Source organism: Acutalibacter intestini, from assembly GCF_034334985.1.
Classification (GTDB): Bacteria; Bacillota; Clostridia; order Oscillospirales; family Acutalibacteraceae; genus Acutalibacter; species Acutalibacter intestini.
The window spans coordinates 115,343-173,013 of sequence record NZ_JAWXXL010000005.1 but is presented as its reverse complement, the minus strand read 5'-3'; the positions used below and the strand labels follow the sequence as shown (position 1 = coordinate 173,013).

At 57.2% G+C, this 57,671-nt stretch carries 49 protein-coding genes and 1 riboswitch (2 of these 50 running past the window's edge); of the genes, 15 read left to right on the top strand and 34 right to left on the bottom strand.

Annotated elements, in window-relative coordinates:
* The 5 genes from rnr to U8U68_RS06350 form a co-directional block, all read right to left on the bottom strand.
* A protein-coding gene (gene rnr, locus U8U68_RS06370; RefSeq protein WP_322199996.1) for a ribonuclease R crosses the window boundary here: on the bottom strand, positions 1 to 71 show its 5' end (the start). Its footprint begins 2,140 nt before the window's first position; only the first 71 of its 2,211 coding nucleotides appear in the window; its start codon is at positions 69 to 71; its stop codon lies off the left edge, out of view.
* Between the two features lie 286 nt (positions 72 to 357).
* Positions 358 to 1,731 carry a UDP-N-acetylmuramoyl-L-alanine--D-glutamate ligase gene (gene murD, locus U8U68_RS06365; protein ID WP_322199995.1) on the bottom strand — a complete coding sequence of 458 codons (1,374 nt, stop codon included), beginning with the start codon at positions 1,729 to 1,731 and terminating at the stop codon, positions 358 to 360.
* A 301-nt stretch (positions 1,732 to 2,032) separates the two neighbouring features.
* Positions 2,033 to 3,793, bottom strand: coding sequence for an ABC transporter ATP-binding protein (locus tag U8U68_RS06360; protein WP_322199994.1), 1,761 nt, complete (start codon positions 3,791 to 3,793; stop codon positions 2,033 to 2,035).
* A 190-nt stretch (positions 3,794 to 3,983) separates the two neighbouring features.
* Entirely contained in the window at positions 3,984 to 4,712 is a 729-nt protein-coding gene (locus U8U68_RS06355; RefSeq protein ID WP_322199993.1) for an NAD-dependent protein deacylase, read from the bottom strand.
* Positions 4,709 to 5,473: an exodeoxyribonuclease III gene (locus U8U68_RS06350; protein ID WP_322199992.1), complete on the bottom strand. Its 765-nt coding sequence runs from the start codon at positions 5,471 to 5,473 to the stop codon at positions 4,709 to 4,711. Before U8U68_RS06350 ends, U8U68_RS06355 begins: the two co-directional genes overlap by 4 nt.
* A gap of 265 nt (positions 5,474 to 5,738) precedes the next feature.
* Between U8U68_RS06350 and U8U68_RS06345 the strand changes: the two genes are divergently transcribed.
* The gene (locus U8U68_RS06345; protein ID WP_322199991.1) at positions 5,739 to 6,263 is read left to right on the top strand and encodes a peptidylprolyl isomerase; all 525 of its coding nucleotides are present in this window, start codon (positions 5,739 to 5,741) and stop codon (positions 6,261 to 6,263) included.
* Positions 6,264 to 6,455: 192 nt separating this feature from the next.
* Here U8U68_RS06345 and U8U68_RS06340 read toward each other — a convergent pair whose 3' ends face one another.
* From U8U68_RS06340 to secA, 8 genes are all read right to left on the bottom strand, one after another.
* Positions 6,456 to 7,763 (bottom strand): pyrimidine-nucleoside phosphorylase, encoded by a 1,308-nt coding sequence (locus tag U8U68_RS06340; protein WP_322199990.1) that lies wholly within the window; start codon positions 7,761 to 7,763, stop codon positions 6,456 to 6,458.
* Between the two features lie 4 nt (positions 7,764 to 7,767).
* Complete coding sequence (locus U8U68_RS06335) at positions 7,768 to 8,181, bottom strand: cytidine deaminase (protein WP_322199989.1); 414 nt, start codon at positions 8,179 to 8,181, stop codon at positions 7,768 to 7,770.
* Positions 8,182 to 8,459: 278 nt separating this feature from the next.
* The gene (locus U8U68_RS06330; RefSeq protein ID WP_322199988.1) at positions 8,460 to 9,419 is read right to left on the bottom strand and encodes a type I phosphomannose isomerase catalytic subunit; all 960 of its coding nucleotides are present in this window, start codon (positions 9,417 to 9,419) and stop codon (positions 8,460 to 8,462) included.
* Positions 9,420 to 9,537: 118 nt separating this feature from the next.
* On the bottom strand, positions 9,538 to 10,899 hold the full coding sequence (locus U8U68_RS06325) for a penicillin-binding transpeptidase domain-containing protein (RefSeq protein WP_322199987.1): 1,362 nt from the start codon (positions 10,897 to 10,899) through the stop codon (positions 9,538 to 9,540).
* Positions 10,896 to 13,031 carry an FtsW/RodA/SpoVE family cell cycle protein gene (locus U8U68_RS06320; RefSeq protein WP_322199986.1) on the bottom strand — a complete coding sequence of 712 codons (2,136 nt, stop codon included), beginning with the start codon at positions 13,029 to 13,031 and terminating at the stop codon, positions 10,896 to 10,898. The genes U8U68_RS06325 and U8U68_RS06320 overlap by 4 nt, the downstream gene beginning before the upstream one ends.
* Before the next feature lie 46 nt (positions 13,032 to 13,077).
* The gene (locus U8U68_RS06315; protein WP_367575796.1) at positions 13,078 to 13,749 is read right to left on the bottom strand and encodes an acyltransferase; all 672 of its coding nucleotides are present in this window, start codon (positions 13,747 to 13,749) and stop codon (positions 13,078 to 13,080) included.
* 692 nt (positions 13,750 to 14,441) lie between these two features.
* Positions 14,442 to 15,230: a hypothetical protein gene (locus tag U8U68_RS06310; protein WP_322199985.1), complete on the bottom strand. Its 789-nt coding sequence runs from the start codon at positions 15,228 to 15,230 to the stop codon at positions 14,442 to 14,444.
* 30 nt (positions 15,231 to 15,260) lie between these two features.
* Complete coding sequence (gene secA / locus U8U68_RS06305) at positions 15,261 to 18,011, bottom strand: preprotein translocase subunit SecA (protein WP_322199984.1); 2,751 nt, start codon at positions 18,009 to 18,011, stop codon at positions 15,261 to 15,263.
* A gap of 737 nt (positions 18,012 to 18,748) precedes the next feature.
* Here secA and U8U68_RS06300 point away from each other — a divergent pair.
* Positions 18,749 to 20,554 carry a cache domain-containing sensor histidine kinase gene (locus U8U68_RS06300; RefSeq protein WP_322199983.1) on the top strand — a complete coding sequence of 602 codons (1,806 nt, stop codon included), beginning with the start codon at positions 18,749 to 18,751 and terminating at the stop codon, positions 20,552 to 20,554.
* Positions 20,555 to 21,211: 657 nt separating this feature from the next.
* Here U8U68_RS06300 and U8U68_RS06295 read toward each other — a convergent pair.
* The 7 genes from U8U68_RS06295 to U8U68_RS06265 form a co-directional block, all read right to left on the bottom strand.
* Entirely contained in the window at positions 21,212 to 22,294 is a 1,083-nt protein-coding gene (locus U8U68_RS06295) for a glycoside hydrolase family 88/105 protein (RefSeq protein WP_322199982.1), read from the bottom strand.
* Between the two features lie 12 nt (positions 22,295 to 22,306).
* Positions 22,307 to 23,296, bottom strand: a complete 990-nt coding sequence (locus U8U68_RS06290; protein WP_322199981.1) for an aldo/keto reductase — start codon at positions 23,294 to 23,296, stop codon at positions 22,307 to 22,309.
* Positions 23,297 to 23,885: 589 nt separating this feature from the next.
* On the bottom strand, positions 23,886 to 24,569 hold the full coding sequence (gene deoC, locus U8U68_RS06285; protein ID WP_322199980.1) for a deoxyribose-phosphate aldolase: 684 nt from the start codon (positions 24,567 to 24,569) through the stop codon (positions 23,886 to 23,888).
* 6 nt (positions 24,570 to 24,575) lie between these two features.
* Positions 24,576 to 25,742: an iron-containing alcohol dehydrogenase gene (locus U8U68_RS06280; protein WP_322199979.1), complete on the bottom strand. Its 1,167-nt coding sequence runs from the start codon at positions 25,740 to 25,742 to the stop codon at positions 24,576 to 24,578.
* On the bottom strand, positions 25,739 to 27,298 hold the full coding sequence (gene xylB / locus U8U68_RS06275; protein ID WP_322199978.1) for a xylulokinase: 1,560 nt from the start codon (positions 27,296 to 27,298) through the stop codon (positions 25,739 to 25,741). Before xylB ends, U8U68_RS06280 begins: the two co-directional genes overlap by 4 nt.
* Before the next feature lie 11 nt (positions 27,299 to 27,309).
* Complete coding sequence (locus tag U8U68_RS06270) at positions 27,310 to 28,302, bottom strand: SMP-30/gluconolactonase/LRE family protein (RefSeq protein ID WP_322199977.1); 993 nt, start codon at positions 28,300 to 28,302, stop codon at positions 27,310 to 27,312.
* A gap of 649 nt (positions 28,303 to 28,951) precedes the next feature.
* Entirely contained in the window at positions 28,952 to 29,992 is a 1,041-nt protein-coding gene (locus U8U68_RS06265) for a zinc-dependent alcohol dehydrogenase (protein WP_322199976.1), read from the bottom strand.
* Positions 29,993 to 30,475: 483 nt separating this feature from the next.
* Between U8U68_RS06265 and U8U68_RS06260 the strand changes: the two genes are divergently transcribed.
* Positions 30,476 to 32,059: a S1C family serine protease gene (locus U8U68_RS06260; protein ID WP_322199975.1), complete on the top strand. Its 1,584-nt coding sequence runs from the start codon at positions 30,476 to 30,478 to the stop codon at positions 32,057 to 32,059.
* A 153-nt stretch (positions 32,060 to 32,212) separates the two neighbouring features.
* On the opposite strand, the gene U8U68_RS06255 is transcribed toward U8U68_RS06260, so the two are convergent.
* From U8U68_RS06255 to U8U68_RS06240, 4 genes are all read right to left on the bottom strand, one after another.
* Entirely contained in the window at positions 32,213 to 32,632 is a 420-nt protein-coding gene (locus U8U68_RS06255; protein WP_322199974.1) for a hypothetical protein, read from the bottom strand.
* A gap of 50 nt (positions 32,633 to 32,682) precedes the next feature.
* Positions 32,683 to 33,117: a cell wall hydrolase gene (locus tag U8U68_RS06250; protein WP_322199973.1), complete on the bottom strand. Its 435-nt coding sequence runs from the start codon at positions 33,115 to 33,117 to the stop codon at positions 32,683 to 32,685.
* A gap of 244 nt (positions 33,118 to 33,361) precedes the next feature.
* Positions 33,362 to 33,493, bottom strand: coding sequence for a hypothetical protein (locus U8U68_RS06245; protein ID WP_322199972.1), 132 nt, complete (start codon positions 33,491 to 33,493; stop codon positions 33,362 to 33,364).
* Entirely contained in the window at positions 33,474 to 33,629 is a 156-nt protein-coding gene (locus U8U68_RS06240) for a hypothetical protein (protein ID WP_322199971.1), read from the bottom strand. Before U8U68_RS06240 ends, U8U68_RS06245 begins: the two co-directional genes overlap by 20 nt.
* A gap of 101 nt (positions 33,630 to 33,730) precedes the next feature.
* Between U8U68_RS06240 and U8U68_RS06235 the strand changes: the two genes are divergently transcribed.
* The 5 genes from U8U68_RS06235 to U8U68_RS06215 all read left to right on the top strand — a co-directional run bounded on the left by U8U68_RS06235 (position 33,731) and on the right by U8U68_RS06215 (position 38,086).
* On the top strand, positions 33,731 to 34,645 hold the full coding sequence (locus U8U68_RS06235; protein ID WP_322199970.1) for a YihY/virulence factor BrkB family protein: 915 nt from the start codon (positions 33,731 to 33,733) through the stop codon (positions 34,643 to 34,645).
* On the top strand, positions 34,645 to 35,688 hold the full coding sequence (locus U8U68_RS06230) for an NUDIX hydrolase (protein WP_322199969.1): 1,044 nt from the start codon (positions 34,645 to 34,647) through the stop codon (positions 35,686 to 35,688). Before U8U68_RS06235 ends, U8U68_RS06230 begins: the two co-directional genes overlap by 1 nt.
* A 14-nt stretch (positions 35,689 to 35,702) precedes the next feature.
* The gene (rimO, locus tag U8U68_RS06225; protein WP_322199968.1) at positions 35,703 to 37,031 is read left to right on the top strand and encodes a 30S ribosomal protein S12 methylthiotransferase RimO; all 1,329 of its coding nucleotides are present in this window, start codon (positions 35,703 to 35,705) and stop codon (positions 37,029 to 37,031) included.
* Between the two features lie 22 nt (positions 37,032 to 37,053).
* Positions 37,054 to 37,635 (top strand): CDP-diacylglycerol--glycerol-3-phosphate 3-phosphatidyltransferase, encoded by a 582-nt coding sequence (gene pgsA / locus U8U68_RS06220; protein ID WP_322200018.1) that lies wholly within the window; start codon positions 37,054 to 37,056, stop codon positions 37,633 to 37,635.
* A 205-nt stretch (positions 37,636 to 37,840) separates the two neighbouring features.
* Positions 37,841 to 38,086 carry a hypothetical protein gene (locus U8U68_RS06215; protein ID WP_322199967.1) on the top strand — a complete coding sequence of 82 codons (246 nt, stop codon included), beginning with the start codon at positions 37,841 to 37,843 and terminating at the stop codon, positions 38,084 to 38,086.
* A gap of 104 nt (positions 38,087 to 38,190) precedes the next feature.
* Here U8U68_RS06215 and U8U68_RS06210 read toward each other — a convergent pair whose 3' ends face one another.
* Positions 38,191 to 38,634 (bottom strand): zinc ribbon domain-containing protein, encoded by a 444-nt coding sequence (locus U8U68_RS06210; protein WP_322199966.1) that lies wholly within the window; start codon positions 38,632 to 38,634, stop codon positions 38,191 to 38,193.
* 753 nt (positions 38,635 to 39,387) lie between these two features.
* Here U8U68_RS06210 and rlmB point away from each other — a divergent pair.
* Complete coding sequence (gene rlmB / locus U8U68_RS06205) at positions 39,388 to 40,149, top strand: 23S rRNA (guanosine(2251)-2'-O)-methyltransferase RlmB (protein ID WP_322199965.1); 762 nt, start codon at positions 39,388 to 39,390, stop codon at positions 40,147 to 40,149.
* A gap of 421 nt (positions 40,150 to 40,570) precedes the next feature.
* The gene (locus U8U68_RS06200; protein WP_322199964.1) at positions 40,571 to 43,957 is read left to right on the top strand and encodes an HAD family hydrolase; all 3,387 of its coding nucleotides are present in this window, start codon (positions 40,571 to 40,573) and stop codon (positions 43,955 to 43,957) included.
* A gap of 153 nt (positions 43,958 to 44,110) precedes the next feature.
* On the opposite strand, the gene U8U68_RS06195 is transcribed toward U8U68_RS06200, so the two are convergent.
* The gene (locus U8U68_RS06195) at positions 44,111 to 44,671 is read right to left on the bottom strand and encodes a DUF4854 domain-containing protein (RefSeq protein ID WP_322199963.1); all 561 of its coding nucleotides are present in this window, start codon (positions 44,669 to 44,671) and stop codon (positions 44,111 to 44,113) included.
* Between the two features lie 345 nt (positions 44,672 to 45,016).
* Positions 45,017 to 45,138, top strand: a riboswitch (TPP riboswitch).
* A 241-nt stretch (positions 45,139 to 45,379) separates the two neighbouring features.
* Here U8U68_RS06195 and U8U68_RS06190 point away from each other — a divergent pair.
* Together U8U68_RS06190 and U8U68_RS06185 are read left to right on the top strand one after the other, a co-directional pair.
* Positions 45,380 to 46,009 carry an energy-coupled thiamine transporter ThiT gene (locus U8U68_RS06190; protein ID WP_322199962.1) on the top strand — a complete coding sequence of 210 codons (630 nt, stop codon included), beginning with the start codon at positions 45,380 to 45,382 and terminating at the stop codon, positions 46,007 to 46,009.
* A 282-nt stretch (positions 46,010 to 46,291) separates the two neighbouring features.
* Complete coding sequence (locus tag U8U68_RS06185) at positions 46,292 to 47,434, top strand: DHHW family protein (RefSeq protein ID WP_322199961.1); 1,143 nt, start codon at positions 46,292 to 46,294, stop codon at positions 47,432 to 47,434.
* Between the two features lie 17 nt (positions 47,435 to 47,451).
* On the opposite strand, the gene U8U68_RS06180 is transcribed toward U8U68_RS06185, so the two are convergent.
* The 4 genes from U8U68_RS06180 to U8U68_RS06165 form a co-directional block, all read right to left on the bottom strand.
* Positions 47,452 to 47,625: a hypothetical protein gene (locus U8U68_RS06180; protein ID WP_322199960.1), complete on the bottom strand. Its 174-nt coding sequence runs from the start codon at positions 47,623 to 47,625 to the stop codon at positions 47,452 to 47,454.
* Between the two features lie 161 nt (positions 47,626 to 47,786).
* A complete protein-coding gene (gene hemW, locus U8U68_RS06175; protein WP_322199959.1) occupies positions 47,787 to 48,908 on the bottom strand; it encodes a radical SAM family heme chaperone HemW in 1,122 nt (373 codons plus the stop codon).
* A gap of 235 nt (positions 48,909 to 49,143) precedes the next feature.
* Positions 49,144 to 50,400 (bottom strand): BaiN/RdsA family NAD(P)/FAD-dependent oxidoreductase, encoded by a 1,257-nt coding sequence (locus U8U68_RS06170; RefSeq protein WP_322199958.1) that lies wholly within the window; start codon positions 50,398 to 50,400, stop codon positions 49,144 to 49,146.
* A 6-nt stretch (positions 50,401 to 50,406) separates the two neighbouring features.
* Positions 50,407 to 51,279, bottom strand: a complete 873-nt coding sequence (locus U8U68_RS06165; protein WP_322199957.1) for a MurR/RpiR family transcriptional regulator — start codon at positions 51,277 to 51,279, stop codon at positions 50,407 to 50,409.
* A 167-nt stretch (positions 51,280 to 51,446) separates the two neighbouring features.
* Between U8U68_RS06165 and U8U68_RS06160 the strand changes: the two genes are divergently transcribed.
* From U8U68_RS06160 to U8U68_RS06150, 3 genes are all read left to right on the top strand, one after another.
* Positions 51,447 to 52,154 (top strand): DUF6062 family protein, encoded by a 708-nt coding sequence (locus tag U8U68_RS06160; RefSeq protein ID WP_322199956.1) that lies wholly within the window; start codon positions 51,447 to 51,449, stop codon positions 52,152 to 52,154.
* Complete coding sequence (locus U8U68_RS06155) at positions 52,151 to 52,963, top strand: DNA-3-methyladenine glycosylase family protein (RefSeq protein WP_322199955.1); 813 nt, start codon at positions 52,151 to 52,153, stop codon at positions 52,961 to 52,963. Before U8U68_RS06160 ends, U8U68_RS06155 begins: the two co-directional genes overlap by 4 nt.
* Positions 52,964 to 53,153: 190 nt before the next feature.
* Positions 53,154 to 54,041, top strand: a complete 888-nt coding sequence (locus U8U68_RS06150; RefSeq protein ID WP_322199954.1) for a helix-turn-helix domain-containing protein — start codon at positions 53,154 to 53,156, stop codon at positions 54,039 to 54,041.
* Between the two features lie 340 nt (positions 54,042 to 54,381).
* On the opposite strand, the gene U8U68_RS06140 is transcribed toward U8U68_RS06150, so the two are convergent.
* The 4 genes from U8U68_RS06140 to U8U68_RS06130 form a co-directional block, all read right to left on the bottom strand.
* A complete protein-coding gene (locus U8U68_RS06140; RefSeq protein ID WP_367575795.1) occupies positions 54,382 to 56,424 on the bottom strand; it encodes a GNAT family N-acetyltransferase in 2,043 nt (680 codons plus the stop codon).
* 118 nt (positions 56,425 to 56,542) lie between these two features.
* Positions 56,543 to 56,689, bottom strand: coding sequence for a GNAT family N-acetyltransferase (locus tag U8U68_RS22325; RefSeq protein WP_367575794.1), 147 nt, complete (start codon positions 56,687 to 56,689; stop codon positions 56,543 to 56,545).
* Positions 56,658 to 56,933 (bottom strand): hypothetical protein, encoded by a 276-nt coding sequence (locus tag U8U68_RS06135; protein ID WP_322199953.1) that lies wholly within the window; start codon positions 56,931 to 56,933, stop codon positions 56,658 to 56,660. The genes U8U68_RS22325 and U8U68_RS06135 overlap by 32 nt, the downstream gene beginning before the upstream one ends.
* Before the next feature lie 226 nt (positions 56,934 to 57,159).
* On the bottom strand, positions 57,160 to 57,671 hold the 3' portion of the coding sequence (locus tag U8U68_RS06130) for an alpha/beta fold hydrolase (protein WP_322199952.1). Its footprint extends 412 nt past the window's final position; only the last 512 of its 924 coding nucleotides appear in the window; the start codon falls outside the window, past its right edge; it ends in the stop codon at positions 57,160 to 57,162.

The window sequence follows — 57,671 nt, the reverse complement described above, 5'->3', positions numbered from 1 at the left end:
GGGCCGCTCACTCTCGAATGGCCCGACGGCCGACCGCTGAACTTACGGCTGGAAGATTGATTTTTTTTCATAATATGATTCTCCTTTTTACTGTAACTAAAGCATTGGCGGTTGGAACCAGGCTGTGTATACAGAGCCCGGCTTTTTGTTGTCACCCGGTTTCCACTGAATCAAAATCCATCCGTCCGGCATTTGCAGCGCACCGGCTTCCAGGACATGCTTGATCTAATCCAAATTGTCCTTTTATCCTGTAATGATGTTTAGGGTCTCCTGGTCCGGCTGCCACAGGTCCGGTGCCATAATAACCTTGCGCCCCGCCCGGTGTCAAACATCAACCCGTCCATATCCAGATAACATTTACAGCCCCCTCACCAGCTCCTTGAAGTGCCTGCCTCTGGCCTCAAAGCCCGGGTACATATCAAAGGATGCGGACGCCGGGGACAGGGACACCACGTCCCCGGGCTTTGCCGCGCCCCGGGCCAGGGCCACCGCCTCTTCCATATTCTTGGCGTGCAGAATCTCCGGTGCGCCCTCCTGGTAATCCTGGGTTTTCCTCACCGCCGCCTCAATCTTCGGCCCCGTGTCCCCCATCAGCACCAGGGTCTTGACCTTCTGGCAGACGGCGGGCCCCATGGGCTCGTAGGGAATGTGCTTATCGTAGCCCCCGCAGATCAGCACAATTTTATTCTGATAAAAGCTCAGGGTGCCCGAAAGGGTCCGGCTGGGCGAGCTGGCGATGGAATCATTATAATACTTTACTCCGTCCAGCTCCCGTACAAACTCCATGCGGTGCTCCACCCCGGCGAATTCCCCGGCTACCCGGCGCATGTTTTCCGGGTCCACATCTCCCCAGGCGGCGGCAATGGCGGCCATGTAGTTTTCCACGTTGTGCCAGCCTGGCAGCCGGATCTCACTTACGCCCATCAGCTTTTCGCCATTGACATAGATGGCCTCCCCGTCGCACCAAACGCCCCGGTCCGGGCGCTGCTTACGGCTAAAAAACCAGCGGTCGCCCCGCGCCTCTGGGGCAAAACCAGCGGTAATCTCATTGTCTAGGTTCAGCACTGTCCGGCTGAAAGCCCCCTGGTGCAGGAAGATATTCTTTTTCGCGTCAATATATTCTTCCATATCCTTGTGCACATCCAGGTGGTTGGGGGCCAGGTTGGTAACCACCGCCACCTGGGGGCCGTAGCGCATAGAGATCAGCTGAAAGCTGGAGAGCTCTGCCACCACACAGTCTCCAGGGGCTATGCAGCCGATCTCGGGCAGCAGGGGGTTCCCGATGTTCCCCCCAAGGTGCACGGTTTTGCCCTGGGCCTTTAAAAACTCGGCTAAAATGGTGGTGGTAGTAGTTTTTCCGTCACTTCCGGTAACCGTATAGGTCTTGCAGGGGCATAGGTCAAAGAACACCTCCAGCTCGCTGGTAACCACCCGGCCCTTTTGGCGGGCAGCATCCAGCTCTGGCAAATGGAAGAGCATTCCTGGTGTGCGGAAGATCACATCCTCTTCCTCCACGCCCTGTAGGTAACTAGGCCCCAGCCGCAGGGCCACCCCCAGGTCCCGAAGCCTCTGCCCATTTTCTCCCAGCTCCTCCAGGGAGCGGCGGTCCCGAGCCGAGACTGCCGCTCCGCAGCTGATAAACATACTAATTAGCGGCATGTGGCTGCGGCCAACGCCGCAAAAGGTGACCTTTTTGCCTCTCATTTCATGAAAAAATCGCTCTTTGTCCATATCCTGCCTCCTGAGTAGACCAAATCAGTCCTATGAAATATACGTCGCGGAGCGTGGTGGGGATTGGGGCGAGAAAGCCTTCGCGGCGGGCTGGTGGGGCCTCTGGCCGTTAGCGGCATCTGGCGGGCCGCTGTTCCGACTTTGCCGGAAAACGCCGCTTTAGGCAGCGCTCACCTGGTGCTTCCGCTTTTTCTGGTGGGACGGGGGCGCTTTGGGGGACCCACCTTTTCTTGGGTTCGCGCCCTCTTTAAAGGGCAGGGCTTCTCGCCCTAGAGGTCCCCTTGACCCTTACTCCCTTTGCTTACTTTTCTCCGTAGGCGCTGTACAGGTGGTAGTACACCCCGCCTTTTTCCATCAGCTCCTGATGGGTGCCCTTTTCCTCGATCCCCTTCTCTGTCAGCACCAAAATCACCGTGGCGTTCTGAATGGTGGAAAGCCGGTGGGCAATGGTAAAGGTCGTGCGCCCCTTAGAGAGCTTTTCCAAGGACTCTTGCACGATCTTCTCGCTCTCGTTATCCAGGGCGCTGGTGGCCTCGTCCAAAATCATAATAGGCGGGTTCTTCAAAAAGGCCCGGGCTATGCTGATGCGCTGCTTCTGCCCGCCAGAAAGCTTTACGCCCCGCTCACCTACGTAAGTATCATATCCATTTGACAGCCCTGTTATAAATTCATGGGCCCCGGCCTGGCGGGCGGCGGCCTCTACCTCTTCCCGGCTGGCTCCGGGCTTGCCGTACTCGATATTCTCAAACACCGTGCCGGAGAACAGGTACACATCCTGCTGCACAAAGCCGATCTGTTCCCGCAGGGATTGCAGCGTCACGTTTTTAATATCCTGGCCATCAATAAGAACCCGCCCTTCGGTTACGTCGTAGAACCGTGGAATCAGGTTGCACAGGGTGGTCTTTCCGCTGCCGGAAGGGCCCACCAGAGCCACGTTCTGGCCGGGCTTCACATCCAGGTTCACCTCAGAAAGCACCTGCTTGCCGTCGTCCGCATAGCTAAACCCTACGTGCTCAAAATGCACGCCGCCCTCTTTTATTTGCAGGGGCTTGGCGCCAGGCTCGTCGAAGATGTCCACGTCCGCGTCCATAATCTGGAAAAACCGCTCGATACCGGTCATGCCCTGCTGAAACTGCTCGGCAAACTGCACCAGCTGCCGCACAGAGGTAATCAGCGTACCTACATACAGCATATAGGCTACCAGGTCCGCTGGGCGTATGCCGCCCTTCATCATGAAAATAGCCCCGGCCAGCAGCACCAAAAAGTGCATGAGCCCGTCAAACATACGGTTGGTGGCCTCAAAGCCGCCCATCAGGAAATAGCGCCCCCGCTTGATGTGGAAAAACTTTTTGTTGCCAGACTCGAACTTCTCGGTCTCCACCGCCTCGTTGGCAAAGGATTTTACCACCCGCACACCCAGCAGGCTGTCTTCCACCTGGGCGTTGATCTCGCCGATTTGGGCCCGCTGCTGGCGGAACTGGCTGCGCATTTTCGAGTTGAACCAGGCGGCGGCCAGCACCATAAAGGGCACCACGGAAAAGACGATCAGGGTAAGGGGCACGTTTACCCCACAGAGGATGGCGAACGCGCCGATGATCTTAATGCCCGCCATAAAGAATTCCTCCGGGCAGTGGTGGGCGAACTCGGTGACGTCGAACAAATCGGAGGTGATGCGGGACATAATCTGCCCCACCTTCATGTTGTCGAAGTAATGGAAGCTTAGCTTTTGCAGATGGGCAAACAGGTCTGTGCGCATGTCGGTCTCCATCTTCGCGCCCATAATATGGCCGATGGAGGCCCGAAAAAAGGTGGCGCCCGCGTCCACCAGGCAGAGGAACAGGTACAGCACACCGATTTTCAACACCAGCTCCAGGGTCAGGGCAGCCAGGTCGTTAATGCCCGTATCGGTGACAAAGCGCACCAGCAGGGGCAGTACCAGCTCGCAAAGGGTGGTCAGGGCGGCGCAGAACAGGTCGAAAACCAGCACGCCCTTGTACTTACCAAAGTACGGCAAAAACCGCCGTACCAACCCCTTAGGGCGTTTGTTGTGACTTGTCTCCATAGGGCACCTCTCAAGTTCATAGTTTTTCCATATTATACCACGGATGCGGCGGCGTTGCAAATTTTCTTCCCCAGCGCAGGGGCGTACAAAGCCCCACGCTTCCACTGGGTAACCTGTCCGTCTGGTCGCAGGGGCTGGCGGGTCCACCGGCGGGGGCAATGTAGTACCGCTTTAATCTCTCGCGGGCTTTTTACAGCTCCGCCGCCTGGGCCAGCACCCGGGCCAGGTCCTCCCGGATCAACAGGTCCGCCCTATTGTCATAGGGCGTGGGGTCCCGGTTCACAATCACCAGCTTGGCCCCTGGGGAAAGATACGTCACCAGCCCCGCCACCGGATACACCACCAGGGAGGTGCCTCCCACCACCATCAGCTCCGTGTTTTCGGCGTAGGCAATGGCACGGGCCAGGTCCCCCTGGTTCAGCTGTTCGCCATACAGCACCACGTCCGGCTTCAGCGGTCCCCCACAGGCGCATTTTGGCACGCCTTCACAGTCCATCACGTAGCGCATGTCATACTGCCGGCCGCAGCTTTGGCAAAGGTACCGGTCCTCATTGCCGTGAAGCTCGATGACGTTTTTGCTGCCCGCCATCTGGTGCAGGCCGTCGATGTTTTGGGTGACCACCGCCTCCAGCAGGCCCTCCCTCTCCAGCTTGGCCAGGGCCAGGTGGGCGGGGTTGGGCTTGGCGTCCGGATACAACATTACGTGGCGGAGAAAGTCGTAAAATTCCTGGGTGTGCCGTACATAGTAGTCGTGCGAGAGCATCTCCTCGTAAGAAACGCCCTGCTTCTTCTGCATATAGAGCCCGTGGGCGCTGCGGAAGTCTGGGATACCGCTGGCTGTGGAAACCCCCGCTCCTCCTAGGAACACGGTGTGCCGGCTGCTGCGCAGCCAATCCTTAAGCTGTTGGGTTTTTGTCATAAAGAGCCGCCTTCTTTCAGCGTCAGGCAGACCGGACAGTGGTCGCTGCCGGTGTACTGGTCCAGAATGGCCGCGTCCGTCAGGGCGTCCTTCAGCCGCTCATCCGCCAAAAAATAGTCGATGCGCCACCCCACGTTATTGGCCCGGGCGTTGGCCCGGTAGCTCCACCAGGAGTAGGCCTCTTTTTCCGGGTAAAAATACCGGAAGGTATCCACAAACCCGCTGCCCAGCAGCTGGCAAAACTTGCCCCGCTCCTCATAGGTATAGCCTGCGTTGCCAATATTGCTTTTGTCGTTTTTTAGGTCAATGGGCCTGTGGGCCACGTTCAGGTCTCCGCACACTACCACAGGCTTTTTCTCCCGCAGCTTTGCAAGATACCCTCGCAGAACGTCCTCAAATTCCATGCGAAAGCCCAGGCGCTCCAACTCTCGCTGAGCGTTGGGGGTGTAGATTGTCACTAAGATAAAGTCCTGGTATTCCGCCGCAATAAGCCGCCCCTCCTGGTCAAAAGCCTCGACGCCAATCCCATAGCTTACTGAAAGAGGCTCTATCTTTGTAAACACCGCCGTGCCCGAGTATCCCTTGCGCTGGGCGGAGTTCCAGTACTCACGATAGCCCGGAAACTGAAAATTCCCCTGTTCCCGCTGCATTTTTGTCTCTTGCAGGCAAACCGCGTCTGGGTTTTCCTGGCCCAACATTTCCATAAAATCTTTGCCCATACAAGCCCGCAGGCCGTTCACATTCCAGGAAACCAGCTTCATTTCCCATCTTCCTTTACTGATTGTTTTAATCTATTATCACTGCAAATTGTTAACAAACTATAAATTTGTCCTTTTATTCCTATAGAGGCTATGCGGCGTAGGGGATTTGTGCTATAATGTCCAAAGGGCATTTTAGTAAAGCTAAATCTGCGCCGCGGATTTTCAATACAACTTGCGGTTATTGCTATACATCCTCAAAATTTCTTATCCGCACGGGCGGGCGAGAAGTATCCCCGCCTCAATACTATGATTCGGAGGTAGAACCATGCAGAATCCCATCGTTACCATAGAAACCAACCAGGGCGTTATCAAGGTGGAGCTTTTCCCCGACGTAGCCCCCAACACAGTACATAACTTCATCTCTTTGGTGAAAAAGGGCTTTTACGACGGCACCATTTTCCACCGGGTGATTCCCGGCTTCATGATTCAGGGCGGAGACCCCGAGGGCACCGGCATGGGCGGTCCCGGCTACGGCATCAAGGGAGAGTTTTCCGCCAATGGCTTTGAGAACAGCCTAAAGCATACCACTGGGGTCATCTCCATGGCCCGGTCTCAGCGGCCCGATAGCGCGGGATCCCAGTTCTTCATTATGGTGGCAGACGCCGCCTATCTAGACGGACAGTATGCGGCTTTCGGCAAGGTAACGGAAGGTCAGGAAGTGGCCCAGGCCATTGTCAACGCCCCCCGGGACCGGGACGACCGCCCGGACCAGGACCAGATTATGGAAAAGGTGACGGTAGAGACCTTTGGCGAAGAGTACCCCGAACCCACCACCGGCCCCGAACGATAAGGCAGGGCGGTTCCTTACAATAGACGCTTTCAAAACCGTATAGCCACAAGAGAGTGGAAAACAAACGCGGTCAAGGTTTGGAGGAAGATTTCCGGCGGGGACCGTTCGAACTCGGCCCCACCGGCAAGTGAGGCAGGTACCTTGCGGGGATCAGGGGGCCGCCAGCAGAAAGCTTTTCTTCCCCAGAAACAACTAAATTCCAATCCGCTCCAACACCAGAGGCCTCTTCGGGGGCCTCTCTTTTGTTACCTTCACAGCTTTCTGGAACCGCCGAAGCCCAGCCTGGCAGCGCTCTTCGCTGTTGGCGTAAAGCCGGGCAATGGGCTGGCCCTTCTCCGCATACTCGCCCTGGGTTTTCAGCAAAACTATGCCCGCCCCATAGTCGATCTGGCTCTCCTTGGTCTCCCGGCCCGCGCCCAATTCCATGGCCGCCAGCCCGCAGGTCTGTGCGTCCAGCCGGGCAATATAGCCGCTCTCCGGCATGAGGGCCTCTGCCCGCTGGGACGAAAGGACAAACCGCTCCGGCTCCTCAATATAGCCGCTGTCGCCGCCCTGGGCCTCCACCATCTTCTTTAGGGTAAGTAGGGCCGCGCCACTCTTCACAGCGCCCCGCACCTTCTCTAGGGCCTGATCCCGGCTCATGTCCTCCTGGGCCAGCCGGACCATGCCCGCTGCCAGCTGATAGCAGAGCTCTGCCAAGCGAAGGTCGCCCTGGCCCCGCAGCACCTCTATGGCCTCTATCACTTCCAACGCGTTGCCGATGTGCCGGCCCAAAGGCGCTTCCATATCCGTAAGCAGCGCCGCTGTGCGCCGGCCCGCGCCGCCGCCGGTCTCTACCATCAGCTGGGCCAGCGCCCGAGCCTCATCAATGGTTTTCATAAAGGCCCCGCTGCCCACCTTTACGTCCAAAAGAATGCCGTCTGCGCCAGAAGCCAGCTTTTTGGACATGACACTGGCCGCGATCAGAGGGAGGCTCTCTACCGTGCAGGTAACGTCTCGCAGCGCATACAGTTTTTTGTCCGCTGGGCATAGGCTGCCGGACTGCCCCACCAGGGCAATGCCGGCTTCTCGTACAATCTCAAAAAAACGGTCCCGGGGGATGTCCATTTTTAGGCCTGGGATGCTCTCCAGCTTGTCTACCGTGCCGCCAGTGTGGCCCAACCCCCGGCCGCTCATCTTTGCAATTTTTACCCCGCAGGCCGCGGCTATTGGCCCCACGATGAGGGAAGTCTTATCCCCCACGCCTCCAGTGGAATGCTTGTCCACTTTTACCCCTGGAATGGGCGATAGGTCCGCCATATCCCCAGACCGGGCCATCTCCAGGGTCAGGCCCACGGTTTCCGCTCTGGTCATGCCCTGGAAGAAAATGGCCATTAGCAGGGCTGAGATCTGGTAGTCGGGCACAGTACCCTGGGTAACAGCCTCTACAAACCAGGCAATCTCTTCCTGGGAAAGCTCTCCCCCCTGGCGCTTTTTATAAATCAGGTCCACCATGCGCATGGCGCTACACCCCCTTTAGGTTATCGGGGCCAAATGCCATGGGCAGCAGTTCTTCCAGGGTCATGCGCTTTTGTTCTCTGCCGTCGTATAGGATGATCTCAAAGTTTGGGGCGCAGAACTCCCGCATGACCTGGCGGCAGACGCCACAGGGGGCGCAGAAGGAACTGGGCTCCTTTCCCGCCGGACCGCCCGCCACGGCGATAGCGGTAAACTGCCGCTGGCCATCTGCCACAGCCCGAAACATGGCGGTACGCTCCGCGCAATTTCCCGGGGAAAGGGACGCGCACTCAATGTTGCAGCCCGTATACACCGTACCGTTGGTACAAAGCAGAGCCGCGCCCACGGCAAAGCCAGAATAAGGGCAGTAGGCGTTCTGGCGGGCCGCAAGGGCCTGTTCCATCAAAAAGTCATGATCCATGTAAGACACCTCCAATAAAACTGTGATATAAAGATCAAAGGGAACGAAACGCCAGGCGCGGACGAGCTTCGGCCAAACCGGCATCAGTCTCCTAAAAAAGGTTTGGGGCGAAGGGCTTCAGCGAGGCCCCGCCCGAGCCGGCCGAATCGGGGAAGCTCCCCAGTGGGACGTGCTCTGACCCCACAGAGCCGGCAGACGAAATCCGCTGAGACTCAGTGCCCCCAGGGTCTTGTCCCTTCCCATAACAGCGCGGCAAAGTAAGGCATTTGTTCTTCCCTTTATTCCAGGTATGTTGCCGCCAGAACGCATGGGCCCTCTATTGTGATTGTTCCGGCCCCAGCAGGCACAAAAATACTGTCCCCGGGCTGGAACTCCACTGTATTCTCCCCGCCGCTCACCTGTCCGCTGCCGTCCATGGCGATCAGCGAAAGGAAAGAACTTTCGTCTACCTGCCAGCTTACCTGCTCCTCTACCTGGAGCTTATCCACCGTAAAGTATTTGCAGCTGGCCAAGCGGGCCCTGCTTCCCCCAGGAATAGCCTGGGCCTTGCCCTGCCGGTCCGCTGTGTCAGAGGGCGTCAGCTTGGATACAGCCAGCGCCTTTTCCACATGCAGCTCCCGGGGCTTTCCGTCCGCCCCCAGCCGGCCATAGTCGTACACGCGGTAGGTACAGTTCGAGTTCTGTTGAATCTCGCAGATCATAATACCCGCCCCAATGGCGTGCAGGGTACCGGATTCAATAAAAAAAACGTCGCCCGGGTGTACATCCACTCGGTTGAGTACCTCTTCCACAGTGTTGTCCTCAATCTTTTTCCGAAACTCCTCTGGGCTCACCTCCCGGTTTACCCCAAAGTACAGAAAAGCCCCGGGCTCACAGTCCATCACATACCACATCTCAGTTTTGCCGTACTCATGCTCTACCCTCTGGGCATACTCGTCACTGGGATGCACCTGGATGGACAGAGCTTGCTTTGCATCAATAAACTTGATGAGAATGGGAAAATCTTCAAAGGCCTGACAGCGGCTGCCCAAGACCTGGGGGTTTTTGCGAAAGTACCCGGCCAGCTCCATACCGTCGAATTCGCCGCCCACAATTCTGCTCTGTCCAGCGGGGTGCGTGGAAAGCTCCCAGCTCTCGGCCACCTTTTCAAAATCGCAGGGCTTGTGGTAAAGGTCGCGCAGCTTGGTGCCGCCCCAAAGATAGTCTTTAAACGCTGGGCTAAGTTTTTGGATCTTCATAGCAAGTGCCTCCTAAATAATTAGTAAGTGATAAATATTAAACAACTATCTCAAAAACAAAAAACACAGAGTATGCCCCATACAGGCCTTCTCCCGGCGGCCCGCGCTGGTTTCTCTTTTAGCCCGCCAGTTCCCTAAGCACCGCGCCTACAACGCCGCCCGCGCTCTCGATACTACTATTGGATTCCTCTACCACCACCGCAAAAGCAATAGGGTACCGGCTATTATCGCAAAATCCCACCATCCAGCAGTTGGGGGCTTTCTCTTCCCCCACCTCGCCGGTGCCTGTCTTGGCGCACACGTTCATTCCCTCGGGAAACAGGTAATCGCCGTAGTAGTTTTCCACATTGTTTCGCATCATATATTTCAGCTGCACTGCCTCGGCTTCTGTCACCAGGTCGCGGCCGCCTCCAGGCGCTAAGCCCGCAAACAGGTCCATGCCCTGGGTCAGCCGGGGCTGCGTATAACTGCCGCCATTGGCAATGGCTCCCATCAGAACCATCATATGGTAGGGGTTGCATAGGTCTGTATACTGGCCAACCCCTGCCCAGCCCAGCTGGTTGGAGCTGACCCCGGAAAGCCTGGCCTCGCTCTCCGCAATCTCAATATTTCCAAACTCCAGCGCCTGGTTAAAACCCATCTGCTCCGCCTTTTTTTGCAGGGCCCCAGCCCCCAGATCATTGGCCAGCTTGGCAAAGTACAGGTTGCAGGAGTTGCCCAGGGCCCCGGCCATATCCAGTTCGCCGTGGGTACCCATACAGGTTATATTACTGCCGCCGATCTCCTCGGACTCCCAGCACTCATAAGTGCGCTGGCTCCAGGTATCCGGCCACTCTTCCATTGCCGCCGCCGCGGTGACCAGCTTGAATATGCTCCCTGGAGTAAAGGAGCCGGACAAGGTATTGTCCAGGTAAACGCCTTTGTAGGCGTCATTTTCCTCAATATCCTCAGGCTGGTTTTCTGGGTCAAAGGTAGGTGCGCTTACCTTGCAAAGAATGTCCCCGGTCTTATAATTGTAGAAGATGGCCCCACCGTTGTGGCCATTCAAGGCGTTGTAGGCCGCCACACAGGCGTCCTGGTCCAGGGTCAAGTTCACGGTGTTGCCAAGCTGGTTAAAGAAGGTCTCGTTTAGGCCTGTAATCAGGTTGTAACCAGTAAGCTTGGTACGCATGGTGTACTGCACACTGGTACTAATGTACCCTGCCGGGTCTCCCACTGTGTGCAGCAGGGCCCGGCGGGCGGCCTCACTCTCGCTATAAATCCGCTTTCCCTCCTGAGTGGAGGCCAGCAGGACGCCTTCCCTGTCGGCAATATTACCCATACCAGCGGCGGCCTCGCTGCCATAAATATGTTCATTGTAGGGCTGCATAGCCCATTGGCCGCCATGGAAGATCACCCCGTACAGCAGCCAGCCCACGCCGCCCAAAAAGGCGATCAACACAATATAAAGGGCAAAGGAGCGGAACCCCACAGTTTTCATGAATAGATGTCCTCCATTTTCTCTTTAGGTTCCGACGGGCCCGGCTTTTCCGGAGCGCCGCCCAGGATAGAATGCGCGCCTGTAGAAAGGTCCTCAAACTCCGCCCCAGCGGCCCCGGCCTCCGGCTTCTTCTGCCAAGAAGAACCCGCCTCCGCCGGCTCTGGGCGTTCTCCCGCCACCTGCGGCGTTTCTCTTTCCGGCACATGGGGTAAGGGCGCGGTGTAGAAATCTTCGAACTCCGCGCCGGACAAAGGGGGCTCCGGCGGCGCGGAATCCACCGGCGGATGAGCCATATGAACGCCTCCCACCAGTCGGGGTGTTGCGGTGGACGCCTGCATAGCACTGGCCTCCACTGGCGCAGCCTCCATCTTGTACCGAGGCCGGGGCGTTGGCTGGCGATTGGGCTGGGTTCTGGGCGGCTGGGGCGCCGGCTGGCGGTCCCCATGCTTTCCGGCCCGACGGGCTGCGTAGGTACGCTCGTCCGCTGCTTTCAAAAAGGCCATCAGCCCCCACACTGAAGCCATACTGGATCCCCCCGCGCTGACAAAAGGAAGGGTTACGCCCGTAAGGGGCAAAATATCTGTTACCCCAAACACGTTCAGGCAGGTCTGGAACAGCAGCATTCCCGCCACCGCGCAAGCCCCGATGGAAAAAAAGGTGGAGCGGCTTCTGGTCACGTCACTGCGGGCGTACAGGGTAAACAGGGCAATGGTCATAATCACAATCAAGCCCAGCAGCAGACCCTGCTCCTCGCAGAGCATACCGAACACCAGGTCGCTGTCCGCGGCAAAATAGTTTCCCAGATACCCCTTGCCCAGCCCCATGCCAAACAGCCCCCCGCTGGCCAAAAAGGTCAGCACCCGAGTCTGTTGCAGGCCTGTGTCATAGGGATCGTCCCACACGTGGCCCCAGGCGCTGAACCGGTCCGCTACATAAGGCATAAAGGTGAGCACCAGAAAAACTCCAAAGGCCGCGGCTGCCAGGATCAGAATAATGGTGCGCACGCTGCCCGACCGCATAAAGGCAATAATTAGGAAGGTTGCAAAGAAGATCACCGCAGTGCCCAGGTCCCGCATTAGAAACAGGAACCCCACACAAGCCCCGGTAAACACCAGGAACTCGGTAATATTTTTTTTCGTCTGAAGCCTGTCCAGCGTAGAGGTGCCCACAAAGACAAAGGCAATTTTAATAAACTCAGAGGGCTGCACACTAATGGGGCCAATGTAAATCCAGTTCTGTGAGCCAAAACTGGTGGTACCAATAAGCAGGTTTAGCACAAACAGGCACAGGGCCCCCACACCAATGGGCAGGCGGTACTTGGCCACCCGGTCCATATCATTCATAAACCAGATGAGAAAGCAGAACAGCACTATGCCCAAGAACATGGCCCCCAGCTGGCTAATAACGCCGTGCAGGTCATAGGCAGCCAGCAGATTGACGCCAATCCCCGAGAGCAGGTAAGCCACGGTCTCGATCTCAAAGCTAACCCTGTGCTGAATGGCCATGGAGTAAACATACAGCCCCCAGCCCATGAAAAGCACGGCGGCCTCTGGCAGCAGGGCGGCGGGCTGAAATGTTCCCGTGGCTACGCTGCCCTGGAGCGCCATGAGGATGTGCACCAGGCTGGCCACGAACATTAGCTTGAAGGGCGAGGCCGCCTCCCGCAGCAAAGCGGCAAAGGCCCGGCGTTTTTTTTCCGGCGGCTGGGGAGAATTTTGCAGCACAAGGGTCACGTTCCCCAGGGTCATCCGGTCGCCAATGTTCACCAGCTTCTTATCCTTTATCTTTTTTCCATTTACCGCGACGCCGCCTTTAGAGCCGGTGTCGCATACCACCCAGCCCTCATCCCGGCGCATAAACACCGCGTGGTCTCGCGAGACCGCTGTATCTGGCAGGCAGATGTCGCAGCTTTTGGCCCGGCCCATGGAGTTTTCCCAGTACAGTACCGGAAACTGGACCCCCGAAGCCGCGTCCACCAGCATAACCACCGGGTCCCGGCGGCGCTGGCCGCGCTTAAAAGAAGTGTAGCAGCGCCAAGATACATAGAGGGCGAGAAATGGCACAATCATGCGGATGATCAGCAGTACAGCGGGCAGAAACCCTGACTGCAAAAAATGTTCAAACTGTTCCAAACCCATTCTCCTTTGTTCTTTTAGGGGCTTTCCGTTTTCCCAGAGCCTACCGGATCTCTGCCACTTCTCCCGCTCGTTTATAGATTGCTCCCGGTGGCACCGCGCCCCGCACCATAGACAGGGGATACACCCGGCTGCCCCGGCCTATCACGGTTCCGGGGTTCAGCACGGTATTGCATCCCACCTCTACCAGGTCGCCTAAAATCGCCCCAAATTTCTTCAGTCCGGTCTCTACCCGCCTATCTCCCGCCAAAACCGTAACCGGGCTCTTATCCTGCTTTACGTTAGAGGTCAGCGCCCCTGCCCCCATGTGGGCCTTGTAGCCCAGGATGGAGTCCCCCACATAGTTGTAGTGGGGAACCTGGACCTTATCAAACAGAATAACATTTTTTAATTCCGTGGAGTTTCCCACCACGCAGCCCGCCCCCACCAGGGCGTTGCCCCGGATAAAAGCCCCGGGCCGCACCTGGGTTTCCGGGCCAATGACACAGGGGCCGGAAATATAATGATTCGGGAAGATCACGGCGCTCTTGTGCACCCACAGGTTCTCTCCCCTCAGTTCATAGTCCTCGCCCAGCTGTGGGCCCAGTGCCAGAATGAATGCCCCGATCTCTCCCAGCGCCTGCCAGGGGAACGCGCAGCCTTCCAGCAAAGGGGCGGCGGCGCTGTACTCCAGGTTGAACAAATCTTTGGTCGCAAGGGTGATCTCACACATCATACAACAACTCCTTTTTTAATACAAATAGGCGGAGGGCGTTGGCAGAACCACCCGCCGGTCCAACGCCGTCCCGCCCTGTTTCTATTCCTTCCATAAAGTCAACCATAGAAAAGGCCACCCCGGGACTACGTCCCAACTTAAGGCAACACCGCACAAAGACCGGCCTACGGCCTTTGCACGTGATTTGCTTGCACTTTTTCCGTCATAGCGCACCGCTTTCGCTTGTCAATCGCTAGATTGGCTACACTCAATCTGTACACTCTGACGAAAAAATTGACCGCGCATCTCTCGCGCAATCTTTGTGCGGTGCTGCCTTAACTTGGTTTTTCAAAGCAAAGCTCGGTTATCTGCGCGGCCAGGCGAAGCCAGGAATGTCCTCCCCGCATTTTTTCCGCCCCCGGCCGCGCAACATTTTCCTAAAGCCTGTTCACACAACTTGCATGTTCAGATTTCGGAATGGACTTTGAGCCGGTTCAAGGAAAAAGTGCAGACAATCCAGGAATTTTCAAGCCTGCCGCATGATTCTTCCCAGCCGCCAGAGAAAAAACGCAGGGCCTTTGCCGCTTTGCGGCGGAAGGCGGCCTCGCCCTTTAAGCTTTTGACATGGAGACTGCCAAAACCCTTGGAAAAGATGGGCGCGCTTACTTCTGTGAACAAGCCCTGGTTTTTCTTTTGGAAGTAATATCCTTTATTTATTGAAACAGCAGAACTGTTTTGTCAATGGTGTCCAGCTGGTTCATGTCCAGTTGGAGTTCGCCTTGGGCCGTCTGACGAATATCCAGCGCGATGATAATATTCTGTGTGTCAAAGGTGATATTGCTCAGCTGTCCCTGGCAGAGGGCTATGGTCTTTTCCACAAACAACTGTCCTGGGTCCACCTGTACGGCCGGCGAGGGCTCTGGTGTGGGAGTGGGCGAGGGAGTAGGCTCTTCCTCCCCCTCATCCCAGTCCTCCCATCCGTCTCCGTCCTCCCCCTCGGGAGAAACCGTGGGAACAGGCGTGGCCATGGCCGCCCGGTTGGCTTGGGCAGCCTCTTCCTGGGCCTGGGTGCGTAGCTGGGCGATCTGCTGGCTAAGCCCCCGGAAATTGGTGATTGGGGTCACCTCCACCTCAATATAATAGCCGCCGTTCACCTTCTTCTCTTCCTTTACCAAGTACTTGGCCTGGGCCAGGGCCTGGGCCATCACCTGCTCCAGCGCGGCCAGCTGCTGGTCGTTGGGCGACACCCCGTAGATATTACAGAAATTAATGGCGGCGTTTTGCACAGTGGAAAGGTTATTATCCTGAGCGTTCTCTATGGGCACCTGGGTAATAGACACGAATTTATCGTGGGAGTTATGGTAGCTGCTGTCCAAAAGAGCCTGGATATAGCTGGAAACATCGTAATCGTCAAAGCCCATCATGGGCAGCTCACAGCCAGCCATGCAGAGGGCCAATGCCAGGGCCAACGCCGCGGCCATCATCTTTTTGGTGATTTTCATTCTTTTCCTCCCAATTTACCGTCAAGCCGGTCACTCGTTCCTTCCACAACATTTCTTGTACTTCAGGCCGCTGCCGCAGGGGCAGGGGTCATTGCGCCCGGGCTTCTGCTGCTTTTTCACCGGGGCCTTTTTCACCTCTTTGCCGCCCCCGGCGCCCGCGCCGGTCTCTTTGGCCACCTGCTCCCGCTGGGGGGCCTCTTTAGTTCGCAGGCGCACCGTAAGGATGGACTTGGCGGTGTTTTCCCGTATGGCGGAAATCATGCTGTCAAACATATCAAATCCCTCCAGCCGGTACTCCACCACCGGGTCCTGCTGGGCATAGGCCCGCAGGCGGATGCCGTCTTGCAGCTGGCTCATGGCGTCAATGTGGTCCATCCACTCCTGGTCCACGCTGCGCAGCATAACCACTCGCTCCACCTCACGCATAATAGGCGGGGTAAACTCCTCTTCCCGGCGCTCATAGAGCTCCCGGGCCTTTTTAAAGAGCTCCCCCTTCATATAGCTGGGCTCCAGGTCCTCCACCTCCTGAGGGCTGAACGTAAGGTCCTCTTCCCCAATGAGCCACCCCATATAATGCTCCCGCAGACCAGCAAGGTCCCAGTCGTCGTGGGGCACGTTCTCTGGCAAGAAGGTATCCACATTAGCCCCAATGGCCTCTTCGATCATCTTCAAAATAGCGGGCTTCATGTCCTCTCCGTCCAGCACCTGATCCCGCTGGCCGTAAATGATCTGCCGCTGTTTGTTCATTACCTCGTCGTATTGCAGCACGTTTTTACGAATGCTAAAGTTCCGGCTCTCCACCTTGCGCTGGGCGCTCTCAATAGAGTTGGACACCATCGCCGCCTCAATGGGGGTCTCGTCGTCGATGCGCAGTTTATCCATCATATTAGAAAGCCGCTCGCCCCCAAACAGCCGCATCAGGTCGTCTTCTAAGGAAATGTAAAACCGGCTTTTGCCCGGGTCTCCCTGGCGGCCAGACCGGCCCCGCAGCTGGTTGTCAATGCGGCGGCTCTCGTGGCGCTCTGTACCGATGATGTAGAGTCCGCCCAGGGCCTTTACCTCCTGGGCCTCAGGCGCAATCTGCTCTTCATACTTTTTATTCAGCTGGGCAAAAGTGGCCCTGGCCTCTAGAATCTCCTGGTCCTCTGTGTGGCTAAAGGCTGTCGCCTCTACCAGCAGCTCCTCGCTGTAGCCCTTTTTACGCATTTCAGCCTTGGCCATAAACTCCGCGTTGCCGCCCAGAGAGATGTCCGTGCCGCGGCCCGCCATATTGGTGGCAATGGTCACCGCGCCCTTGCGGCCGGCCTGGGCCACGATCTGGGCCTCTTTTTCGTGGAACTTGGCGTTCAGCACCTCGTGCTTTATCCCCCGCTGCCTTAAAAGGCGGCTGAGCAGCTCGGACTTTTCCACCGTAATGGTGCCCACCAGCACGGGCTGGCCCTTTTGGTGGTGCTCCACAATGTCGTTAATCACAGCCCGGTACTTGGCCTCGGTGGTCTTGTAGACCACATCCGGACAGTCCTCCCGGATCATAGGACGGTTGGTGGGAATCTCCACCACGTCCAGCTTGTAGATCTCGGAGAACTCCTCCTGTTCGGTCATAGCGGTACCCGTCATACCAGAGAGCTTCTCATATAGCCGGAAATAATTTTGGAAGGTGATCGTGGCCAGGGTTTTGCTCTCTCTTGCCACCTCCACGCCCTCTTTGGCCTCAATAGCCTGGTGCAGGCCCTCGTTATAGCGGCGGCCGTACATCAGCCGCCCGGTGAATTCATCCACGATAATAACCTCGCCGTCTTTCACCACATAGTCCTGGTCTCGGTGCATAATGCCCCAGGCCCGAATGGCCTGGTTTACATGGTGCTGAATGCGGATGTTGTCCGGGTCGGTGAGGTTCTCCAGGTTAAAGTACTGTTCCGCCTTTTTCACACCTTGGCGGGTCAGGGACACGGTCTTGAGCTTTTCGTTGACAATATAATCATAGTCTGCATAGAGCTCGTCGTTGTCCTCTTTTTCATTGGTCTCCTTCACTTTAATAAACCGCAGGCCCCGGGCAAAGGAGTTTGCCCGGCCGTACAGCTCGTCGGCCTTATCCCCCTGGCCAGAGATAATCAGCGGGGTGCGGGCCTCATCGATCAAAATGGAGTCCACCTCATCCACCACGGCATAGTGGTGGCCCCGCTGGACCTTGCGGTCCTTGTAGATCACCATGTTATCCCGCAGGTAGTCGAAGCCCATCTCGTTATTGGTTCCGTAGGTGATGTCGCAGGCATAGGCCGCCTTTTTCTCTTGGGAGCTCATGCCTGTCAGGGCCAGGCCCACCGTGAGGCCCATAAAATTAAACACCCGGGCCATCATCTCCCCCTGGTACTTGGCCAGGTATTCGTTCACTGTGACAATATGCACACCCTTGCCGGTCAGGGCGTTTAGGTAGGCGGGCAGAGCCAGGGTAAAAGTTTTTCCTTCACCAGTTTTCATTTCGGCAATACGTCCCTGGTGCAGAATGATACCGCCCTGAACCTGCACAGGAAACAGCCGCTTGGAAAGCACCCGGTCCATCGCTTCCCGGCAAGCGGCGAAAGCCTCGGGCAGAATGGCGTCTAGGGTCCCGCCCTTTTCCAGCTGTTCTTTAAAGCGCCCGGTCTCCGCTTTCAGTTCCTGATCGCTCATGGCCCGGTAGCGGTCCTCCAGGGCCAGCACCTGGTCCACCTGGGGCTGTACGCGCTTCAGCTCCCGCTTGCTATAGTTGCCGAAGAGCTTGGTGAGTATATTGTTTGCCATAGGGGCATCTTCCTCTCTTTATTTTTGGGGCCTGCCGTACCTTTGCGTTTCCTTGCCCCGCGCCAATTCCAGACCATACTATACGGTCATCGTAAACACACTTAAACATCCACAAAGCCAGATTTTTAAGTTGGATGGCTTTGCCGCCCTGCTTCAAAAGAATCAAAATGATTTTTTGAACTGTGTTAATTATATTATACCACGCCGCGGCCCCCGATTGCAATAATCGCCATAGTTTATTTACATTTGGCCCAGTACGGCCTTTTGTGGGCAGGGTCTTGGGGCGGCCCCTTTCTTCTGGTTTCTTGCGGACTGTGTCGAATTGTACTATGGCAACACCGCACAATACTAAATCTTGCCCGCCCTATACTGGCAACAGGAAGGGGTGAGAGCATTGGAAAATACATTATAAACTTCATCTTGTCCGTTGCGGCAAGTGTAGCCGCCAGCTACATAAGCAGATGGCTTAACGGACAGCGCAAGGGCAAGTAAGCCTAAAATGAACCCCCGGAGAACTGCCATTCTCCGGGGGTTTGCTTTGTGAGAACATTGGACATTACAAATTTCCATTGTATTATAACACGCCGCCTGGGAAATTACAAGTGTGAACTTTCGCCAGGAACTTCCTGTTAGCTCTTCGACTCAAGAGCCCCGTTGGGCCCCCTTAAACTCCCAAAACTTTTGGCATTGCCACTGCCCGGGCCATTTGGTATAATAATAAAAAGGAGGGAACTATCATGCTTTTTCGCAACCATTCCTACCGCACCCAGGTCTTTTTCTTTACGCTACTGCTGGCTTTGGTGCCTGTGTTTTCTTGCATGGTCATTATCTCCGTAAATTCTGTCAACGAGTTTAACCACAAGTACCAGGACGCTTTTAACCGCATCGCGGGCCAGACCAACCTTAGCATTGACCAGGCCCTTTCTGGACCCATCCGCCTTAGCGCTCTGCCCCTGGTAAACGACGACGTGCTGCGGATTATGAACACCAACTACAAAAAATATGGCGCTACCTCTAAATACGCCCTGGACACTACCATGATGAAAACCCAGATTGGCCAGGCAAACCTGCTGAACACGGATATTTCCAACGCGATTTTTATCAATAAATATGGGTATTCTTTTACATACAGCAATGTGATGATTTCCGACAACCTTTCCAATATCGAACAGTGGGCCCAAAGTGCCCGAGACGCTGGGGTTCGCACCTGGGTGGGCCCTATACAAAAGTCTAACTTTAGCTCCTCTACCCAGCAGTGCATGCTGCCCATTGTCCGGCTGATGTGGGATGTGACCACCAATCAGGAGCTGGGCGTTATGGGGGTCATCATCAACTTCGACATGGTGGACCAGATCTTGCAGACGTCTACTATTAGCAACAGCCATATCCTGCTTTTGGACCGAAACAACGATCTATACTATTCTTCCGATGAGAGACTGGGTGGCAACGCCACGCTGCTGCAAGCCCTACAAGAGGCCGGGCGGGAGGTATCTTCGGAAAATACCGAGCTGGTCACCTCGGTGCGGGTGGGCTACGCCGAGTATATGGCATGCATCGTCTACAACCACACCACTGGCTGGAAGATTGTCCACTACCTGGACAAGTCCATCTTTTTCTGGGATAGTCTATTGAATCTAAGCTGGCTTTTGCCCATGTTCGTCATCCTGGTATTCTCTTGTTTCCTGCTCTCCACCTTGGTTTCCCGGCGGCTGACCAAAAACGTCCGCCAGCTGGTAGAACAGATTGACCAGTGCGAAAACAGCGCGGGCTGTACCCTACAGCCCCTAAAAAACGCCAGCTACGAGTTTACCCGCATTGTGGAAAGTTATAACCGGCTGACCCAGCGGCTGGTGCACAGTATGCAGGATATGTACAGCAGCCAGCTCAACGAAAAACAGACCCGCCTGCAAATGCTGCAAGCCCAGATCAACCCTCACTTCCTTTACAACACCCTAAACCTAATGGCTTCTCTGGCCAATATCTACGATGCCCCCGAGATCCGCGTGGTGGCCATTAAAATGGCGGAGATTCTGCGCTATAACCTGAAGTCCGGCCCAGTGGTTACTCTGGAGGAAGAGGTGGCCCAGGTAGAGCGCTATTTCGCCATTCAGGCCATCCGCTTCCCTGGCAAATATACCATGGAATGCGCCCTGCCCGCAGAACTGCGGCAAATACAGACCCCGGCCTTTATCCTTCAGCCCATTGTGGAAAACGCCGTCATTCACGGGCTTAGCGAACGGGAACGGGATGGGTATGTGATGATCAACTGCTTTGTAGAGTTTGACCGGCTGCACATCCTGGTGGCTGACAACGGCGTGGGCATGGCCCCCGAAACGCTGTCCGCGGTTCTTCATTCTTTGGAAAACGCTACCCAAGAGGCGCCCAGCTCCATTGGGCTCTCCAATGTAAACCAACGGATACAGGCCTATTGTGGCAGCGGCTACGGCCTACAGGTTACCAGCACCCAGAGCAAGGGCACCATGATAGAGCTCACCCTGCCCCTGTGCGAAAAGCTGAAGCCGCCTTTTCAGACCGGATGCTAGGCAGCCAGTAAACTTTTTCGGCCCATATCCAATTAGCCCCTGCTTGAAACGCCGAAAACGCCGTTTTTTGCCTATAAGCGGCCCCTTTCCGCATCAAAATTCCTCGTAAATCGGAAGATATAACTTGTGGATTTTTCCTTGCAATGGACCCTCTTCTGGGCAAAAGTCTGTCTTTTCATCTATTTTCAAACACGGCCTAAACGATAAGCGCTTCTTGCCCGCCCCATACCGGCAACCAAGGGGGAGCGAAAGTGATAGAACCCCTTATCGCGTGTCCGTTACAGCAGATAGAGCCGCCATTTATAGTAAGCCGGCGGCTCCACGGCCGGCGCAAAAGCCAAAAAAGGCCCCCCGGAGAATGTCGCCTCTTCGGGGGGCCGCTTTGTGAGAAACATAGAACATTATAAACTTTAAGGCAACCCCGCACCATTCGCGGGTGGCGCCTTAAGCACCGTCTTGCTTGCAGATTTTCCGTGATAGCGCACAGCTTTCGCTTCTCAATCGTAAGATTGACGGCGCTCAATCTGTACACTCGGACGAAAAATCTGACTGCCCAATACGGTACTTAGAATTGTGCGGTATTGCCTTAAGTTTATTTTAGCACCAGCGCAGTATGCCGCGCGGAGAATGGCAAAAGAGAAGTCTTGAACCATTTATCTATCCTTCAATGCCCTGGTACTCCATAGCCACTGCGGCCCACAGCACCGCGGCCACGGCCTCTTTGGCGTTTACGTTCTTGGTATAGTGGATGTAATGGTCATAAGAGACCTGTACGCCCAGGCCGTCGCAGGCATCATAGATGTTCATGTTGCCCTCCAGGTCCAAAAGGCACTTGGTTTTGATGCCCTCAAAGCCCTTGCGAATCACCTCGTCGTACTCGCCGCCCACCAGGCCCAGCAGCGCCGCTTTGCGGAAGGTGTACAGGAACATGGCGCTGCCCGAGGTATCGTGCCAGTTGCCCGGGGTGCGGGTTCTATCTACCACCTGGAACCACAGGCCGCTGGCCTGGTCCTGCACCTTTTTCAAAGAGGCCAGCAGCTTTTGCAGCTGGGCCAGTACCGAATCATACCCAGGGGTCTCCTTGGGCATCAGGTCCAGCACCTCTGCCAGCACCATGGCATACCATCCCAGGCCCTCGCACCAGATCTCCTGGGCCTTGCCGTCCACCCGGCTGGCCCAGGGGGTCTCGGGGTTCTCGCTGAAGCCGTGGTACAAAAGGCCGCTGTTGTCCTTCTCGCACCGGGCGAACACAATGTTCAGCTGCTTCACCGTCTCGGCAAAGCAGTATTCGCGGTCCCCCACAAAGGCCCCGTAGCGCGTGAGGAACATCAGGCCCATAAACAGGCCGTCCACCCACATCTCGCCAGGCAGATGACGTCCATGCCAAAAGCCCCCGTCGCTGTTGCGGGGATAATCATCAAAGGCCGCCCGCACCCGGTCGCAGGCCTTCTTATACTTTTCTTCTTTGGTCTGCCGGTAGGCCCAAACCAGCACCGAGCCTGCCATAATATCGTCCAGGCTGCACCCGGAAAAGCCGGAAATGGCCCCCTCCGGCGATACGTGCTCTTCGCAGTAGCGCATCACATAGTCCCAGTAGGCCTTGGTCCCGGTCTTTTCGTACAGCCGGATAAAGCCCCACAGCAAAAAGCCCTGGGGATAGGACCAAGAGCAATAGGGGTAGCTGTCCGGGTCTGGGAAGCGGCGCATGAGGGTCTCGGCCAAAGTTACAGAATAGTTCATCTTGTCTCCTCCTTATTCCGCCAGAATGCGGTCAATCTCGGCCAGTTCGTCCGAGGTAAAGTCCGTGCGCTCCATCATCTTCACGTTTTCCTCAATCTGGGAGAGCCGGCTGGCCCCAATGAGAATGGAGGCCACGGGCTTTATGCGCATACACCAGGCAATGGCCATCTGGGAGAGGCTTTGTCCCCGGTTCTTGGCCATCTCGTTGAGTTTCTTGGCCTTTTCCACCTTTTCGGGGGTAACGGCGTCCGGGTTTAGGAACACGCTGGCGCTGGCCGCCCGGGAGTCGGCGGGAATGCCGTCAAAATACTTGGTGGTCAAAAGCCCCTGGGCCAGGCACATAAAGGCAATGGCCCCGATGCCGTTTTCTTCCAGCACGTCGAAGAGGCCCTCTTCCGCCGTGCGGTTAAACATGGAGTAGGGCACCTGGTGGATCAGGCAGTGCAGCCCGGCCCGGTCAAACTCTTTGGCCACCTGCGCGGTCTGCTCCGCGCTGTAATTAGAGATGCCCACGTACAAGGCCTTGCCTTGCCGCACAATGAGCTTCAGGGCGTCTATAGTCTCCTCCAGGGGGGTGTTGGGGTCGGGGCGGTGGTGGTAGAACAGGTCCACATAGTCTACGCCGATGCGCCGCAGGCTCTGGTCCAGGGAAGAGACCAGCTGCTTTTTAGAGCCCCACTCGCCGTAGGGGCCGTCCCACATCAGGTAACCGGCCTTGGTGGAGATAAACAGCTCGTCCCGGTAGCCCTTCAGCTCTTTGTGAAGGATTTTGCCAAACATCTCCTCCGCCGAGCCCGGAGGGGGGCCATAGTTGTTGGCAATGTCAAAGTGGGTGATGCCCAGATCAAAGGCGCCCAAGACCATCTCCTTGCAGGAGTCGTAGGTTTTGGCCTCGCCAAAGTTGTGCCAAAGGCCCAGAGAGATCTCGGGCAGCAGGACGCCGCTTTTTCCCACGCGGTTGTAGCGCATGGCGTCATAACGTTTTGAATTAGGTTGATCCATAAAGTTTCTCCTTTGTTAAAAATAGTAGAGGTTAAAAAAGACCGCCAGTGAGAGCGCGGTGACGGGGCGTTAGGCCCCTTCCGATGGGGTGTGGGGGCGAGAAGCCCCCACGACCTTTCCCTTAAACCTAAGAAGCGCATTGCGGGGAGGGGGCCCCGCGCCGCGGGGGAGGGGTGCTTGCAAGAAAAAGCACCCCTCCGGCCCACCACCGCGTCTGCCACTGTAAGCAAGAGTCCCCGCAAAGGGCCCCCGGCCGCGCCAGCTTTCCTCCGTGCAAGCGGGTGCGGCCGGGCCAAAATCAACAGAAAAAATTTCATGCCGATAAGGGCAAGGGCCCACCGTGGCAGACGGCTTCTAGCGGGCCGCTGTTCCGGCTTTGCCGGAAGGCGCTGCTTTGCGGGGCGGCGCGTGCCTGGTGCTCCCGCTTTATCTTGTGGGTGGGGGTACACCGGTGGACCCTTTTTTTGTTTGCGCCGCCCTGTTTAAGGGATTAAGGTCGCCTCCGGCGGCCAGGGCTCCTCGCCCTGGACCCCGCCAGGAGAGCAAGCTCCCCTGGACCCCCTCTTTTCCCTCTGGCCAGCTTTGCCGCTTACTGGAAGCGTTCGCGGTACTCCGCCAGGATCTTTAGGGAGCTGCTGGTGCCAATACGCTGGGCCCCCGCCTCAATCATGGCCAGGCAGGCGTCCAGGTCCCGGATGCCCCCCGCGGCCTTTACCTTTACCTTCTCGCCCACCGTCTCCTTCATCAGCCGCACATCCTCTACCGTGGCCCCGCCGGTGCCAAAGCCCGTAGAGGTCTTGATAAAGTCCGGCTCCACCTCTTTTGCTATCAGCGCGGCGGCCTTGATCTCCTCTTTGGTCAGGTAGCAGTTCTCAAAAATCACCTTGCTTAGCACCCCGTGCTTTCGGCACACGGCCACCATGCGCTCCATCTCATCCTGGATGTACGCCAGGTTCCCCTGCTTCAGCTGGCCCACATTCAGCACGTAGTCAATCTCGTCCGCGCCGTTCTCCATGGCATTCTCAGTCTCGAACACCTTGGTCTCAATGGTGGTCTGCCCCAGAGGGAAGGAGATGGCCGCCCCCACATGGACCCCGCTGCCCGCCAGCAGCTTTTTGCACAGGGCCACTGGCGCCGAGTTGATGGCCACCATGGCAAAGTGGTTTTCCGCTGCCTCGGCGCAGAGGATCTCAAAGTCCCTGTCTGTGGCAAAGGCCTTTAGGTTGGTGTGGTCGAACATGCCGGCCAGTTCTTTTGCTGAGATCATTCTCATTCTCCTTTACTCCGCTAGTTTTAGTACGGACATCACGTCCTGGTATTCCATCTTCTTAAAACCGCCAAACGCGCCCCGGTCACAGGCCTTTTTGGCCAGCTGGTCAAAGTCCTGGCTGCCAATACCCGCCTCGCTCAGCCGCACAGGCAGGTCCAGCGAGCGGAAGAAGGCCTCCAGCCGGGCAATGCCCTCTAGGGCGACGGCCTCCTGGCTCTCAAAGGACAGGTCCACGTCCAGCACCCGCACCGCAAACTGCACAAAGCGGCCCAGGTTGATTTTGTACACATATTTCATCCAGGCCGGGAAAATAATGGCCAACCCCGTGCCGTGGGAGATACCGTACTGGGCGGAGAGCTCGTGCTCGATGTTGTGGGAGGCCCAGTCCTGCTGCCGCCCGGTGCCTAGCAGCCCGCAGTGGGCAATGGTGCCGCCCCACATCAGCTCGGACCAAGCGTTTACGTCCTGGGGGGCCTTTTTCACCTGGACCGCCGAGAGCATCACCGAGCGCATGGTGCTTTCGCACAGCCGGTCGATGAGGTCCGTGCCCGGGGTGTTGGTAAAGTAGCGCTCCATCACATGGGCCAGAATATCCGCCGATCCGGCAGATATCTGGTTTTGGGGCACAGTGCGGCACAGCGCCGGGTTCAGGATGGCGAACTGGGGCATCAGCAGGTTGCTGCCGTAGTCCCGCTTAAAGTTGCCGTCCTCGTTGGTAATCACGCTGCCTCCCCCGGTCTCGCTGCCCGCCGCCGGAATGGTAAGCACCACGCCGATGGGCAGCGAACGCTCCGCCTCCGCCCGGCGAAGGTAGAAGTCCCACACGTCCCCGTCATAGAACATGCCCGCCGAAATGGCCTTGGCCGAATCGATGACGCTGCCCCCGCCCACGGCCAGGATGTAGTCCACGTTTTCTTCCCGGCACAGGGCAATGCCCTTGCGCGCCAGACTGACCCGGGGGTTGGGCTGCACACCGCCCAGCTCCACAAAGGAGAGGCCGGCGTCTTGCAGCGAACGGCACACGTCCTCGTACAGCCCGCTGCGTTTAATGCTTCCGCCGCCATAGTGGAACAGCACCCGCCTGCCGCCCCGGGCCTTTATCTGCTCTCCTACCTCCTGGTGGCGGCCCTGTCCAAAGATGATTTCTGTTGGGTTATAATAATTAAAGTCAATCAAGGCTGGCTTCCTCCCTGTTGTTTGCTCCATGTATTCAAGCTCTTGTAAACCGGGCGCAGGGCCTGGTAGGCCTGGTTGAAAATTTCGTAAAGCGCCTCATAGGCGGCCTGGTTTTCCTCTCGGGGCAGCAGGCGGCTTTCGCCGGGATTGAACTGGTCCATCACGGAATAGTCCGGGAACATCCCCACCCCCACGCCGCAGCACACCGCCGCGCCCAAAGAGGTGGCCTCCTCCAGGTACCGGGGGACCACCAGGGGCTTTTGCCAAATATCCGCCAAAATCTGGGCCCATACCTTCCCCTTGGCCCCGCCGCCGATGAGGGCCACTTCCTCAATAGACGGGACCTCTTCCGAGCGGTCAAAAATATTCAGAATGACCTTCAGGTTATATCCCACGCCTTCCAGCACCGCCCTGGCGGCTTCGGCCCGGCCGTTCTCGGCCCGGAAGCCCAGAAAGGTTCCGCTGGCGTCAAAGTCCCACCGGGGAGAGCGCTCGCCCAGCAGATAGGGCAAGTACAGCATGCCCCCAGCCCCGGGGGCCACGGACTCTACCATCTGGTCAATCAGCTGGTAAGCGCTGCCGCCGGACTCTTTGGCTTTTCGCAGCTCCTCCCCACAGAAGGCATTGCGGAACCATTGCAGCGAGAGGCCCGCCGCCTGCATGGTGCCGCAGGGGGTGTACAGGGCGGGGTCCAGGTGCACCCAGTTAAAGGTGCGCATGTCCGGGTCGAACACAGGCGCGGCCCCGGCCATAGAGATCCAGGAGGAGGAGCCCAACACGCAGTAGGTGCGGCCCTCCTTTACCACCCCCGCGCCCACGCAGGCACAAGAGCCGTCGCCGCCCCCCAGCACCACCGGCAGGCCCTCTGGCAGGCCGGTCTGCCGGGCGGCCTCTGGGGTGACGCGGCCTACCACGTCCGCCGAGGCGTGCAGCTCCGGCAGCAGGTCCCGCCGCAGGCCAAAGGCCTCCGCCAGCTCCCCCGACCACTGCTTTTTCTTCAAGTCAAAGAGGTTGGTGCCTGAGGCGTCGCTATAATCCGTAACAAACTTGCCTGTCAGCCTTTGGACCATGTAGTCCTTGGCGTTCAGCATCTTGTATGCTTTCCCATAGATTTCCGGTTGATGGTTCTTTACCCAGAGGAGCTTTGCCGCCCCATAAGAGGCGCTAAGCCGGTGGCCTGTGATGCGGTAGCCCCGCTGGGCCCCGGCGGCCGCCTGCATGGCGCGCTCTTCTTCAGTGGCCCGGGTGTCCGCCCAAATCAGCGCCCGACGCAGGGCCGCGCCCTCCTGGTCCACTAGGACGCAGCCCATCATCTGCCCGCTAAAGCTGACCCCGGCCAGGTCCCGGGGGGCCACGCCGGCCTGGTCCAGCAGGGCCCAGGTGGCGGTACAAACGGCGTTCCACCAGTCCTCAGGCTCCTGCTCGGCCCAGCCGGTATGGGGGTAATACGTGGGGTATTCCGCCAGACAAGAGGCGCAAAGCCGCCCCTGCCGGTCATAGAGGGTGGCCTTGTTGCCGCTGGTGCCCAAGTCGTGTGCCAAAAGATACTCTGCCATAGCCGCCCCCGTCAGTTTTCCGGCTTCAGCTGGGCCAGGGTGGCGGGCATGCTGTGGCCGGTGTTCACCTTGCCCGGACCGGTGACCAGGTCGAAACAGGAGGCAATGATGCGCCCGTCCCAGAAGATGGGCTCGCCGGGCTGGTTCAGCTCGCCGTGCAAGCCGTCGCTGTCCGGGCTCTGGGCAATACGCCGCACCGTGCCGTCAGGCTTAATCATGGCAATGGCGTTTGCGCAGAAGTCCGCTACATACAGGTTGCCCTTGTCGTCGAAGGTCATCCCGTCAGTGCTCTCCAGCTGGGACCAGTCCTGGGCAAAGACCTTATTTTCCTTTAAGCTGCCGTCCTCATTGAAAGTCAGCTTATACACCGCGCCGTCGCCGAAGTTGCCCACGTACAGGTTGCCCTCCTTGTCGAACACAATGCCGTCAGCCCCGTACTGGCAGTCGGGGTTTTCTGTGATAAAGGTGGCGAAAATGTGCTTGTCCTCCAGGGTGTTGGTAATGGCGATGTTCTCTTCCTCCAGACCGAAGCGGTACACACAGCTGACCAGCTTGCCAGAGGGGTCCTTGACCGGGTGCAGGTAGCTTTGGGTCACGTACATATAGCCGTCCTTAATGCGGATACCGTTGGGGTGCTCCATGCCGTAGGCCACCACCCGGGTCTCCAAAATCTCGCCGGCCTCGGTGACCTTCAGCTTCAGTACCCGGCCCTTAAAGAGGACCTCTTCCTTTTCGGTCCAGCCCTGGTTGTCGCAGAGGTATACATTATAGTCTTTGTCAAAGGCGATGCCCATGTTTCTGGCCACGCCGGTCTCGGGGTGGGGGGGCACGTCGAACCACTTGGCCACATGGCCCTCCCGGTCCAGCTTGACTACGCAGCCGGAAATATTATCATCGGCGTAGTTGGGGCAGGAGAGGACCAGGTTGCCTTTTTGGTCGATTTCCATGCCGTCGGGGGTGCAGATGTACTCGGGAAGGATTGAGAACAGGGTAGAAGTTTGCATTAAAGATACCGCCTTTCAAAATTATAGAATAAGAGGGATGAATTTCGTCAATAAGCGCGTGGTCCAAGGGCGGAGAAAGTCCCGGCTGCCGCTTCGGTCGGTGCTGGATGCGCCCCATCGGGACGCGGCGCCCGAGCCGGCAGGAGAGGCAGGCCCCTGGTAGGGTTTGGGGCGACGCCTCAAGGCCCTTGTCCTTCCCCATAAAAGCGCGTTACGGGGAAGGTTGGCTTTGCCAACGCCTGGGGGCCGCGCTTGTGGGGAAGGGGTTCTTGCAAGAAAAAGCATCCCCCGGCCCACCCGCCGGCCTCATTTCCGCGAAGCGGGCGCACCCGCGCCGGACCTTTAATCAGCAAAAACAAATTTCTTCAAAGGAATCCTTTGGGCAATAGGGGCAAGGGCCCGCCATGGGAGCCGGCATCTACCGGGCCGCTGTTTCGGCGGGTTCGCCGAAAAGCGCTGGGGGTACGGCGGCGGGGAAGGGGGCTTAACTGGCGTTTCCGTTTGGCGGGGGGCTTTTTTCTTTGTCCGCCGCCTTAAGGTCAAGACCGCCTCCGGCGGCAAGGGGCTTTGCCCCCTTGACCCCTACCAGGGGAACTATCCCCTGGACCCCGTCATTTTCCGGTTTTTTCGGCTTCTTCTCTTTTTGCCCTTACGGGAAGCTTATCACCATCTTCTTCACGTCCGGGTCCCGGCGCTCGATCTTCTCAAAGGGGGTCAGCGCCTCCTCAAAGGGGAATACATGGGAGATGAAGTCCATGGGGTCCAGCACCCCGCTGTTAATCCACGCCATCACCTGGCTATGGGCCTGGGCCTCCTCCTTCTTCGAGGGCCACTGGACAAATTGCAGCGTCCAGTTATAGGGCGCCCGGCTCCAGTCCAGCTCCATGCCCAGCTTGGGAGAAATCCCATAGCAGCAGATCTTTCCGTTATAACATACCAGCTCCATAGCCTGGTTGATCAGGGCGTTCATGCCTACCGCGTCCACCACATAGTCTACCCCGTCGGGGAACAGGGCCCGTATCTCCCGGTTTACGTCAGTCTTGGTGCTGTTAAAAGCCAAGCCGGCCCCCATGGCCAGGGCCTCTTCCACTTTTTGGTCGTTGATATCCACCGCGATGATTTTTCCCAGCCCCAGCAGCCGGGAAAACCGGATGAAGCACAGCCCCACCGGCCCCGCGCCAAACACTACCACGTTCTGGTTTGGCATAAAGCCGAACCGCCGGATGGCGCTGAGTACCTCGCGGAAAGTGATAATCATGGAGGCGGAAACCGGGTCTACCCGGTCGGTTTTTTTCAGCACGGTCTGGGCAAAGTACCCTTCGCTGGGAACCAGCAGCCCGTCTTGCTCATAGGCCGCGGCATCCCCCACCAGGGCATACTCCGCATAGGCCCCCCAGCCGGGGGTAAAGCCCTCCACTGCCTCTTCCAAAAAAGGCAGCAAAACCAGGTCTCCCGCAGACATGCTCCGCACACGGCTTCCGCGCTCTACCACTTCCCCCACGCCCTCGTGGCCCAGAATGGCCGGATAGGCAGAAAAATTCTTAAAATTCCGGTGGATCAGTTTGGTGTCCGTGCCGTTGCACACCCCGCAGCTTTTCATCCGCACCAGGGCCTGGTAATCCCCCGGCACAGGCTTTGGCACTTGGGCAAATGATAGTTCGCCCTTTTCGTTCACAGTCAATACTTTCATGCACACTTCCTCCTTTTCCAAGACCTGCTTTTGGCCATCTTCTTGTGGTATAATCATATAGTTTTTTCTTTCTAATGTCAATTCAATGCCCCAAAACGCCAAATAATTCTCCATTTGATATAAGAAAAGCCAGTTTCTATATGTATTATAAAGCAGCGCAACCCGAAAGTTCCCGCAACAAAGGCGCCAGACCGGCGTCCAGCTCTTCCTCAATAATCCCCCCCTACAGAGGCCGCGTTTTGCATGGGTATTGCCCAAACAAAATTTTCCTGCGACCTCTGCGCAAAGACTTGCGCCGGTGATTCTAAAGCTTTGCTTTCCATCCATTGTTTTCCTGTGACGGTTCGCCCCAAAACTTTTCAGGCGAAACTCCAAAAATCTTCACATCGTTTTCACAATGAGGGGGGATAATAGAGCCATCGTAAGAAAACAACACGCGGAGCCAGAAAAAGGCTCTTTACAAATTTGAAAGGAGCGACTATAATGTATCCGTACAACGAAAATGATGATAAAATTCTAGAGCAGCAGAAACCCGAAAGCACCAGCCAGACCCAGCAGCAAAGTTCTGTAGAGGCTGGCAGCGGGACGGGAAGCCCCGCGATGGACAGCAGTCCGGCTGGGCCGGGCAGTCCGGCTGGGCCGGGCAGTCCGGCTGGGCCGGGCTTTGGAACCGGAGCGTATCCCTATACCGCTCAGACCGGCGGGCAGGCTTTCCCCACAGCCAATACCTACCACGGGACCGGAAACAACAGCGCTTCTTACAGCTGGGGCCCTGCCTATAATACCACTCCCCCGCAGTCCGCCAGCCCCTATACTGCCCAGACCTCCTACTACACCCAGCCCCCAAAGCCCCCCAAGAAAAAGGGCTCGGCTGGCAAAAAGGTGGCCAAGGCCATTGGGGCAGTGGCCCTTTGCGCGGCGGTCTCCTTGGGGTCTGTGGGAACCTTTGCGGCACTGATTCAAAATGGCGTGGTGAACGTGCAAAGCCCGGAAGACGCAAGCGACACGGCCGCCTTTACTCTTTACAAAAAAGAAGCTTCCGCAAACACCACCCCCACTACCACTCGAGGGGAAATGACCACCCAGGAGGTGGCCCAAAAGCTGATTCCCTCTGTGGTGTGCGTGCAGAACTATCAGGTTCGCCGTCAGAGCGGCAATATCTGGGAGCAGTTTGGCTTCTATTCTCAGGACGAGGCCCAGGAGGGCGGCGAACTCTCCCCCGCAGGCGAGGGCTCGGGCATTATCCTCTCCAAGGACGGCTATATTGTTACCAACCAGCACGTAATTGACGGAGCTACCAATATCTCGGTAGTCACTTCGGACGGCTCCACCTATGAAGCCCGGCTAGTGGGGGAGGACACCCAGACCGACCTGGCGGTGCTGAAAATTGACACAGAAGACGAGCTGGTCCCCGCCGAGTTCGGCGACTCCGATGATCTGCAAGTTACCGACCAGGTGCTGGCCATTGGCAACCCTGGGGGCCTACAGTTCAACTCCAGCGTAACCATTGGCTATGTATCGGCCCTAAACCGTCCGGTAACCAACAGCGAGACCGGTTTTATGGTGAACTGCATCCAGACCGACGCGGCCATTAACCCGGGTAACTCAGGCGGCGCGCTGGTGAACAGCGACGGCCTGGTGGTGGGCATCAACTCCTCGAAAATCGCGGCTACAGAGTATGAAGGCATGGGGTTTGCCATTCCCTCCAGTGTGGTGCAGCCCATTGTCTCCGACCTCATTGAGCACGGTTATGTAACCAACCGGCCTATGCTGGGGGTTCGAGGTGAATTTCTTAACCGGTTGCAGGCCAACTATATCGGTCTATCCCAGGGATTCATGATTGGTAGCGTGGACACAGATAGTGCCAAAGCTTCTGGTCTGCAAATGTATGACATTGTCACAGCAATTGATGATACCCAGCTAGTTTCTGCCAACACCATCTCTTCTTATCTGGCTACCAAAAAACCCGGCGACAAGGTGACCCTCACCGTAGACCGGCTGGTCACTGGGGAATCGGGTCTAAAAATAGAGCTGACTCTCTCGGCCAATACCGGCGAGTCGGACTAACCCAGAGTACAAGTTTTCTTTTTCATAATCTCCTTTTTCAAGCGGAAGGCCCGGAGCGGAAAGCTCTTGGCCTTTCGCTTGTTTTCATACAAAAAGACCCGCTTTCTCCCGGCGCTATGCCAAGGGAAAACGGGTCCTTTTTTCAAAGAGCGGCTACCGCCGGTTTCCGCCGTTGTGGGGGCCAGGCAGCAGGTTATAGTTAAAGCGGGGCCGGTCGTTGGGCATATAGAAATAGACAAACTTCACAGAGAAAATATCGCAGATAATAAAGTTATTCACTGGCTCGTCGTACAGGGTGACAAAACTTCTGCCCACCAGGTAGAGCAACCCCTGCTTGCGCATAATTTCATTGGTGCCAATCAGGAATTCGATGACTACAAAGTTCCCAATATTTTGAGATAGAATGGCCTGCATGGACCCCCGCATCTCTTCTGAATCAAAATCCTCCTGGGGCGGATGCTCAAAGTTATCCATCTGGGCCGCGCCGTCCGCGGCGGCGATGTAGTCCGCCCGGCCGTAGATTCTGCGCATCCCAGAAGAGTTTCTACCGCATTCTCTTTGGTTTCCGTTCATATGGTCTGCCTCCCGTCTATTTTTTTGTTAAGTACCGGCCAGCCTCCGCCCTATGTTTCAGCGTAGCTCTCCGTAGGGTTATAGAAGCAGTGGTCCCCCAGCCGGATTACAAAGCGCCCTACCTGCGAGGGAAAATTCTGCCGGCAGTTTGGGCTAAAAGGGTTGAAGTACCACAGGGCAAAACCCAGGTTGGTCAGCCGGTGCCCCGCAATGGCCCAGTCCGCAATGCTGTAGTGCACATCTGTGGGCCGCATATTGTAAATGTTCTGCATATTGTACTGCCCGCCCACCACCTCCATTACACAGGTAAACTGTCTGGGCTGGTAGACCACCTCTCGTATGGTGTACAGCCGTCCATATTCCCCGTAAGTCACCCGCACCCGGTTCATCACCACGCAGGCCACCGCCCGCATCCCTGTGTCGCCCTCGCCGCCGGCCTCGCACTCGATAATGCGCGCCAGGATCTCTCTGTCAGAAAACGCCACGCTCCTTCCTCCTTCACGGCCCCAGGCCCTGTTCATTCCGTAAATCCTATGCCCCGTCCCCTAAAAGTAGAACCCTTGCCCCAGGGTCTGTGTTATGGATGGATCAAAAGGAGCAGGCCTCTGTCTCTGGGGCCTGCTCCTCTCTTGGGAGAATATTTTTGTTTTCCAGACGCGGTTCTATCCCCGGGCTGCTCTTCTTCTCCCAGTTCCAGGGTCGGGGGCGCGGGTGGTGGTTCCGCTGGGGTTAAAAAGCACCGTCCGTCCCGTTGACAAGCCCCGGGGCGGTTCGGGCCGCCACCGCGTCATGGGCCCAGGGGGCAATCTGCTCCCGGTCCGTGTAGTCCAGGGGCGGCAGTTTAAGTAATATCCGAACCATCCAGGGTATAATAAATACTGCCCCCCGCTGGGCGGTGACTTACCAGCAGCCGGCCGTTTTCCAGGGTAACAGAGCCTTCCGGGGGCTTTACAGACCCCAGGTCTGTACCGCTGGGCCGGCAACGCGGCGTTTTCACATTTTATCCCGCAAATTATCTCTGCCGCATTTTTCGTGTGGTAAATTTCTTTCCCATATGGTATAATCAGTACACAGATTTTAGCAAAAGGAGGTCGCGCTATGTGGGAGCTGATTAAAAAACACGTCAACTGGTTTATCTGCCGCATCAACCGCAACCGCCTGGACTCCTCCGCGGCCCACGGGGCGTTTTTTCTCATCACCTCCTTCCTGCCCTTTTTGGCCTTTCTGCTCACCTTAATGCAGCGGATCCACTTTGCCTCTGGCCTTACCATTATCGAAGTCGCCCTGGATCTGCTGCCCCCCACCATCTCTACCGCTTTGGCCCAAATTATCCCCAGCCCCATTGTGGCCTCGGGGGTGCTGCCCGTGGCGGTGATCATGTCCGTATGGTCCTCCTCTATGGGCATGGTGGCCATCATCAAAGGTTTGGACCAGGTTTACGGGGTGAAAGAGGTCCGCAACTATATTGCGCTGCGGCTGATGGCCATGGTCTATGTACTGCTCTTGGCCGTGGCGCTCATCGCGGCGGCGCTTCTCTTGGTGTTTGGCTCCACCATTTATAAATTCCTGTTGGAGCGCTGGCCCCTGGTGGCGGCCCTGTTGATTAACTTCAAGTCCCTGGCGGGCTTTATTATGCTTTTCGCCTTTTTCATTCTGCTGTACTGCTTTGTGCCAAAACGTCGGGTAAAGCTCCGCCACAACTTGGCAGGAGCTGCCTTTGGGGCCGGGGGCTGGGTGCTGTTCTCCTTTTTCTTCTCCCTATTTGTGGAAAACTTTTCCGATTTTTCCATTTATGGCAGCCTTGCCACCCTAGTCATCCTGATGTTCTGGCTGTTTTTCTGCATGTATATTTTGTTTTTAGGGGGCGAGGTCAGCGTGTGGCTGGCTACCAGCGGCATTCAAAAGGATCTGCGGGCCCTTTGGCGCAGGAAGCCGAAGAAATATAAAATCAAGCGCGTCCCGGCTAAAACTCAATCTACTGCCGGGCCAAAACCGGAAGGGAAGGATGAATAGTGGAACTTTGGGACATCTATGACGGAGAGGGCAGGCCCACCGGCCGCACCCAGACCCGGGAAACGCCCCTGGCCCCAGGGGACTACCACCTGGCGGTGACCGTGGTGGTCGTTAATGGGGCGGGACAGGTGTTCTGCACTCTGCGAAGCAAGGCCAAGCGCCAGATGCCCGGGGTGTGGGAGAACCCCGGCGGCGGGGTCTTGGCCGGGGAGGAGAGCCGCGCGGCCGCTGTGCGGGAGCTCTGGGAAGAGACGGGCATTCAGGCCACGCCGGAAGAACTGCGGTTTCTCTGCCGGAGAAAGGCAGAGGGGCTAAACGCGGAGGGATTTTTTATGGACGTGTATGGCCTGCGGCGGGACTTTCCGGCGGAGAGCGCGGTCTTGCAGCCCGGCGAGGTGGACGCCGCCCAGTGGATGGACCTGGACCTGTGGGAGGAGAAAGCCCGGGCGGGGGAGATATTGGCCGGAGCCTACACGGACCAGTTTTTTGCCGCTGTGCGGACTTTGGCAGAGGAGCCTGTCCCAGAGCTGCTGGACATCTATGACGCAAAAGGACATTCCACCGGCCGCCTGCACCGGCGGGGCACGGATTTATTGCCCGGGGAATTCTGTCTAGCCACCGCCGTTGTGATCTATAATCCATTGGGGCAGATTCTCTGCACCCTGCGCAGTCCAGAAAAGAAGGTGCTTCCCAATACCTGGGAGTGCCCAGGCGGAAGCGCCCTGGCCGGGGAGACCAGTCTGCAAGGGGCGGTGCGGGAACTGAGGGAGGAGACGGGAATCATGGCCAGCCCCCAGGAGCTGCAACATATCCTGCGGGTTCAAGGCCGGTTTTCGGACGGAGGCGAACTGTTGGATTTATATGCCCTGCGCCGGGATATTCCCGCCGGCGGGGTAAAGCTTCAGCCGGGAGAAACCGTAGACGCCCGGTGGTTTCCCCTGGCAGAGTGGGAGGAAAAGGTTCGGGCCGGAGAGATCTGGGCCGGGGCCAGAACAGAGGAATTTTTCGACCAGGTGCGGGCCTTAGCCGCGCCCAATCATTAAGGGAGGTTTTTTAGATGCCGGTAAAAGTTGGAATGATTAGCCTGGGCTGCGCCAAGAACCAGGTGGACGGCGAGCTGCTGATGGCCAAGCTGAAAGCGGCGGGCTATGAGCTGGTAGACGACGTGGCCATGGCCGATGTGGCCATTGTGAACACCTGCGGCTTTATTGAGAGCGCCAAGAAAGAGTCCATTGAAGAAATATTAGAGCTGTCTCTGCTGAAAAAGGAGGGACGCATCAAAAAGCTGGTGGCCACGGGCTGTATGGCGGAGCGCTATCAGCGGGAAATGCGAAAGGAGATCCCTGAGCTGGACGGCGTCCTGGGCATTGGGGCCAACGCCGACCCTGTCCGCTACATAGGGGAGCTGATGGAATCCGGCGCGGTGGAGGCCTTCCCCCCAAAGGACAAGCTGCCCCTCTGCGGAGAACGAGAGCTGAGCACCCCCAGCTGGTCCGCCTATCTAAAAATTGCCGAGGGCTGCGACAACCGCTGCTCCTACTGCGCTATCCCCATGATCCGCGGCGGCTACCGGAGCCGCGGCATGGAAGACATTGAGGAAGAGGCCCGGCGGCTGGCTGAAAACGGAGCCAAAGAACTGGTGCTTATCGCCCAAGACACCACAAGATATGGAATTGACGTCTATGGCAAGTACTCTTTGGCGGAATTGCTCCGGCGGCTCTGCCAGATCGAAGGGGTCTGCTGGCTGCGGGTGCTGTACTGCTACCCAGACGCCATCACCGACGAGCTGTTAGACGTGATGGCCCAGGAGGAAAAGGTGCTGCCCTATATCGACCTGCCCTTGCAGCACGCCTCGGGCCGGGTGCTGAAGGCCATGAACCGCCGGGGGGACCGGGCCTCCTTGACGGCGCTGATTAAGAAAATACGGGCAAAGGTGCCGGGGGTGATTCTGCGCACCACGCTGATTACAGGTTTTCCCGGAGAGACCGAGGAGGACTTTACAGAGCTGGCGGAGTTCGTCAAGGAGGCCCGGTTCGACCGGCTGGGCTGCTTTACCTATTCTCAGGAGGAGGACACCCCCGCCGCCCTGCTGCCAGACCAGGTGGACCAGGAGGTAAAGGAGCGCCGGGCGGAAATCATTACGGACATGCAGATGGACATTACCGACCCCAAATGCGAGAGCTATGTGGGGCGCACCTTCCAGGTGCTGGTAGAAGGCTTTGACCGGTACGCCGAGTGCTGGTTTGGCCGGTCCTACATGGACGCCCCGGACGTGGACGGAAAAATTTTCTTCACCACCCAGGGCAAGCGGCCAGTGCTGGGCAGCTTTGTGCCGGTGATCATTGAGGACTGGATGAACGGCGACCTGACCGGCAGTATGGTATGATAGGAGGAAATTTCTCATGAAAATGAACCTGCCCAATAAGCTGACCCTGCTGCGGGTTGCTCTGGTGCCGGTGTTTATGGTGTTCGCGGCCTTTGTACACACGGACTTCGGCTATGGCCAGACGGGCTTTTCGCCGCTGATGTATGCCTTGGCCGGGGCGGTGTTTGCCTTGGCCAGCCTGACGGACTTTTTGGACGGCTACCTGGCCCGGAAGAACAATCTGGTCACTGACTTCGGCAAGTTCGCGGACCCTTTGGCAGACAAGATGCTGACCACCGCCGCCCTGATCTACATGGTAGTGGACGGGGTGTGCAGCCCGGTGGTTCTGGCTGCGGTGCTGTTCCGGGAGTTTGCGGTGGCGGGCATTCGGATGCTGGCGGCGGCTGGGCAGAAGGTGATTGCGGCCAATCTGTGGGGCAAGGTCAAGACGGTGGCCCAGATGCTAACCATCCTATTCTACTACTTTGCGGCAGCTCTAGCTGGTCCCACGGACATTGGCCTGGTCCAGCTCATTACCCAGGTGCTGTGCTGGACAGTGGCTGTGCTAACGATCCTTTCGGGTGTAATCTATATCAAGGATAACCTCGCAGTACTAAAGGACTAGGGCTTGTTTGAAAAATCGAAAAGGCCGTCTTTATGCCCATAAGAGGCCCCTTTCCGCATCAAAAAACCTGGCCAATCGGAAGAGTTGACAGGTTTTTTCCTTGAAATGGACTCCTTCTGGCCAAAAATTCGTCATTTCCTCTATTTTCAAACAAGCCCTAGCCCCAGGGTGAATGCATGCATCGTGACGTGTAGGGGCTGGGGGTGTGGGTGACCGGCGGCAGCCGAACCAGCGGGCAGATAACTTGTTTCTCCCAGCAGAACGGGAGACCGCGTCCCTGCCCTTTGGCCTTAAAGAATGGCGCAAGAACCAAGCAGGAAAAGCGGCCTTTCTCAACACGATAACAGAGGCAAGACACACCATTGCCGCCCAGCAGCCAGACGGGATGGGGAAATGGAGCGGACCGCTTGCAGAGGTCTGCCATAGAGATGCCACTATATCTACGGGATAGCCATGTCCTCTGCTGGTTGATACCGCCAGGGCTTTTCGCTCCTTCCCCGCGTATGTTTCTCTCTCCACAAAAAAAGAGCCGCTGAAGAAGCGGCTCCTTTTTTATTACACGTTCTTCCAGTGGTCCAACTTTGGCAGGGCCTGTGCAAAATATGCCCGGGCCTGCTGGGGCGGAAAGCTTTCGTTGGACATATGCTCTGCCAAAAAATCCAGCAGTTCCTCCATGCTTTTATACACAAACGCCCCGTCCGTATAGCACCACTGGCAGTATGCCTCGTTAAAGCTGCCATCCGGCTCCCGGCTGATGTTTCCGTCCTCCAGCGGCATGCCGCAGCACTGGCAGACCAACTGTCTGGGGCTGCCCAGCAGAGTATTGATAGACACATTAAATAGTGCCGAAAGCAGCTTTAGCGTCTCCGGGTTAGGAACCGTCTCCCCATTCTCCCAGCGGGAAACCGCTTGACGGGTTACAAACACCCGGCCAGCCAGTTGCTCTTGAGACAGGTTATGTTTTGCCCTTAGCTGCATGATTATATCTTTTGTTTCCATCTTAGTATCACCTCAAGTACCAGTATACAACAGTCTTTTAAAAAGCTCAAGCAACTGGTTGTTGCGGGACTGCTTAGGGCTTGTTTGAAAATAGAGGAAATGACGAATTTTGGGCCAGAAGGGGACAATTTCAAGGAGAAGAACCGCTGTAGTTAGCTGCGCTAACTACGTCACTCTCGCGATTGACGAGGATTTTCGACGTAGAAAGTGGCCTCTTATGGCAAAAAAGACGACGTTTTCGATTTTTCAAACAAGCCCTAGTCCCCCTATGTTGGGGATATAATTTCCATTCTGCAAATCAATCATATGTGTCTCCACCCCCCAAAAAGCCAAATCTCCTTTTGGATTATAACACCTGGTCTAAGCTCATTCAAACTTTTTGAGACCCCGCCCAAGTTCTAAACTGGCGGCAATTCTGAAAAGGAAGCTTTTAACATCCATCTTGCGGTCTGCGGCGAAAAGTGGTATAATGATTAAAATTATGCCAAGAATTTGCCTGGGCCAGGTTTTTAAGGCAACACCGCACAAAGATTGTGCGCGAGTTGCGCAGTCAATTTTTTCGTCAGAGTGTACAGCTTGAGGGCAGACAATCTGTCGATTGGCAATGGAAAGCTGTGCGCTATGACGGAAAAAGTGCAAGCAAATCGTGTGCAAAGACCGTAGGCCGGTCTTTGTGCGGTGTTGCCTTAAAGGGAATTTGCCCTTGCTTTGGCGAATGGTCCAGCCCAAAACACCCGAAAAGGGGAGAAGGTATTGGAAAACACAGAGAAAGATATTTACGGCAGCGGTATTCTCGCTGGACGTAACCCCGTGGCCGAGGCCCTGCGCTCTGGCCGGGCGGTGGACTGCGTCTATCTGGCCCCAGGGCCCCGCTCGGGCCAGCTGCCCCTTATTTTAAGGCTAGCCAAAGAGCAAGGCGTGCCTGTAAAGGAGGCGGACCCCCGCAAGCTCTCTCACATGTGCAACGGGGCCAACCACCAGGGGGTAGTTGCCGTGGCGGCAGCCAAAGACTACGCCACCGTGGAGGACATGCTCTCCCTGGCCCAAAGCCGGGGAGAACCGCCCCTGCTGGTGGTATGCGACGGCCTGGAGGACCCTCATAACCTGGGTGCCGTGATACGGGTGGCAGAGTGCGCGGGGGCCCACGGGGTCATTATCCCAAAGCGCCGCAGCGTGGGGCTTACTTATGCGGTGAGCAAGGCCTCCGCCGGGGCGGTGGAGTACCTGCCCGTGGCCCGGGTGCAGAACCTGGCCTCCTTAATGGAGGACCTAAAGGCCCGGGGACTGTGGGTATTTGCGGCGGACATGGACGGCGGCCCCTGGTGCCAGGCGGACCTTACCGGCCCCACAGCCCTGGTCATTGGTTCCGAGGGTAAAGGCGTCAGCCGCCTGGTAAAAGAAAAGGCCGACTTCGTGGTAGCTTTGCCCATCCGGGGACAAGTGAATTCCCTGAACGCCTCGGTGGCGGCGGGTATCCTCTGTTACGAGGCTGTACGTCAGCGGGGCGGGCTTTGAGGGCTGCCCGTGCTACCCAGTAAGCCGGGGAACACTCTGACCCAGCCTTTGGCCATGGCCCGGCGCTGGACATCTCGCTTTTTGAGACAGTGGACGAGGAAGAACATCAGGCCTCCCCACTAGCTATGAAATGTCTCCATACGGCAAAGAGGACCTTACCCCTGTAGCAGGAGAACCGAACGTTGAGACAGAGGAGCCGAATACTGTGCGAGGATGAGATTTTTGTACAGACCCTGGAGACTTTGTACATGGTTTTACCCATAGAGGTCCCTGGTCCTACGGATTAGGGCACCTGGGCAACAGCCTATGAAATGTTTTCGAGCCGGCGAGTATGAGAACCAGAAGAAACCGCTTTCCATAGAAGAAATGGAAAAACATCGCTGGCAGGGCCACGGGCCCCACCGGAGAGGAGCACATCAATATGAATGAAGATTTCACCCTGGAGGATATTTTGGAGGAACAGCGCCAAAAGCGGGAACAGGCCCAAACCGCGATCGCGGGAACAGCCCCCACCACGGCTCCTGCCCAAAACCAAGAGCCGGCCCGTAACCAAACCCAGGAGCCGCATCTGCCCCCTGGGGCGGAATATGTGGAGGTAAGCCCAGAAGAGCTCGAGGCAGATACGGATGCTCCTTTGCAGTCCGCTGCCCCCCAGGCGCCCCCCCGGCTGGCCAGCCCCCCCCAGCCGGAGCCTCCGCCCACCATGGAAGAGGAGTCCCCAGCCCCTTCCCCTTTGCCGGCAGAGGGGGGCAAAAAGAAAAAGAAGAAAAAGCGCTGGAGCCTTTTTGGCAAGAGGAAGGTGCCAGACTTTGACGAGAGCGAAGAGGATATGTACTACGGCATCCAGCTTAAGCCGATTGACGAGTACCGGCTGGATGGCGACGCACCTCCTCTGGGAGAGGAGGGCTATAAGGCCCTGTTTGACGACTCTAAGTCCATTGACGATGAGGTAGAGGAAAACTTCCTGCGCCTGCAAAAGGAGCGCCGCCGCCGGGTGGCTGAAACCGTGCAGAGCGCGGGCATGGACGAACAGCAGATTGCCGAGGAGTTCGGCGTAGTAGCTCCCATGCCGGTGACGCCCTTTGCCGCCGATCCCTACGCCCGCCAGCACGGTCTGGACGTAGAGGGCGTCAGCGGTTTGAGCGACCTGCAAAAGGCCATGCTGGAAACCTCTGGCGACCAGACTATGGAGATCAAGCTGAATGTGCTGAACAGCACCATTGAGCTGCAAAAGATCGGCGACGGGGCCCCCCCTGTGAGCGAAGAAACTGTGGAGCGCATCCTGGAGGCAGCCCCAGCCCAGTCTCCCCAACAGGAGTATGGGGAGCAGAGTGCCTACGTCGAACCTCCCCAGCAGGAGTATAGGGAGCAGAGCGCCTACGCTGAACCTCCCCAGCAGGAGTATAGGGAGCAGAGTGCCTACGCCGAACCTCCCCAGCAGGAGTATAGGGAGCAGAGTGCCTACGCTGAACCTCCCCAGCAGGAGTATGGGGAGCAGAGCGCCTACGTCGAACCTCCCCAGCAGGAGTATGGGGAGCAGAGCGCCTACGCTGAACCTCCCCAGCAGGAGTATGGGGAGCAGAGTGCCTACGTCGAACCTCCCCAGCAGGAGTATGGGGAGCAGAGCGCCTACGTCGAACCTCCCCAGCAGGAGTATGGGGAGCAGAGCGCCTACGTCGAACCTCCCCAGCAGGAGTATGGGGAGCAGCCGGCCGTCTCAGAAAAAACGATTGAGATGCCCCGGGCAGCAGTCCGGCAGGCTCAGGAGCAGGCGCCTCCTCCCCCGCAGCCTCCTCGGAAACCGGCCCCGCCGCCCAGGCCCACTCAGCAGGTGCCCTATGTGGAGAATATCTTCCAGTACCGCTCCCGGGCCATGCCCACCCACATCATTAACGCCAATGTGCTGCAAAGCGCCCTGCTCAGCGAGTCGGACGCTATTCAACGTACGAAAGAGGCGGAAGAGGCCCTGCGAACCCCTAAACCCCAAAAGCGTCCCCGGCCCCAAAAGGCAGAAGAGGCCGCGGCAAAGCCCAAGCCGCCTAAAAATGCCTCTCCGCCTTCGCAGGACACTGGCGAGGCCATAGAGGACTACACCGGCCCTGAGGACGCCCGGTCTGTTGCTAATGAGCTGCGAGGGGAAATGCACGAACTCTCTTTACGCATTATGATTACAGGCGTGTGCACGGTGCTACTGACCCTGGTGGCACTGGTGTGCCGCAGCAGGTTCTCGGTAACAGCTGGCTCTGGCAGCTGGCCTCTGGCTTATGTAATTCTCACCCTGGTGTTCTCCATTGTAGCAGCAGGGGTCTGCTATAAGACCGTTGGCAACGGCCTAAAGGCCCTGTTCGCTGCCAAAGCCAACTCGGACAGCGCTGTAGCCGTGGCCGTGCTGGCTGGCCTAGTGCAGACTGTTTGCTCTCTGTTTTTCCGAGAGGACCTGGTTACCGGCGGGCTGCATCTGTACGCCCCAGTGGTTTCAGCCCTGCTGCTGGCCAACGCGGCGGGCAAGCTGACCATGATTCGCCGGATTCATAGTAACTTCCGGTTTGTCACCTCTCGGGAGCAGAAGTACGCTGTAAAGACGTTTGACGACTACAATACCTCCCTAAAAATGACGAAGGATTGTGTGGCGGAAAAACCACTGATTTCCTACCAGTGTAAAACCGGATTCCTCAAGCGCTTCCTGGAGCTCTCCTATGCTCCGGACCCTTCGGAAGCCTCTTCCCAGGTTATCGCGCCCCTGGGGCTTATCTGCTCTTTGGTATTATGCATTGCCTGCTTGCTGATTACAAGCAGCGTCCCCACAGCAGTCAGTGCTTTTTCAGCGGCCTGCTGCGCCTGTGTGGCAGCGGCCAATATGCTCTCCGTCAACCTGCCCATTAGCCGGATGTGCAAAACCGCCCGCCGGGCCGGCGGCATGCTGGTGGGTTATGAGGCAGTGGAAAAGTTTGGCGACGTAAACGCTGTAATTGCCGACGCCGGGGATCTGTTCCCTACAGGTACCGTGGTGTTGGGGGGCATTAAGACCTTTGGCAGCCGGGTGATTGCCGAGGACGCCATTATGTGCGCAACGGCCCTGATGAAGGAGATTGGCGGACCCCTTAGCGGGGTATTCGACCAGGTAATTAATGAAGCGGAAGAAATTCTTCCCGAGGTGGAAAAGTACACCTATGAGAGCGGCGGAGGCATTGTGGGCCGGGTAGACGGCAAAACCATCTACATCGGCGGCCGGGGCCTGCTAATCAACCACCGGCTGGAAGTGCCTACTCGGGAAGAGGAAACCCAGTACGCCTCTGGCAACCAAAATATCATTTATATTGCCGTGGACACGATGGTAGCAGCTATTCTGGTGCTGAGCTACTCGGCGGACCGGCGGCGAAAAAATGAATTGCAGCGGCTGGAGGACAGCGGAATCAGCGTGCTGGTGCGTACCACGGACCCCAACGTTACCGTGGCGCTGGTCTCCCGGCTGTTTGGCATCGACTCCGCCAGCGTGGGCATTTTGGATGCCCAGCTGGGAGACACCGCCAACCGGTTGACCCTAGAGACCGACCCCAGGGCGGACGCAGTGGCAGCCACAAAAGGCCGGATGGAGTCCATGATGAGCCTCATCTCGGCCTGTGTGGAACAAAAACGCACCGCGGGGATTCTGGTGGCCATACAGACCGCCGCAGTGGTGCTGGGCTTTGTCTTGGTGGCACTTTTGGCCTGTTTTGGGGGAATGCGGCAGCTTTCCACCCTGGTGTTATTCTTGTTCGAGCTGTTCTGGCTAGGGCTTCTGGTGCTCATTCCTAAGCTGCGGCGCTAGATAAGCCTCCTGGAGCCGCTGTGGTTCTCCCGGGAGTCTCCTGCTCAAAAGTTTCATGGAGTTTGTTACACCTCCGCAGAACAAAACCTACGCAAAAAAAGCCGCTCCGTTTTAATCCGGAGCGGCTTTTTTATTACTTTTAACTGTAAGTTTTTACTTAGAGTTAAAATCCTGGCTAAAGATCTCGCTGCCGTCAGCCTGGGCATAGACCACCCGTACAGTGGCCTTGCCGCTGTCCAGCACAGAAGCCACCTGGTCGGCAATGTTCTCAAAAGTAGCAGCCTGGGCGCTCATCTCAGTCTCCAGCGTAGTGGCCACTGTCTCAATATCGTTTCCTTCCAGAGCCGTGTCGGAATAGGTGAACAGATAGACCAGGACATCGCCCTCGCCCTTAATGTCAATGCTCATCTTCTCGTTGGCCAAAGAGCTCATCATCTCTTTAATTGGCCCGCTAACATTGGGGTCCTCCAGGAACTCCTCCACAGAGGCATAAGTACCGCTGGTGTTGCTCAAACCGCTGGTCTCTTCAGAAGAGGTGGAAGCCTCGGAAGACACCTCAGAGCTGGACTCCTCCGCGCTGCTGGAAACCTCGCTGCTGCTCACCGCGCTGGAAGCACCTGCGGAGCTGCTATTGTTCTCGCCGCAAGCGGAAAGAGTCAGAGCCATCGCAATGGCCATTGTGCCGGCCAAAATCCGGAAAACTGTTTTTTTCATGATCGCACGCCTTTCTTCAATCAGTCTAAATTTTATTTGGTTCCTAACTTGCTGTTCTCAAGCTGGACCAACAGTGATTATACTACTGGAAAAGCGGGATGTCAAGCAAAATGGGGTTACAAAAAGATTAAAAATTCCTTACAGCTACAGAGAATTTATCAACCTATATAAAAATAACTCCCAGTGCGTTCTGTTCTTGTATGATGTGAGAGAACCACCTAGAACCCGACTTTTAAAGATTTTTGCCAGCAGGGCCCTTTCGTCACTTCATATCCGCTGGACCCGTCTGTGCCTCATTCAACCCCTATTGACAAATTCCCCTCCATCAGGTATGATAAGGTCGAAAAATGAAATAAGGGGTGCCGAACATTGGCTGAGAGGAGCAAGAGCCGTTAAGGCTTTGGAGCTTAAACCCTAAGAACCTGATGCGGATAATACCGACGGAGGAAGCATTTCATTTTCTTTGCGTAGAGGCAAATAATATTGGGAACCCGGCGCTTTAGCCCCCTAGCCAAGGGGACGCATAATCCCGCCAGATTAAGAAAGAATCCATAGGGTCTTTCTAGTAGGTTTCCTATAGCTTATGGCGTTTGGGTCGAGTAAGCCCCACGTTTTTGCTCTACAAAAAGGATGCTTTCGCGCTGCCTGGATTTTTCCGGGCGGCGCTTTTTCATTTTTCAAAAAAATTTTCTGAAAGGAAAGAAGCATATGAACAACCAAAACCCAAACCCGTCCGTCAAAAAGGGCCCAAACCACCAGGTGCTGAACCTGGCCCTGGCCGGAATCCTCATCGCCCTGGGAACCATCCTGTCCTTTTTAAAGCTGTTCGATCTACCCTATGGGGGCTCGGTCACCATTTGCGGCATGCTGCCCGTTATGGTGTTCGCCTACCGCGCCGGCCCCAAATGGGGGCTGGGGGCTGGCCTTGTATTCAGCGTTTTACAATTGCTTTTCGGCCTGGACGCTCTAAAAGGGGTCAGCGGCGCCACCGTAGTGGGCTCTATCTTCCTGGACTACCTGCTGGCCTTTACCGTGCTGGGGCTCGCAGGCATTTTCCGGGGAAAGCTGAAAAGCCACCCTACCGCCTTTACCCTGGGCTGCCTGGTAGCCGGGCTGCTGCGCTACCTCTGCTCCTTCCTCTCCGGATGGATTTTATGGAGTGAGTATGCGGACGCGAACTTTTCCCCTATTCTGGCAGGCATGAGCGGGCAGCAGCTGGCGTTTTTCTACTCCCTGGTCTATAACGGTGGATACATGATTCCAGAAATTCTTATCACCTGCATAGCAGGCTTTTTGGTAATGCAATTCGCGGGCCAGCAGATTTTGAAGGGGACGTGACCGCGCAAAAAGAGGGAGCACGCAAAAGCCTTCCCTCTCCGGTGGAACAAAAGGGGCACCGCCCTGTGCCGCCTATGCCGGCAGCAAATTTCAAAAATTATGCTAACAAAATTTTTCCATAAGCCGTCTGCCAGCACTTAGTTCCCCAGAGAAGGGGCTAAACGGCGGCTTTGTTGTAATGAGAAGAGGATCCTTCTGGAGATCCTCTTCTCTTGTCTTGCCTTTTTCCTGGAAATCTGTTATCATAGAAAAAATGCGTCTGACCAGAAGGAGATGTTCCCCATGCCCGCAAAGCACCGTCGCCCAGAGTCACAGGGCCCCAGTTGGGGGTTAATCGCGTCCATTGCCGCCCTGCTTCTTGTTCTGGCGGGCATCGGCGCGGCAGCCTTTTTGCTGTGGAATAAATTTTTTGTCCCCAGTAAGCCTGCCGTCTCCCCCACCCCAGCCCCTACCGCCCCGCCGGTTACTCCTACGCCAGATCCCACGCCACAGCCTACTCCCGATCCCACCCCCACGCCTTCCCCGGCTCCTATTCCGGACAACGGCCAGGACGGGTATCTCTCGGAAGGCATCTATATCTGGAACAGCATGGCTTTTGAGCTGTTCTACGGCTATGACGAGTCCGCCCAGCCCTATGCCCAGGCCATTGAAAGCTTTGCCGCCAGCCTGCCCGGGATAGATGTGTACAACATAGTGGTGCCCAACCACTCGGAGTTCGGTTTGCCAAAGCGTCTACGGGACAGCATGGGCTGCGGCTCCCAGCGAGAAAACACCGCCTCTATTTACAATCGCTATTCCGCTGTACACCCTGTAGACATCTATGACATTATGGACCAGCACAAAGAAGAGTATCTATATTTCAATACAGATACCCACTGGACCGCCCTGGGGGCCTATTATGCCTATGTAAAGTTCTGCGAAATCGCCGGGCTGGAGGCTTCCCCCCTGGAAAGTTTCACCCGCGCCACCCCCAACGACAGCTTTTACGGTTATCTCTATGAAATGACCTATGACGAGAGCCTGGGCCCAGACCATATTGACACATACGAACCCGGCTATGCCTACACCGCGGCCTCCTCCTATGACGGGGTGGACTTTACCCCTCTAGAGGGCATTAACAGCGGGGACAGCTCTATGGGATACACCATGTTCCTCTACGGAGATCAGCCCTGTGTGCGGGTGCAGAACCAGGACTGCCACAACGGCAGGAAGCTGGTGATGGTAAAGGAGTCCTACGGCAACGCCATTGGGGCCTTTTTGGGGGCTGGATTTGAGGAGCTTTACGTGGTGGATTTCCGCTATTTTGAGGGGAACCTGCCCCAGTTCTGCCAGAGCTGGGGGATCACGGACCTGTTGTTCCTAAACAGCACCATGGCGGCCAACACCTACCAGCGGGTGGAGGATCTGTATACCTTGTTTGAATAATACTCCCTGCTCGCTGCTTATTCTTTTTCTGGGGCAGAGCGGCCAAGGGCCCCATCGTTTAAAAAAGCGCTGTGTGGCGCACCACAAAGCGCCTCCATCCACGGTAAGTAGTGAATGGAGGCGCTTTTTTCAATATTCTCTTTCGCGCCGTTTAGGGCTGGTTTGAAAATCAAGAAGAGGATTTTCCACACACAAATCCGCCCGGACAGGGCAAAAAGATGGTGTTTGCGATTTTTCAAACAAGCCCTAGGCCAAAACCCGCCTCCAGCGGCCAAGTCTTTGCCTTGTCTCCGGGCTTGTCCCCACTATTCTCAGAACCACTTTCCTTTGGCGGCCTATGGAAACGCATTTCTTACGCTATTCCCTCCAAAAGTCGTGCCAGCAGAACGTTTGACACCAAAAAGCCCTCTGGCGATAGGGCCACCCGGCCCTCCCCCTCCGCTAACAGATCTGGCGGACAATGGCTGGCATTGGCCTGGAGCTTTTCAAAAGCCGCTTCTCCCTCTGTGCCAAATCGTTCTGCTAGGGCCCCACGGGTTAGGCCCTGGGTCAGCCGCAGACGCAGCATAGCAAACTCCTCCAGACCACCCCCGGGACCATCGTCTATCGTCCCGCCCCCAGCCAAAAAACCGGCCAGGTCTCGGGGATAATAGCTCCGCCGTTCCTCTATAAAAGAGTGGGCCCCAGGCCCCAGACCTAGGTATTCCCCACAAAGCCAGTAGTTCATGTTGTGCCGCCCCGTAAAACCGGGCTGGGTAAAGTTGCTGATCTCGTACTGCCCATACCCCCTGGCTGCCAGCTCCCTTACGCAGAACAAATACTGCTCTGCCACCTGGTCCCCGTCGGGCAGGGCCAGGCTCTGCTGGGCAAAGGGCGTGTTCGGCTCCACCTTTAGAATATAAGCCGAAATATGCTTCGCTCCCAGCTCGCTTCCAAAGGCAATGGACCGTCCCAGCTTTTCCTCTGTACCCCCGGGCAGGCCCAGCATCAGATCTAAAGAAATGTTTTCAAATCCCCCCGCGCGGCCCCATTCTACCGCACGGGCAGCATCTTCCGGGGTGTGAGCCCGGCCCAACAGGGCCAGCTCTTCCCGCACCGCGGACTGCAAGCCCATCGAGAGCCGGTTGAACCCCGCCTGGCGCAGGTCTCGGAAAAATCTCCTGTCCACATGGGTGGGATTGGCCTCGCAGGTGACCTCAAGGTTCTGGCTGACAGAAAAATTCTCTATCACCGCCTCCAGTACACTAGCCAGGCGGCGGGCCCCCAACAGGCTGGGGGTGCCCCCGCCAAAATAGACAGTTTCCGCCAGATAGGCGCGGCTCTTTGGGTGAATCTGGGCCACCAGGTTCACCAGACGCTCCACATAGGCATCCATCGCCTCTTGGGTCGCGGCAGGCAGAGAGTAGAAATCGCAGTAAGGACATTTCCCCGCGCAGAAGGGGACGTGGATATAAATGGAAAGGTTTTTCTTCATGACCGCCTCCTGTGGGGCTCTGTTTTTTGTTGAGGCAGGCACGTACCCTTACCCTGGCGCTGGAGGTCCTTTTCGCCAAATAAGCGGCCCGCACGAAGATAATCCACCACTTCGCACAGGCAACCGCCGAGGGTTCCCACTGGGCTCCATTATTTCCATGCCTAAGGGCGCAAGCCCGCACTGCCGAACCATCCGGGCGGGCCCAAACACCGCACACTGGCTCACCAAACAATTTTCATTGCATATAATCCGCAGCCCTGCGTGGCTTCTCGAATAAAGGTCCAGCGCTTGCGCTGGCGGTGGCAAAGGCTATTTGTAGGTTATATCCGCCGGTGGGGGCGTCTACGTCCAGAATTTCCCCGGCAAAGCGCAGCCCAGGCACCAGCTTGGACTCCATGGTCTTTGGGTCCACTTCCTTCAGGCTGACGCCCCCCGCAGTCACAATCGCCTCCTCCAGCGGACGAAAACCCTTGATCTCTACCGTAAAGTCCTTTAATAGCTCCAAAAACCCCCGGCGCTGCTCCCGGGTCACCGCATTGCACCGGGTCCCTGGGGAAATGCCCGAGCGTTCCACCATAATAGGAATCAGCTTTTGGGGCAGCAGCTGGTCCAGAGAGTTGGCAAACAGTTTGTTTTTGTTTTGTTCTAGGTCCCGCAGCAGCCGGGCGTCCAGCTGGGCTTGGTCCAGGGCGGGTTTTAGGTCAATGTGTACCCTGTAGCGTCCCGGCTCCATTGGCCGCATATGGGCCGAGGCGCTGAGAATAGTGGGCCCAGACAGACCAAAGTGTGTAAACAGCAGCTCGCCAAAATCCTCATGCACGGGCTTCTTTTTGCCAGCGGCGGTTACCTTCAGTCCGCAGTTGCGCAGAGAGAGCCCCATCATCCGCTGGCAGAAGTTCCCCGCCTCCTCCAAAGGCACCAGCGAGGGGGCAACGGGCACAATGGAGTGCCCCAGAGCCTGGGCCAGCCGATAGCCCGAGCCGTCCGACCCAGTGGCCGGATAGGACGCGCCTCCACAGGCCAAAATTACTCCCTGGGCCCTGTATTCACCCGCTCCAGTACGCACCCCGGCGGCGCGGCCGTTTTCCATCAGCACCTGGGTAACTGTCTCTTGGCGTAGCACAGCGCCCTTCTTCCTAGCAAATCCAGCCAGGGCATCCGCCACCTGGTGGGCGCTGTCTGAAACAGGAAAGACCCGCCGGCCCCGCTCGGTTTTTAGGGGCACGCCCAGGTCCTCAAAAAAATCCATTACCGCTTGGGGCGGAAAGGCGCTCATGGCGCTGTGCAAAAACCGTCCTCCGTGGGCCACGGCAATCACCTCTTCCGGGGAGCAGTGGTTGGTCAGGTTGCAGCGGCCCTTGCCTGTGATACGCAGCTTGCGCCCGGGCCGGCTGTTTTTATCAAAAATAAGGGTACGCAGGCCTTGGGCCGCGCACAGGCCCCCCGCCATCAGCCCGGCGGCCCCTGCCCCCACCACGATCACATCTGTCATAGCTCCTTACTGCTCCTCCTCATCCACCTTTTCATAAACTCCGTACTCATCCCAAATAGACTCCATTAGCTGAAGGGAGCGAGAGACCTCCGCCTTTTTTCGAATAGCCACCGTGACAATGAGGGCGTTGATTAAGCTTAAAGGCCCTACCAGAGAGTCCACAAAAGAGACCATGTCACTACGGGCCAGCAGAATATGAGAGGCGGACTCTGCCACAGGGGAATTTGGGCTATCTGTAATGGCCACCGCGCTCATGCCCCGGTTGGAGGCGTATTTCAAAGCCTTGGCGGCCTTTTTCGAATACCGGGGAAAGCTGATGGCTATAATCGCGTCGTCCTCGTGTACACGGACCATCTGCTGTAAAATAGCGGCCTCGCTGGTAGCCTCTACCAGCTGGACCGAGTCAAAGATCAGCTGCATATAGTGGGCCAAAAAGGTGGCCAGAGCCAAAGAGCTGCCCGCCCCCAGCACAAACACCCGCCGGGCCTTTACCAAATCGTCCACTGCCCGGTAAAAAGCGGCGGTGTCCATGTTTTCCCTGGTCCGGCGCAAAATGTCAATGTCCTGCTCCAGCACCGCGTCCAGCAGCTTGTCCATAGGAACGTTCCGAGAAGTCATCTCCAAGCGCTGAAACGTGGTTAGTTTATTGCGTATCATCCCCTGCACCCCCTGCTGCATGGCAGGGTAGCCGGAATAGCCAATTTCGGTGGCAAACCGCACCACGGTGGACTCGCTGACACCCACTGTGGCGCCCAGCTTAGAGGCTGTCATAAAGGCCACCTCCTCTGGGTGGTCCTGAAGATATTTTGCAATGGCCCGCTGGCTTTTGGAAAAGCCCCGCCGGCTGGCCTGTATCCTTTCGGAAAGTTGGTCGTTCATGGGCTTGTTTCTCCCTCTTCCAAAGACATTATTGCCTTTTATTTTACATTGTTTTGCCTGGGAAATCAAGAGGGAAAGCTTGTGGGGAGACGCCTATTTTATTCTTCCCATTTCGATTCGTTTATGGTATAATTTTATTATAATTGCCCCAAAGGAGGCTATAAATCATGCGGGAAGATATTTGTTCTATTCCTGTCAACGAAGTTTTCGAGCCAAAAGACGGCTGTCCTTTCTGCCGGATGCGGGACATGCTGGAGGACCGCATGGCCACCTACATCACTGGCGCGGCCATGATGGAGCCCGACGTGCGTATTGAGACCAACCGCCTGGGCTTTTGTTCTCATCACTTCAACCAGATCCTGGCCCGGGGCAGCCGCCTCTCTGTGGCTCTTATTCTGGAAAGCCTTTTGGCGCAAGTAAAGGGCCAGGTGTTTCCAGGGGATAAAACCCCTGCCAAGAAGATCGTGGCGGCTGTACACAGCCGGGGGGAAAATTGTTTTATCTGCGAAAATATAGACCAAAACATGCGCCACCTGCTGGACAGCACCATTACCCTTTGGCAGGCCGAACAGGAATTCCGGGATATTTACGCTGCCCAGCCCTTTATCTGCCTGCCCCACTACGGCCTGGTGCTAGAAGCCGCCCAGAAAATGCCCAAAAAAAATTTTCAGCCCTTCCAGGCCATTACCACCCAACTGGCCGCCGCCTACCTGGAAGAGCTGGGCGGCGATGTCACCCATTTCTGCCGGATGTTCGACTACCGCAACGTGGGCGGAGACTGGGGAAATTCCCGGGACTCTATCGAACGGGCCATCACCTGGCTCACCGGCCGGGAGCCCACTGCCCAGCAGGACGCTAACGAGAAAAACCGGTGAGCGGCGTGTGCATCCCCGCCAGCTTTGACCTGGCCCAGACCCTGGACTGTGGCCAGGCTTTCCGCTGGCAGAAACTGGAGGACGGTTCCTGGCAGGGGGTTGCCTTTGGCCGGATGCTCATCCTGCGGCGGACAGAAGACCAGCTAGCATTTTCTTGCCCCGCAGAGGACCTTTCGCAGATCTGGCGGGCTTACTTCGATTTGGACCAAGATTACGAGGCCCAGCGCCAGGCCCTCTCCCGGCTAAGCCCTGCCCTGGCCGAAGCCGCAGCCTTTGCCCCCGGCATCCGTATTTTGCGCCAGGACCCCTGGGAGGCCCTGTGCTCCTTTATCATGTCCCAGAATAACAATATCCCCCGCATCAAAGGCATGGTCCAGCGCTTTTGTCAGTTGTTCGGCCAGCCCATTCCCGGGTCGAAGCTGCATGCTTTCCCCACCCCAGAGGCAATGGCAGCCCTCTCGCCCCAGGATCTGGCCCCCCTGCGCTCTGGATACCGGGCAGGTTACATTCTGGACGCTGCCCAAAAAGTGGCCAGCGGCCAGCTGGACCTGGAAGCTATTGCCCGAGAGCCGGCAGAGTTCGGCCGGGAAGAGCTGCGAAAAATCAAGGGCGTGGGGCCAAAGGTGGCCGAGTGCGCCCTGCTGTATGGCTTTCATAAGACGGAATGCTTCCCCATGGACGTGTGGATGAAGCGGGCTATGGCCACCCTGCTGCCTGGGATGAGCCCGGAGGACTTTGGCCCCAGCGCGGGCCTGGCCCAGCAGTATATTTTCCACTACAGCCGGATGCATCCAGAGTTGTTTGCGTAGCGGCTTTCCCCGTCTCCAAACGCCTTCCAACCCCCATACAGTCCTTCCTCCCCCATTTGTTAATTTTCGTTGCTTGCCTTTTTCCCGCCGGAATGCTATCGTAAATACGGGTAGATTCCCGCGTTGCCGGGTTTCGACCACCTTAGCCATAAAATCAAAGCAACATCATGGGGAAAGGAGGCGCGGCTTTATGATTGGTCAGAACATCCAAGCGGCCAGAAAAGCCAAAGGCCTTAGCCAAGAGGAACTGGCCGTCCGGCTGAACGTGGTACGGCAGACCGTCTCCAAGTGGGAGAAGGGCCTCTCCGCGCCGGACGCGGACCAGCTGGTCCTGTTGGCCCATGCGCTGGAGACCCCGGTAGACCGCCTGCTGGGCATACCGCCCCAGGAACTTTCCGGGCTGGAAGAGGAGCGGGAGCGTATCCTCCAAGAGTTCTCCCTTTACCGGCAGAGAGATGCCCGCCGGGCCCTGTTAGAGCGCAAGCGGGGCCGGCTGCTGGCCCTTTCTTTTGCCGCCATGCTGGCCGCTTTGGCGGTCCGCCGTCCGGTGGTCTCTCTGCTGCTTACCGGAGGCTGCGCCCTGGGGGCGCTGGCTCTGCTGTACAAGGACCTCCCTCTGCTGACGGAGTCTGCCCAGGAGCAGAAGCTCCCGAAGCAAACGCTTCCGGGCCCAAAGGGCCTGGCCGCTGTCCGGCTGACCACTGTCTTTGACCTGGTCCTTTTGGGGCTGGCTCTGGGGGCGGCGCTGCTGGACCAAAGCCCCTTGGCTCCTTTTGGGGACGGCCGGGGGCTGGCGCTGTTCCTTATAACAGCGTGTATGGCCTTTTCCGGGTATATCTCGCCCCGGCTGCCCTTTAACCGGCATACCGGCCTGCGGCTTCCCTGGACGGTACGGGACCCCGCCGCCTGGAACGCCGCCCACCGGACGCTGGGGTATGTTTCGCTGCCCCTGGCCCTGCTGTATGTGGGCGCGGGGCTGACGGTCCCAAACTTTGAGGCAGTGACCTTTGCCGTTATAGCCCTCTGGCTGGGGATTCCCGGCCTTCTCTCGTTGGCCATCTATAGGAAACACACTTGAAAATCGGCACATACCGATTTTCAAGCAGAGCGGCGCGGGCATCTCCGTGCCGCCAGGTTCAAAAGAGGTATCACCTCTTTTGAACCGCGTTAACTATATTGTAAGAAGCTGCCGCGTTAAGGCGGCAAAAAAGGACGGTGGGCTTTCGGGCCCGCCGCCCTTTTCTATATCGGATTTCACCAAATTTTTTTGTGTAATAGATGGCCTCCAGGCAAAAGAATTCACAGAATTCTTTCGCCCTATGGCAAGACCTTGGACTTTCCCGGTCCAAACCCGCGCCAGTTTAAGATCAGCTGGACCGGTCCCTTTGCTGGCGGTGGCTGTTTCGCGAGAGGGCAATTTACAGCTCCATCTCAAACTCGACCTCATGCCGCAGAGGAATGCCGTTGGCCCCCATCTCCGGCAACTGGGACTTATACTTGCGCACCAGCTCCATCATGTTGTGATACAGCCGCGCCATGTCGAAGCCCCGCTTCTGGTAAAAGCCTATGGCCTGTAGGTTATCGTTGGTGGTAACCACCACCAGCTTTTTGCAGCCTCGCTCTTTGGCGGCGGCTTTCACCCGCTCAACGAGAGCTGTACCAGTCCCCCGGCCGCTGTGGACGCTGTCCAGAGAGATAATCTCGCATACGTCCCCCGCCACGTTGTAGGTCACAAGACCCGCCAGCTTCTGCCCCTGCCAAGCGGCAAAGGCCGGAAGCCTGGTCATATCCACCGCCTGCCCGCGCACATACATGGTGGTGGCAAGCCAATGCTCTTGCAAAAAGGCGTTCACCACGCCGCGCTGGCGCTCCTCTATTGGGCGGATCTCCACTGGAGCGGCGTCCTCTGCTTTTTTATTGTTTTGGCTGATTCCCGCGTCCGCTGCCTGGGGCGCGGGGTTTGCCGCCGGCTTGGGCTCGTGCTCCTTTTGAAGCTGGCCCGCCTCCATAGAACGGGAGCTCCCTAACCCGCAACCACCAACCTGTCCGTCGGCAGCGGATGGGGCCTCGCTTTGCCCGTCTCCGTCCAGTGTGTCCAGCCAGCCGCAGGGGACAACCGGGCCCAGACGGTAGATCTTTACCCCATAAGGGGGCAGGTCGATGCCGCCGTGCAGTTCTTCCCCCTTGCCCGAGAGCAGCTCGGTGGCGGGGCCATTGTAATTGCACTGGATGTGGAACCCGCCGCCGTCCGCGTTAATGGCCACCAGCACCGTCTCCTCCTGGCACTCCCGGCGGATGACAATCTGCTTGTTCAGCAAGGTCTCGTTTTTGTAGCCCCCCTCGCTCAAGGCCTTGCTGTGGAGCTTCACCCGGCTAAGCCGGGCCAGGAACTGGGTCAGCTCGTTCTCTACCGGCCCATCAAAGCAGGGCCGCAGGGCCGGGTCGCCCTGGTGTTTGTCGCCGTCCGCACCCCACTCGCTGCCGTAGTACAGGCAGGGGATGCCCGGCATACCGTACAGCATCGCGTACAGACCCGGCAGCTGCTCCTTTTCCTTTAAAATGGTGTGGATGCGGGTCACATCGTGGTTGTCCGCAAAGCACAGCAGGTGCTCGCCCCGGTACAGGCACCAGTTCTCGCTGCCGAACTGCCGGTTGAGGGAGTGGGCGATCTCAAACATATTCTTGTCGTTAAAGGAGGAATACAGCCCCTTGTAGCACTCATAGTTGGTGACGCTGTCCAGCATATCTGGGTTCATGATGCGCCGGTAGTCCCCGTGGATCATCTCCCCCAGAAGGAAAAAGCCCGGGTCCCGGCCCTTGGTAAACTGGTGCAGCCGGCGCATGAAGTTCTCGTCCAGCAGGTAGGCCACGTCCAGCCGCAGGCCGTCGATGGCGAACTCGTCCATCCATCCAGCCACGCACTCCAAGATATGGTCCACCACCGCGGGGTTTTGCAGGTTCAGCTTAACCAGCTCGTAGTGGCCCTCCCAGCCCTCGTACCAAAGGCCGTCGTTATAGCCCGAGTTGCCGCCGAAATTGATGTGGAACCAGTCCCGGTAGGGGGAGCTCTCCCGGTTGCGGAGCACGTCCTGAAAGGCCCAGAAGCCCCTGCCCACGTGGTTGAACACGCCGTCCAGCACCACCCGGATGCCCTTTTCATGCAAAGCGCCGCATACCTGGGCAAAGTCCTGGTTGGTCCCCAAGCGTGTGTCGATCTTGCGGAAGTCCCGGGTGTCATAGCCGTGGGTGTCGGACTCGAACACAGGGGAAAAGTATACGGCCCCCACCCCCAGCTTGGCAAGATGTCCGGTCCAGTCCAGCACCTTTAGGATGCGGCTTTGGGGGCGGCCGTCGTTCTCATAGGGGGCCCCGCAGAAGCCGATGGGATAAATTTGGTAAAATACCGCGCTGTTCTGCCAGCCGGGCTGGTTTTTCAGGCGGATGACTTGGGTTTCGCTCATGGTTTCATTTCCTTTCTTTTTTAAGAATCTGTATTCACAGCGGACTGGCCTCTGGCGGCAAAGAGTCGTTTGGCTGCCAAAGGGTTTCTTTAAGGCCCCTCCCGTATGAATACGGATTCTAACTTTCCGGGCGGGTCTCCATCTGACCGCAGAGCATGGTGGTAAACCCGAATTTTTCGTAAAATGGCCGCAGGCTTTCTTCGCCATAAATCACAGAGATCATATAAATTTGGTCAGATTTCAAACGGGCAGTGGCCCGGTTCATCAGTTCCGTGCCGACGCCCTTTCTCTGATAGAACTATCACGTCCTGGATATACGCGTCCGTGGCGCCGTTGCTTACCACCGCCAGAAAGCCCACCAGTCTTTCGCCATCATAGCAGGCGGCGCGGAGGTAGTCGTGCAAAGCGGGATCCCCCAGCTCCGCCTCCATACCGCCCCAGCCCACCGACCGCCGCAGAGCGGCGACGCGCTCAGGGGACGCGCTGGCGTCCATAACGTAGTTCAGCATAGCATAACCCTCCTAGGGCTTGTTCCCATCAGCGTTCATGGGTGCTTTTTGGGCAGGTTTCCGCCATCCCCTCCGTAAGAAGTCCGCGAGCTCACAAGAAAAGCCAGAGGCTCTGCCAGTTTTCACCTTATGTCTGACCAAAGCCCGCGTATACAGCGTATATCAACACGCCCTAAAGTAGCTCTCTCTCCTTTCTCCACTGTCCCTGCAAACAGGAACTTTCTGTTCATACTGCAAGGAAACGCAAAACCGCGTTCGTATATTTTTCCGGTTCTTCTACTCTAGGGAAATGCCCGCTGTTCTCAAAAACAACCCGCGTCACATTTTTGCCATGGTTTAGCAGCGATTCTGATTGATATTTTGTACACGCGGGGTCATATTTTCCATTGATCAATAGAATCGGAAGGGCGGTCTCCTGGGCCAGTGGCAAAAAGTTATCCAGCATGGTGACTCTTTTCCCGGAAGGATTCCCCTGCTCCGGCCCGGTCTCCAACAGCTTTTTCAGGTGCCTCTCCCCTTTGGCCCACATTTCGTCTGTAATGCCGCTGGTGTCCATGCTCTGCCAGTATTCCTCAAAAGAAATGCCGTGCAGGTAGTTCCCCAGCTTTGGATCCTCTACATAGCTAAGCAGGGTCATCAGATCCTTGGAGATCTCCCGCCCGCCGGAGTAGTCCGGGGCCTTCATCTTTTCGCAGAGCTCACGGGCCTCCTGATGACCCAGGCTTTCGATATGCCCGC

Bases quoted from the DNA above. Each gene is read 5' to 3' on its own strand.
- U8U68_RS06195 (WP_322199963.1), bottom strand. From the start codon at position 44,671: ATGAAAAAAACAGTTTTCCGGATTTTGGCCGGCACAATGGCCATTGCG.
- rimO (WP_322199968.1), top strand. From the start codon at position 35,703: ATGCCGGTAAAAGTTGGAATGATTAGCCTGGGCTGCGCCAAGAACCAG.
- U8U68_RS06135 (WP_322199953.1), bottom strand. From the start codon at position 56,933: ATGCTGAACTACGTTATGGACGCCAGCGCGTCCCCTGAGCGCGTCGCC.
- U8U68_RS06310 (WP_322199985.1), bottom strand. From the start codon at position 15,230: ATGAAAATCACCAAAAAGATGATGGCCGCGGCGTTGGCCCTGGCATTG.
- U8U68_RS22325 (WP_367575794.1), bottom strand. From the start codon at position 56,689: ATGAACCGGGCCACTGCCCGTTTGAAATCTGACCAAATTTATATGATC.
- hemW (WP_322199959.1), bottom strand. From the start codon at position 48,908: ATGAAGAAAAACCTTTCCATTTATATCCACGTCCCCTTCTGCGCGGGG.
- U8U68_RS06265 (WP_322199976.1), bottom strand. From the start codon at position 29,992: ATGAAAGTATTGACTGTGAACGAAAAGGGCGAACTATCATTTGCCCAA.
- U8U68_RS06150 (WP_322199954.1), top strand. From the start codon at position 53,154: ATGATTGGTCAGAACATCCAAGCGGCCAGAAAAGCCAAAGGCCTTAGC.
- murD (WP_322199995.1), bottom strand. From the start codon at position 1,731: ATGGACAAAGAGCGATTTTTTCATGAAATGAGAGGCAAAAAGGTCACC.
- U8U68_RS06290 (WP_322199981.1), bottom strand. From the start codon at position 23,296: ATGGATCAACCTAATTCAAAACGTTATGACGCCATGCGCTACAACCGC.
- U8U68_RS06255 (WP_322199974.1), bottom strand. From the start codon at position 32,632: ATGAACGGAAACCAAAGAGAATGCGGTAGAAACTCTTCTGGGATGCGC.
- U8U68_RS06200 (WP_322199964.1), top strand. From the start codon at position 40,571: ATGAATGAAGATTTCACCCTGGAGGATATTTTGGAGGAACAGCGCCAA.
- secA (WP_322199984.1), bottom strand. From the start codon at position 18,011: ATGGCAAACAATATACTCACCAAGCTCTTCGGCAACTATAGCAAGCGG.
- U8U68_RS06335 (WP_322199989.1), bottom strand. From the start codon at position 8,181: ATGGATCATGACTTTTTGATGGAACAGGCCCTTGCGGCCCGCCAGAAC.
- U8U68_RS06350 (WP_322199992.1), bottom strand. From the start codon at position 5,473: ATGAAGCTGGTTTCCTGGAATGTGAACGGCCTGCGGGCTTGTATGGGC.
- xylB (WP_322199978.1), bottom strand. From the start codon at position 27,298: ATGGCAGAGTATCTTTTGGCACACGACTTGGGCACCAGCGGCAACAAG.
- U8U68_RS06360 (WP_322199994.1), bottom strand. From the start codon at position 3,793: ATGGAGACAAGTCACAACAAACGCCCTAAGGGGTTGGTACGGCGGTTT.
- U8U68_RS06245 (WP_322199972.1), bottom strand. From the start codon at position 33,493: ATGGTTCGGATATTACTTAAACTGCCGCCCCTGGACTACACGGACCGG.
- U8U68_RS06315 (WP_367575796.1), bottom strand. From the start codon at position 13,749: ATGATGTGTGAGATCACCCTTGCGACCAAAGATTTGTTCAACCTGGAG.
- pgsA (WP_322200018.1), top strand. From the start codon at position 37,054: ATGAACCTGCCCAATAAGCTGACCCTGCTGCGGGTTGCTCTGGTGCCG.
- U8U68_RS06325 (WP_322199987.1), bottom strand. From the start codon at position 10,899: ATGAAAACTGTGGGGTTCCGCTCCTTTGCCCTTTATATTGTGTTGATC.
- U8U68_RS06170 (WP_322199958.1), bottom strand. From the start codon at position 50,400: ATGACAGATGTGATCGTGGTGGGGGCAGGGGCCGCCGGGCTGATGGCG.
- U8U68_RS06260 (WP_322199975.1), top strand. From the start codon at position 30,476: ATGTATCCGTACAACGAAAATGATGATAAAATTCTAGAGCAGCAGAAA.
- U8U68_RS06185 (WP_322199961.1), top strand. From the start codon at position 46,292: ATGCCCGCAAAGCACCGTCGCCCAGAGTCACAGGGCCCCAGTTGGGGG.
- deoC (WP_322199980.1), bottom strand. From the start codon at position 24,569: ATGAGAATGATCTCAGCAAAAGAACTGGCCGGCATGTTCGACCACACC.
- U8U68_RS06210 (WP_322199966.1), bottom strand. From the start codon at position 38,634: ATGGAAACAAAAGATATAATCATGCAGCTAAGGGCAAAACATAACCTG.
- U8U68_RS06330 (WP_322199988.1), bottom strand. From the start codon at position 9,419: ATGAAGATCCAAAAACTTAGCCCAGCGTTTAAAGACTATCTTTGGGGC.
- U8U68_RS06140 (WP_367575795.1), bottom strand. From the start codon at position 56,424: ATGAGCGAAACCCAAGTCATCCGCCTGAAAAACCAGCCCGGCTGGCAG.
- U8U68_RS06300 (WP_322199983.1), top strand. From the start codon at position 18,749: ATGCTTTTTCGCAACCATTCCTACCGCACCCAGGTCTTTTTCTTTACG.
- U8U68_RS06165 (WP_322199957.1), bottom strand. From the start codon at position 51,279: ATGAACGACCAACTTTCCGAAAGGATACAGGCCAGCCGGCGGGGCTTT.
- U8U68_RS06235 (WP_322199970.1), top strand. From the start codon at position 33,731: ATGTGGGAGCTGATTAAAAAACACGTCAACTGGTTTATCTGCCGCATC.
- U8U68_RS06270 (WP_322199977.1), bottom strand. From the start codon at position 28,302: ATGCAAACTTCTACCCTGTTCTCAATCCTTCCCGAGTACATCTGCACC.
- U8U68_RS06160 (WP_322199956.1), top strand. From the start codon at position 51,447: ATGCGGGAAGATATTTGTTCTATTCCTGTCAACGAAGTTTTCGAGCCA.
- U8U68_RS06190 (WP_322199962.1), top strand. From the start codon at position 45,380: ATGAACAACCAAAACCCAAACCCGTCCGTCAAAAAGGGCCCAAACCAC.
- U8U68_RS06340 (WP_322199990.1), bottom strand. From the start codon at position 7,763: ATGCGCATGGTGGACCTGATTTATAAAAAGCGCCAGGGGGGAGAGCTT.
- U8U68_RS06345 (WP_322199991.1), top strand. From the start codon at position 5,739: ATGCAGAATCCCATCGTTACCATAGAAACCAACCAGGGCGTTATCAAG.
- U8U68_RS06295 (WP_322199982.1), bottom strand. From the start codon at position 22,294: ATGAACTATTCTGTAACTTTGGCCGAGACCCTCATGCGCCGCTTCCCA.
- U8U68_RS06355 (WP_322199993.1), bottom strand. From the start codon at position 4,712: ATGACAAAAACCCAACAGCTTAAGGATTGGCTGCGCAGCAGCCGGCAC.